47 protein-coding genes (2 of these 47 cut by a window edge) are annotated in these 57,671 nt (G+C 59.4%); 8 read left to right on the top strand and 39 right to left on the bottom strand.

The annotated features are described in order from the left end of the window. The 6 genes in view from SFY93_RS05370 to SFY93_RS05345 are tightly spaced (at most 50 nt apart) and all read right to left on the bottom strand, a layout consistent with a single transcriptional unit that may run on beyond the window. A protein-coding gene (locus tag SFY93_RS05370; protein ID WP_320447700.1) for a branched-chain amino acid ABC transporter permease crosses the window boundary here: on the bottom strand, positions 1 to 542 show its 5' portion. It extends 412 nt beyond the left edge of the window; the window shows 542 of its 954 coding nt (coding positions 1-542); the start codon lies at positions 540 to 542; the stop codon falls past the left edge of the window. Between the two features lie 50 nt (positions 543 to 592). After that, a complete protein-coding gene (locus tag SFY93_RS05365) occupies positions 593 to 1,459 on the bottom strand; it encodes a branched-chain amino acid ABC transporter permease (protein ID WP_089266642.1) in 867 nt (288 codons plus the stop codon). 18 nt (positions 1,460 to 1,477) lie between these two features. Further along, positions 1,478 to 2,728 (bottom strand): ABC transporter substrate-binding protein, encoded by a 1,251-nt coding sequence (locus tag SFY93_RS05360; protein WP_089266640.1) that lies wholly within the window; start codon positions 2,726 to 2,728, stop codon positions 1,478 to 1,480. A gap of 29 nt (positions 2,729 to 2,757) precedes the next feature. Continuing rightward, positions 2,758 to 5,130 (bottom strand): xanthine dehydrogenase family protein molybdopterin-binding subunit, encoded by a 2,373-nt coding sequence (locus SFY93_RS05355; protein ID WP_320446308.1) that lies wholly within the window; start codon positions 5,128 to 5,130, stop codon positions 2,758 to 2,760. After that, entirely contained in the window at positions 5,127 to 5,639 is a 513-nt protein-coding gene (locus SFY93_RS05350; protein WP_320446307.1) for a (2Fe-2S)-binding protein, read from the bottom strand. Before SFY93_RS05350 ends, SFY93_RS05355 begins: the two co-directional genes overlap by 4 nt. Continuing rightward, complete coding sequence (locus SFY93_RS05345) at positions 5,636 to 6,499, bottom strand: FAD binding domain-containing protein (protein WP_320446306.1); 864 nt, start codon at positions 6,497 to 6,499, stop codon at positions 5,636 to 5,638. Before SFY93_RS05345 ends, SFY93_RS05350 begins: the two co-directional genes overlap by 4 nt. Before the next feature lie 150 nt (positions 6,500 to 6,649). Here SFY93_RS05345 and SFY93_RS05340 point away from each other — a divergent pair, with 150 nt between their 5' ends. The 4 genes from SFY93_RS05340 (at position 6,650) to SFY93_RS05325 (ending at position 12,875) form a co-directional block, all read left to right on the top strand. After that, positions 6,650 to 7,321, top strand: coding sequence for a TetR/AcrR family transcriptional regulator (locus SFY93_RS05340; RefSeq protein WP_320446305.1), 672 nt, complete (start codon positions 6,650 to 6,652; stop codon positions 7,319 to 7,321). 578 nt (positions 7,322 to 7,899) lie between these two features. After that, positions 7,900 to 9,342 carry a calcium-binding protein gene (locus tag SFY93_RS05335; protein WP_320446304.1) on the top strand — a complete coding sequence of 481 codons (1,443 nt, stop codon included), beginning with the start codon at positions 7,900 to 7,902 and terminating at the stop codon, positions 9,340 to 9,342. Positions 9,343 to 9,582: 240 nt separating this feature from the next. Then, positions 9,583 to 11,382, top strand: a complete 1,800-nt coding sequence (locus SFY93_RS05330) for a type I secretion system permease/ATPase (protein ID WP_320446303.1) — start codon at positions 9,583 to 9,585, stop codon at positions 11,380 to 11,382. After that, positions 11,382 to 12,875: an HlyD family type I secretion periplasmic adaptor subunit gene (locus SFY93_RS05325; protein WP_320446302.1), complete on the top strand. Its 1,494-nt coding sequence runs from the start codon at positions 11,382 to 11,384 to the stop codon at positions 12,873 to 12,875. The genes SFY93_RS05330 and SFY93_RS05325 overlap by 1 nt, the downstream gene beginning before the upstream one ends. 180 nt (positions 12,876 to 13,055) lie before the next feature. Here SFY93_RS05325 and SFY93_RS05320 read toward each other — a convergent pair whose 3' ends face one another. Genes SFY93_RS05320 through SFY93_RS05310 form a run of 3 tightly spaced genes read right to left on the bottom strand, consistent with a single transcriptional unit; the run spans position 13,056 to position 16,177 of the window. Continuing rightward, positions 13,056 to 13,676, bottom strand: a complete 621-nt coding sequence (locus SFY93_RS05320; protein ID WP_320446301.1) for a type VI secretion system-associated protein TagO — start codon at positions 13,674 to 13,676, stop codon at positions 13,056 to 13,058. Beyond that, positions 13,673 to 14,695, bottom strand: a complete 1,023-nt coding sequence (locus tag SFY93_RS05315; RefSeq protein WP_320446300.1) for a TAXI family TRAP transporter solute-binding subunit — start codon at positions 14,693 to 14,695, stop codon at positions 13,673 to 13,675. The genes SFY93_RS05320 and SFY93_RS05315 overlap by 4 nt, the downstream gene beginning before the upstream one ends. A 48-nt stretch (positions 14,696 to 14,743) precedes the next feature. After that, positions 14,744 to 16,177, bottom strand: a complete 1,434-nt coding sequence (locus tag SFY93_RS05310; protein ID WP_320446299.1) for a coiled-coil domain-containing protein — start codon at positions 16,175 to 16,177, stop codon at positions 14,744 to 14,746. A 490-nt stretch (positions 16,178 to 16,667) separates the two neighbouring features. Here SFY93_RS05310 and SFY93_RS05305 point away from each other — a divergent pair, with 490 nt between their 5' ends. Continuing rightward, positions 16,668 to 17,195: a DsrE family protein gene (locus SFY93_RS05305; RefSeq protein WP_320446298.1), complete on the top strand. Its 528-nt coding sequence runs from the start codon at positions 16,668 to 16,670 to the stop codon at positions 17,193 to 17,195. 64 nt (positions 17,196 to 17,259) lie between these two features. Here the strand turns inward: SFY93_RS05305 and SFY93_RS05300 are convergent, their stop codons facing one another. The 14 genes from SFY93_RS05300 to SFY93_RS05235 all read right to left on the bottom strand — a co-directional run bounded on the left by SFY93_RS05300 (position 17,260) and on the right by SFY93_RS05235 (position 37,609). After that, the gene (locus SFY93_RS05300; RefSeq protein WP_320446297.1) at positions 17,260 to 20,028 is read right to left on the bottom strand and encodes an AMP-binding protein; all 2,769 of its coding nucleotides are present in this window, start codon (positions 20,026 to 20,028) and stop codon (positions 17,260 to 17,262) included. Between the two features lie 73 nt (positions 20,029 to 20,101). Further along, positions 20,102 to 22,267, bottom strand: coding sequence for an oligosaccharide flippase family protein (locus SFY93_RS05295; RefSeq protein WP_320446296.1), 2,166 nt, complete (start codon positions 22,265 to 22,267; stop codon positions 20,102 to 20,104). A 7-nt stretch (positions 22,268 to 22,274) separates the two neighbouring features. After that, positions 22,275 to 24,230 carry an AAA family ATPase gene (locus SFY93_RS05290; RefSeq protein WP_320446295.1) on the bottom strand — a complete coding sequence of 652 codons (1,956 nt, stop codon included), beginning with the start codon at positions 24,228 to 24,230 and terminating at the stop codon, positions 22,275 to 22,277. Positions 24,231 to 24,241: 11 nt separating this feature from the next. Beyond that, a complete protein-coding gene (gene asnB, locus SFY93_RS05285) occupies positions 24,242 to 26,227 on the bottom strand; it encodes an asparagine synthase (glutamine-hydrolyzing) (RefSeq protein WP_320446294.1) in 1,986 nt (661 codons plus the stop codon). A 3-nt stretch (positions 26,228 to 26,230) separates the two neighbouring features. After that, positions 26,231 to 27,484 (bottom strand): O-antigen ligase family protein, encoded by a 1,254-nt coding sequence (locus SFY93_RS05280; protein ID WP_320446293.1) that lies wholly within the window; start codon positions 27,482 to 27,484, stop codon positions 26,231 to 26,233. Then, positions 27,481 to 28,701, bottom strand: a complete 1,221-nt coding sequence (locus SFY93_RS05275; RefSeq protein ID WP_320446292.1) for a glycosyltransferase — start codon at positions 28,699 to 28,701, stop codon at positions 27,481 to 27,483. Before SFY93_RS05275 ends, SFY93_RS05280 begins: the two co-directional genes overlap by 4 nt. 368 nt (positions 28,702 to 29,069) lie before the next feature. Beyond that, positions 29,070 to 29,768 (bottom strand): helix-turn-helix transcriptional regulator, encoded by a 699-nt coding sequence (locus SFY93_RS05270; RefSeq protein ID WP_093757979.1) that lies wholly within the window; start codon positions 29,766 to 29,768, stop codon positions 29,070 to 29,072. 284 nt (positions 29,769 to 30,052) lie between these two features. Further along, positions 30,053 to 31,327 (bottom strand): polysaccharide biosynthesis/export family protein, encoded by a 1,275-nt coding sequence (locus SFY93_RS05265; protein WP_320446291.1) that lies wholly within the window; start codon positions 31,325 to 31,327, stop codon positions 30,053 to 30,055. Beyond that, entirely contained in the window at positions 31,305 to 32,474 is a 1,170-nt protein-coding gene (locus SFY93_RS05260; protein WP_320446290.1) for a hypothetical protein, read from the bottom strand. Before SFY93_RS05260 ends, SFY93_RS05265 begins: the two co-directional genes overlap by 23 nt. 119 nt (positions 32,475 to 32,593) lie before the next feature. Continuing rightward, complete coding sequence (locus tag SFY93_RS05255) at positions 32,594 to 33,601, bottom strand: SDR family NAD(P)-dependent oxidoreductase (RefSeq protein ID WP_320446289.1); 1,008 nt, start codon at positions 33,599 to 33,601, stop codon at positions 32,594 to 32,596. A gap of 5 nt (positions 33,602 to 33,606) precedes the next feature. Next, the gene (locus SFY93_RS05250) at positions 33,607 to 34,311 is read right to left on the bottom strand and encodes a sugar transferase (protein ID WP_320446288.1); all 705 of its coding nucleotides are present in this window, start codon (positions 34,309 to 34,311) and stop codon (positions 33,607 to 33,609) included. A 2-nt stretch (positions 34,312 to 34,313) separates the two neighbouring features. After that, the gene (locus tag SFY93_RS05245) at positions 34,314 to 35,450 is read right to left on the bottom strand and encodes a DegT/DnrJ/EryC1/StrS family aminotransferase (RefSeq protein WP_320446287.1); all 1,137 of its coding nucleotides are present in this window, start codon (positions 35,448 to 35,450) and stop codon (positions 34,314 to 34,316) included. A 76-nt stretch (positions 35,451 to 35,526) separates the two neighbouring features. Then, positions 35,527 to 36,249 (bottom strand): sugar phosphate nucleotidyltransferase, encoded by a 723-nt coding sequence (locus tag SFY93_RS05240; protein ID WP_320446286.1) that lies wholly within the window; start codon positions 36,247 to 36,249, stop codon positions 35,527 to 35,529. Positions 36,250 to 36,808: 559 nt separating this feature from the next. After that, positions 36,809 to 37,609, bottom strand: coding sequence for a LuxR C-terminal-related transcriptional regulator (locus tag SFY93_RS05235; RefSeq protein ID WP_320446285.1), 801 nt, complete (start codon positions 37,607 to 37,609; stop codon positions 36,809 to 36,811). 642 nt (positions 37,610 to 38,251) lie between these two features. Between SFY93_RS05235 and SFY93_RS05230 the strand changes: the two genes are divergently transcribed. Then, entirely contained in the window at positions 38,252 to 38,935 is a 684-nt protein-coding gene (locus SFY93_RS05230) for a LuxR C-terminal-related transcriptional regulator (RefSeq protein WP_320446284.1), read from the top strand. Between the two features lie 115 nt (positions 38,936 to 39,050). Here the strand turns inward: SFY93_RS05230 and SFY93_RS05225 are convergent, their stop codons facing one another. From SFY93_RS05225 to SFY93_RS05150, 16 genes are all read right to left on the bottom strand, one after another. After that, the gene (locus SFY93_RS05225) at positions 39,051 to 39,203 is read right to left on the bottom strand and encodes a helix-turn-helix domain-containing protein (protein ID WP_320446283.1); all 153 of its coding nucleotides are present in this window, start codon (positions 39,201 to 39,203) and stop codon (positions 39,051 to 39,053) included. 753 nt (positions 39,204 to 39,956) lie between these two features. Further along, entirely contained in the window at positions 39,957 to 40,484 is a 528-nt protein-coding gene (locus SFY93_RS05220) for a DUF5943 domain-containing protein (RefSeq protein ID WP_320446282.1), read from the bottom strand. A gap of 1 nt (position 40,485) precedes the next feature. Continuing rightward, positions 40,486 to 41,463, bottom strand: a complete 978-nt coding sequence (locus tag SFY93_RS05215; RefSeq protein ID WP_320446281.1) for a dipeptidase — start codon at positions 41,461 to 41,463, stop codon at positions 40,486 to 40,488. A 78-nt stretch (positions 41,464 to 41,541) separates the two neighbouring features. Beyond that, positions 41,542 to 42,261: an ABC transporter ATP-binding protein gene (locus SFY93_RS05210; RefSeq protein WP_320446280.1), complete on the bottom strand. Its 720-nt coding sequence runs from the start codon at positions 42,259 to 42,261 to the stop codon at positions 41,542 to 41,544. Further along, the gene (locus SFY93_RS05205; RefSeq protein WP_320446279.1) at positions 42,258 to 43,046 is read right to left on the bottom strand and encodes an ABC transporter ATP-binding protein; all 789 of its coding nucleotides are present in this window, start codon (positions 43,044 to 43,046) and stop codon (positions 42,258 to 42,260) included. Before SFY93_RS05205 ends, SFY93_RS05210 begins: the two co-directional genes overlap by 4 nt. Further along, positions 43,043 to 44,209, bottom strand: coding sequence for a branched-chain amino acid ABC transporter permease (locus SFY93_RS05200; protein ID WP_320446278.1), 1,167 nt, complete (start codon positions 44,207 to 44,209; stop codon positions 43,043 to 43,045). The genes SFY93_RS05205 and SFY93_RS05200 overlap by 4 nt, the downstream gene beginning before the upstream one ends. Beyond that, positions 44,206 to 45,117 (bottom strand): branched-chain amino acid ABC transporter permease, encoded by a 912-nt coding sequence (locus SFY93_RS05195; protein WP_320446277.1) that lies wholly within the window; start codon positions 45,115 to 45,117, stop codon positions 44,206 to 44,208. Before SFY93_RS05195 ends, SFY93_RS05200 begins: the two co-directional genes overlap by 4 nt. Before the next feature lie 22 nt (positions 45,118 to 45,139). Continuing rightward, a complete protein-coding gene (locus tag SFY93_RS05190; protein WP_320446276.1) occupies positions 45,140 to 46,324 on the bottom strand; it encodes a branched-chain amino acid ABC transporter substrate-binding protein in 1,185 nt (394 codons plus the stop codon). Between the two features lie 265 nt (positions 46,325 to 46,589). After that, a complete protein-coding gene (gene purU / locus SFY93_RS05185) occupies positions 46,590 to 47,438 on the bottom strand; it encodes a formyltetrahydrofolate deformylase (RefSeq protein ID WP_320446275.1) in 849 nt (282 codons plus the stop codon). 100 nt (positions 47,439 to 47,538) lie between these two features. Continuing rightward, complete coding sequence (gene folB, locus SFY93_RS05180; protein ID WP_320446274.1) at positions 47,539 to 47,946, bottom strand: dihydroneopterin aldolase; 408 nt, start codon at positions 47,944 to 47,946, stop codon at positions 47,539 to 47,541. Between the two features lie 12 nt (positions 47,947 to 47,958). Continuing rightward, positions 47,959 to 49,248 (bottom strand): serine hydroxymethyltransferase, encoded by a 1,290-nt coding sequence (gene glyA / locus SFY93_RS05175; protein WP_320446273.1) that lies wholly within the window; start codon positions 49,246 to 49,248, stop codon positions 47,959 to 47,961. Between the two features lie 9 nt (positions 49,249 to 49,257). After that, positions 49,258 to 50,631, bottom strand: coding sequence for an L-serine ammonia-lyase (locus SFY93_RS05170; RefSeq protein ID WP_320446272.1), 1,374 nt, complete (start codon positions 50,629 to 50,631; stop codon positions 49,258 to 49,260). A gap of 29 nt (positions 50,632 to 50,660) precedes the next feature. Next, a complete protein-coding gene (locus SFY93_RS05165) occupies positions 50,661 to 51,188 on the bottom strand; it encodes a sarcosine oxidase subunit gamma (RefSeq protein ID WP_320446271.1) in 528 nt (175 codons plus the stop codon). A 34-nt stretch (positions 51,189 to 51,222) separates the two neighbouring features. Beyond that, a complete protein-coding gene (locus tag SFY93_RS05160; RefSeq protein ID WP_320446270.1) occupies positions 51,223 to 54,213 on the bottom strand; it encodes a sarcosine oxidase subunit alpha in 2,991 nt (996 codons plus the stop codon). Next, a complete protein-coding gene (locus SFY93_RS05155) occupies positions 54,210 to 54,503 on the bottom strand; it encodes a sarcosine oxidase subunit delta (RefSeq protein WP_068737808.1) in 294 nt (97 codons plus the stop codon). The genes SFY93_RS05160 and SFY93_RS05155 overlap by 4 nt, the downstream gene beginning before the upstream one ends. A gap of 16 nt (positions 54,504 to 54,519) precedes the next feature. Then, entirely contained in the window at positions 54,520 to 55,773 is a 1,254-nt protein-coding gene (locus tag SFY93_RS05150; RefSeq protein WP_320446269.1) for a sarcosine oxidase subunit beta family protein, read from the bottom strand. A 276-nt stretch (positions 55,774 to 56,049) separates the two neighbouring features. Here SFY93_RS05150 and SFY93_RS05145 point away from each other — a divergent pair, with 276 nt between their 5' ends. Together SFY93_RS05145 and SFY93_RS05140 are read left to right on the top strand one after the other, a co-directional pair. Then, positions 56,050 to 56,565, top strand: a complete 516-nt coding sequence (locus SFY93_RS05145; RefSeq protein ID WP_320446268.1) for a prolyl-tRNA synthetase associated domain-containing protein — start codon at positions 56,050 to 56,052, stop codon at positions 56,563 to 56,565. A gap of 272 nt (positions 56,566 to 56,837) precedes the next feature. Then, positions 56,838 to 57,671, top strand: the 5' portion of a protein-coding gene (locus SFY93_RS05140) for a GlxA family transcriptional regulator (RefSeq protein ID WP_320446267.1). Its footprint extends 189 nt past the window's final position; the window shows 834 of its 1,023 coding nt (coding positions 1-834); the start codon lies at positions 56,838 to 56,840; the stop codon falls past the right edge of the window.

Raw genomic sequence — 57,671 nt, 5'->3', positions numbered from 1 at the left:
ACCAGCCACAGCGCCGCGGCGGCGAACGCCATCAGCACATAGTATTTGTTGACCGGATCGAGGAAGTTAATGTCGAAGCCGAACAGATTAATTTTGTTGACAGTGAAGCCGCGCAGTCCGTTCTCGCCACCTGTCCAGGACGGCGTCTGGAGCGCCACATAATAGACCAGCTGCGCGAGAGCGAGCGTGACCATCGAGAAATAGATGCCGCGCGTTCGCGTCGATAGCGCGCCCATGACGAAGGCCAGCAGCGCACCGCCAATAACGCCCATCAGCACTGCGAGATACCAGGGCACACCGAACTGGCCGATGGCGATGCCGGTGACGTAAGCCCCGGTACCGACAAAGGCCGCATGGCCGAACGACAGCAAACCAGTATAGCCGAATAGCAGATTATAGCCGACGGCGACCGTGCCGTAGATCAGGACGTTCACCGCCAGCGCCTTGGACGGCAGCAGCCAGGGCAACAGGCAGAGCGCGAGGATCGAGAGCGGGACGCGATATTTGATCACGAGCGATTTGAAGCGTGCGGGCTTACGCATGCTTGCAGAAGGGGAAACGGCGAGCGCCGGGGATGTCATGGTCCGCTCCGTTACGCGAGTTTGCCGAACAGACCTTGCGGCCGGATCAGAAGAACAATGGCCATCAGCGCGAACATCACGATGGTCGCCATTTCCGGTGCGAACAGCGCGGTCATGCTGATCACGACGCCGACCAGAAGACCCGCGATGATCGAACCGACCAGCGAGCCGAGGCCGCCGATGACAGTCACGACGAAGGCTTCGGCCAGCACCAAGGCGCCCATTTCCGGATTAACTGACCGCATCGGCCCGGACAGCACGCCGCCGAGCGAGGCGAGGCCAACACCGAGCCCGAACACCAGCAACCAGACCTTGCTGATATCGACGCCGAGCACCTTCATCATGGTCGGATCGCGCGCACCGGCGCGCACGATCAGGCCGAATTTGGTCTTCTCCAGCCCCATCCACAGCAGCACCACGACCAGGAAGACGACGCCGACAACGAAGATGCGATAGATCGGAAAGAAACCGACGCCGAGATCGACCACGCCGGTCAGTGACGACGGCGTGGGAAACGGAATGCCGTCACTGCCAAATACAATGCGAACACCTTCGACCAGCACGTAACTGAGACCGAAGGTCAGCAGCAGCGGATCGTCGATCGAACGGCCGTAAAGCGGGCGTATCAGGACATATTCGATCGCCATCCCGAACACGCCGATCATGATGGGGGCAACGAGCAGCCCCCACCAGAAACTGCCGGTCAATGAGGCGACCCAAAGCCCGGCATAGGCGCCGACCATGAACAGCGCGCCATGCGCGAAGTTCACCACACCCAGCATGCCGAAAATGATCGACAGGCCGAGCGCGGTGATCACGAGGATCGCACCGAGGGCAACTCCGGAGAAGAGTTGCATCAGAATGAGTTCTGTATCCATAGACGGCGAATGCTTTCGTTAGGCCGGGAAGCCGAGTTCAGTGCAGCTGCGCAGTACGTTTTCCGAAGCCGGCTCATTGGCCACGATACTGAACAGATCGCTGTCGCCCTTCATATCGGCCTTCTTCTTGGACTCGAGCACGAGAACCGACTGGACCGACTGGTGATCGCACTTGCGATAATATTGCGGGCCCTTGGCGACATCGTATTTCAGGCCTTCCAGCGCCGCGATCACCTTGTCGGTGTCGGTACCGCCAGCCACCTGCATCGCCTGCAGCAGCGACGAGACGCCGGTATAGCCATAGGCGCCGTAGTCGGTCGGGATCGCGCCGCCATTGGCCGCGCGATAGGCGTCGTTGAACGCCTTTGCGCTCGGCAACTGGCTCTCAAGGCCCCAATAGTAGTTAGAGCCGCCAACGACCCCTTCGAACACTTCCGGGCTCACCGCCAGCCGCTGATTATGCAGCAGCACAGGCACGACGATCTTGGCCTGCTGCTTGAGGCCGAAATCCACCGCCTGCTTGATGGAATTGGCCTGATCGCGGCCGAAATTGCTGATGCACAGGATGTCAGGACGCATCGAGCGCAGACGCGGCATGAAGGTCGAGTAATCGGCCGCACCGAACGGATGCATAATCTCGCCGACGGTCTCAGCGCCGATTACGGCTTGTGCACGCTTGAAGCCGCGCAGCATTTCATGGCCATAGGCATAGTCGGCCACAAGATGCGCGACCTTGGTGCCCTTCTTGAACGCATGGCGCGCCACGGCACCTGCGGTCATGGTCGGGTTGAGCGCTTCATGGAAGGTGTATTTGCTGAAATCCTTCACTTCATTGATGGTGTCGGACTGGCTGATGGAGACATAGAGCACGCCGCGGGCACGCGTCACTTCATTGACCGCGAGCTGCACCGCGCTGGACAGCGATCCGACGATCGCATGCACTTTATCCTTTTCGATAAGCTCAAGCGTGCGGGTCGCCGCCTCGCCGCCATTGAGCTTGTCATCGCGCACCAGCAGCTCGATCTTGCGACCGTTGACGCCGCCCTTGTCGTTGAACTGCTTGACGGCGAGCTCTGCGCTCTTAACCTGATCCTTGGCTTCCGCCGCGAACGGGCCGGTCAGCGGTGTCGGAAAGCCGATGCGGATCGTGTCATCGGCCGCGCGTGCGATCCACGGCATGGCGACGACGCTCGCGCCGGTGCCGAGCGCAGCCAGCACATGGCGGCGCGAGATATGATTGCGTTTGGTGTCTCGAATGTCCTTCGTCATGATGTCCTCCGTTTGATTTCTTTTATGGGTCAGATGTGTCCAAGCGCCTTGAGTACTCGCGCAGGTGTCATCGGCACCTGTGCGACCGTGCCTCCGAATGGCTTCATCGCATCATTTATCGCATTAAGCGCTGCTGCTGATGCCGCAGCCGTTCCGGCTTCGCCGACGCCCTTGGCGCCGAGCTGGGTATCCAGCGTCGGCGTCTCGACATGTCCGATTTCGATGTCCGGCATCTCCACCGCCATCGGCACCAGATAGTCAGCGAGCGAGCCATTGGTGAGCTGACCGTTGTCTCCGTAGACGCATTCCTCGAAGAACGCCGCGCCGAGCCCCTGCACGACGCCGCCGCGGATCTGCTCATCGACCAGCAACGGATTAATGACACGGCCGCAATCCTCGACCACCCATAGTTTGAGGATCTTGACCAGACCTGTCTCGACATCGAGTTCGAGATGGCAGGCCTGAACGCCATTGGTGAATGCGAAGGGATAGCCCTGCGGCGCATAGTGGTGCGCGACGGACAGCTGCGCCTGGGTGCCGGGCGGCAGTGTATCGGAACGGAAGTAAGCGATGCGCGCGATCTCGGCGAGTTCGATGCGCTGCTGCGCCGTCGCGGCATCGACGATCCAGCCACTGTGGATGTCGAGCTTCTCCGGCTCGTCCTGCAGGATGGCCGCAGCCACGGCCAGCACATTGGCCTTCAGCTTCTTGGCCGCCTGCAACGCCGTTTCGCCGCCGATGCCAGCGCCACGGCAAGCATAGGTCGCACCGCCATGCGGGGTGGTGTCCGTGTCGCCTGTCGCCACCTTAATGCGATTGCTATCGACGCCGAGATGTTCGGCGACGATCTGCCCGATGATGGTCTCGGTGCCCTGCCCGAGTTCGGTCACCGAGATCGAGCAATGAACATCCCCTGACGGCGTGATCTTGATGATGGCGCCATCCTGCGACGAGATGCGCGCACCGCCGACGCCGTAAAAGGCCGGGCCGGGATTGGTGATCTCCACAAAGGTAGCAATGCCGATGCCGCGATGAATGCCTTTGGTGCGCAGCTCCGCCTGCTCGGCGCGCAGCCGGTCGTAGTCCATCATCGCCTTCAGCTTGGCGAGACAGGCGTGATGCGACAGCGCTTCGAACTGGTAGCCGGTCGGAGATGTACAGGGATAGGCGTCATCGGGGATCAAGTTGCGGCTGCGAATGTCGAACACATTCTGCGCGGTCTTGTCGGCGATCATGTCCACCAGACGCTCGGTGACGGTGCAGGCCACCGGATGCCCAACGGCGCGGTACTGGCTCATCTGCACCTTGTTCTGGAACACCACTTGGAGATCAGCGCGGTAGTTCCTGAACGTGTAAGGCGCGCCCATCAGGCGATAGACCTGATTGCCTTCGACCACGCTGGTGCGCGGATAGGCCGAGAACGCCCCGATGCCGGTGACGTCCTCCACGTCCATCGCCAGGATGTTACCCTCTGCATCGGCCGCCATGCGCGCGCGGACGCGGTGATCGCGCGCATGGATGTCCGACACAAAGGATTCAATACGGTCAGCGACATATTTGACGGGGCGGCCAAGCATCATGCTGAGCCCGACCACCGCCATGTCCTCATGATACATGTGCAGCTTCATGCCGAACGAACCGCCGATATCCGGCGCGATCACGCGGACGCGGGATTCAGGGAGGCCGTAGTGGCGGGCATAGATGTCCTGGAACTGATACGGCGTCTGCGTCGCATGATGCACCGTCAATTGCCCCTCGCTGGCATCGTAATCAGCGATGATCGCGCGCGGCTCCATGGTGACCGCCGTGTGGCGGCCGAAGTGAAACTCCTCCTCCACCACATGCGCGGCGCCGGCGAAGACATCCTCGACACTACCGGTATCGATCTTGCCATGGAAACAGAGATTGCTGCCGAGTTCCGGTGAAATCACCGGCGCATCCGGTGCGCGCGCAGCGTCGATATCGACAACGGCGGGCAGTTCATCGAACTCGATATACACCGCCTCCGCTGCATCTTCAGCCAGTGCGCGCGTATCGGCCACGACCGCGACAACCGCCTGGCCGGACCATACGACCTTGTCGATCGGCAACGGCAGCTGCGGCGGTGACTTCATACCTTTGAAGTGATCCATGGTGCCGATCCATGGCGCGCACAGTTTTGCGAGATCCTCGCCGGTAGCCACCAGTCGCACGCCGGGCATCTCGCGCGCCGTCGTCGCATCAATCGAGACGATGCGGGCGTGCGCATAAGGACTGCGTACATAGGCGACATGCAGCATGCGCGGCAGCGTGATGTCGGTGACATAGCGTCCACGGCCGGCCAGCAATCGCTTGGCATTCGGGCGCGGCACCGAGCGGCCGATATAGGAATTCGGACGATCCAGTGGGGTTAGCACGCTCATGCGCCGACCTCCTCGGACGCCTGAGCAATCACACCAGCATCGCGGTCGCGCGCGACCTTCTCGATGGCGTCGACGATGGCTTCATAGCCGGTGCAGCGGCAGTAATTTCCAGATAGCGCGTCGCGAATTTCCTCACGCGTTGGTACGCCCGGCTGTGACAGCAGGCTATGCGCGGTCATCAGCATGCCCGGCGTACAGAAGCCGCATTGCAGGGCGTTGCGCTGATGAAATGCCTCCTGGATATCCGCAATCACGGCGCGATCACTGAGACCTTCTACGGTCTCGATGGCCGCCCCGCTCGCCTGCACCGCGAAGGTCAGACAAGAATGTACGACGCGGCCATCCAGAATAACCAGACAGGCGCCGCAAACGCCCATCTCGCAGCCGGTATGGGTGCCGGTCAGTTCCAGCGTCTGGCGCAGGAAATCCGCTAGCGTGATGCGCGGCGCGATGCTGTGCGACACCTCAGTGCCGTTCACCGTCATGGTGACATTGACGAGATCGCTCATGCGCCCTGCCTCGCGATCTCGCCCAGCAGTCGGCCGAGAAGAACGCGCGCAAGATGGCGCTTCATGGCAGGCGGCGCGTGCTCATCTTCAGGCGGATCGAGATCGTCGCCGACAACGGCCTGCGCAGCAGCGATTACAGCCTGATCCAGCTTCTTGCCGATCAGAGCTTCTTCCGCCTGCCGGGCGCGCAGCGGCGTGCTGCCGACAGAGAAGAACGCGATACGCACCTGTTTGACGACGTCATCGACGAATTCGGCGAGAATGCCGCAGCCCACCAGCGCAAAATCGCCACGCCGACGCGCAAGCTCGTGAAAGGCCCACCGATGGCCGGGCCTGACCACCGGCACATGAACCGCGACAAGAAGCTCGCCCGGTTCGATCGCTGTCTGAAACAGATCGAGGAAGAAATCGTCGGCTGGCACGCGGCGTACGCCGTCGCGGCTAGCAATTTCGAGCTCGGCGCCCAGCGCCAACGTCATCGCCGGGAATTCCGACGCAGGATCGGCATGAGAGATACTGCCGCCGAGGGTGCCTTTGTTTCGTATAGCCGGATGCGCCACATGCGGCGCGGCTTCGCTGTAGAGCGGCGCGTGCTGGCGGATCAATGGATCGGTCAGCACTTCGTGATGGCGGGTGAGCGCGCCGATGTGCAGCCAGTCGCCCTGCAGGTCGACACCACGAAGCGTCGAGATATGCGCGATGTCGATCAGCAATTGCGGCGCCTGCAAACGCAAGGCAAGCGCCGGCACGAGGCTCTGGCCACCTGCGATGTAACTCGCATCGTCGCCGGCTTCCTCGAACGCTTTCAAAGCCTCCACCACCGTGGAAGCCCTCACATAGTTGAACGCCCTCGCCTTCAACGTCTTCTCCCTAAACGTCTCGCGGACGTCCAGTTGTGACCATTTGGTCGGAAATCTAGAACACGTCGATTTCCCCGGGTCAACTTAAAATGACCATTTGGTCTCTTTTTCGAATTGAGCTATTCAGAACTCCCGCAACGCGAAGCAAAAATGGCAAAAAAGCCCATCAAATCAGTCGAAAAGCCACCGCGTCGCAACATGCGCGCGGCGGAGCGCGAGCGCTTCATCGTCGATGAAGCCGTGAAATTTTTCGCCGAACACGGCTTCGGCGGACAGACGCGCGAACTGGCGAAACGCATGGGCATCACCCATTCGGCTATCTATCGGCACTTCCCGAGCAAGGAAGCGCTGATCGAACGCGTCTATGAAGAGATCTATCTCAGCCGCTGGTCACCCTCGTGGGCCGGCCTGATCCAGGATCGCACGCTATCGCTGCAAGCACGGCTGTCGCGCTTCTATCTCGAATATGTCGAGCAGGTCTTCGAATACAACTGGGTGAGAATCTTCGTGTTCTCCGGGATGAAGTCGTTCGACATCACCAAGCGGTATCTTCAGATCGTCCGCGAACAAATCATCGAGCCCGCTTGCCGCGAGCTTCGTCACGAGTTGAAGCTGCCTTCAAGCGACCAGGTGCCGTTGTCGGAGCGCGAAGTCGAAATGTTCTGGGGTTTGCACGGCCGCATCTTCTATATGGCCATCCGGCGTTTCGTCTACGACACGCCCACACCGGAGCGACTGGACGACATCGTCAACGACGCAGTGAGGGTGTTTCTCGATGGCTCAAAACAGCTGATGCCTGAGCTTGTACAATCGGCATCATGACGCTTGTTGCACAGTGACGCCGGCAGATTGATCAAGTTGCTCGAGCACATGAAGTGCATTGACGGAGCCAGGTTCTGCCGCGGCATTAATGCGGCCGGTACTGACGCACGCTTTTCCGACGAAGGAGTGAGATCGCACCACGCCGGCATAGCGGGCTTTCCGAAGCGCGACGCTCGAAATGGGCATTGCCGAGGTCGGAGAGAAGCTTGCTGTCATTGTCGCGGGTGCAACTGCAGCAGAGGAAGCCGAAACGCGCGTCATCGAGTATCATTTCTCTCAGCGATACTTATGCGCGCTTGTGTAGTTCCTTCACCGCATCGGGACGATTGAAAGTACCGCTGCGAACAGGTTGAATCGTTATGCACAGTGCTACCACTTCTCTGATACCAGCCTCCAAGTTTTAGCACAATAAACTCACCGTTTTGCCCAACGCCGCGCCAAACTCCCGCCTCAAACGTAAACAAACGTTAATCCATGGGCGCTTCGATCGAAGCTAATGCAGAACTGTAGTTACGTACCTGCACTTTCTTTTACGAAGATTCTTGGGGGCTTCGTCAACACAATACAGGGGAACGGTATTGGCAACATTACACTACGCATCCGGAGATAATATCGACGCACAAGGTAACTTCACTCCAGCTCAGGCAGGCTTCAATCTTGCCGACGTTTCGTCGGTAGACCAATTGAATGCTTTGCCGGCAGGTGTGAAGGGCCTCGTCTGGCTCGATCAGGGTGATGGCGTCACCCAGAGTTTCATCGACGCTGTGAAACCTTACATCGGTAATCCCAACGTCTACGGTTTCTTCCTCAAGGACGAGCCAGATCCCACGGGGCAGTGGAATACCCTCGTGACCGCTGCAAACCTGAAGGCTGAGTCCGATTGGATTCACGCCAACGTTCCGGGCGCGAAGACGTTCATCACCATGATGAACATGGGATCTTCAGATAATCCCAGCTTCGCGAATACGTACACTCCGGAAAACACCCACATCGACCTCTTCGGAATCGATCCGTATCCGGTGCGGTCGGAAAGCGCGACAATCGACTACAGCATGATTGACAAGGCTGTAGCTGCGGCTGAAGCCGCCGGGATTCCACATGCCAGCATCGTTCCGGTCTTTCAGACGTTCGGCGGCGGCAACTGGGTCACCGATTCGGGAGGTCACTATGTGATGCCGACCGCTGCACAGGAGCAGCAAATGCTCGACCATTGGGCGGCGGCAGTCCCGAATCCGGCTTTCGACTACGCTTATGCCTGGGGTTCGCAGAACGGAGACCAGGCGCTCGAGAGCTCGCCAGCGCTCCAGAGCGTTTTCCTGCAACACAATACGAGCGGGAACACCACGACGCCGGTCGAGCCCCCAAGTGACAGCACGACAACGCCGGTCGAGCCCCCAAGCGACGGCACGACAACGCCGGTCGATACCTCAAGCGGCAGCCCGACGACGCCGGTCGATACTTCCAATGACGGCTCGACGTCGCCGAGCAATCCGTCGACTCCTCCTGTCGTCTCCCAACCAGCGACGACGGATCCGATAACATCTCCGGATACGGATGTCGGCAATTCCGGACACGACCATCATCACAGACTGGATTTCTCACATCTCAAAGATGGGAACACATCTTCCTGGGGCGGAGGACATCATCACCGTGGATCTGCTTCGCAGACTGCAAGCGAGGCAGTGAGTACTGCAACGGATACGGCTTCGACTCCGCCCGTCGCCTCCCAACCAGCGACGACGGATCCGACAACGTCTCCGGATACGGATGTCAGCAATTCCAGACACGACCACCATCACAGGCTAGATTTCTCACATCTCACAGATGGGAGCACATCTTCCTGGGGCGGACATCATCACCATGGATCTGCAGTGGCTGCTGCGATCGCGGCTGTGAACACTGCAACGGATACGACTTCGAACAACGTCTCCGATGCAACTCTGGCACCGTATCTCGATCAGATCAGTCTCCACGGTTCGCATCATTCGAACCACGCGGATCACCATTCGTGGCACTGGTAAGCCTCGGGGGCTGATTTCGTGACAAGGCAGGACATACGCGCGGTCCGCCACGCGTATGTAAGCGACTTGGGGGTCCCTTGGGGGACCCCCTTGGGGATTATCGCGGCAAGTGTGCCGCGAGGGGAGTGCCGTCTCGCGCAGTGCGAGATGTGTTGAGTACGAGTGCCGTCGCACTCGCTTTTTCGCATGTAATTTCTCTAACCGTTTGTGCCGTCCGATCCGGGCGGCCTGGATGCACACATGTATACTTCAGCAAGACCGCCCGCGCTTGCGGACGCTTTCCGCCAGATACGTCCGGGCCTGCTTGCCGCTGGCGGGCTGTCTATCTTCATAAATCTCCTGGTGTTCGTTTCGCCGCTTTATACGATGCAGATCTACGATCGCGTGCTGACGAGCCGAAACGCGATGACGCTGTTGCTGCTTTCGCTGATCGCGCTCGCGCTTTTCATCAGTTACGCAGCACTCGAGCACTTTCGCAGCCGCGTTCTCGTGCAAACCGGAATCCGCTTCGACCATTTGCTGTCGGGAGAAGCTTTTGAAACGGCTCTCGCGCAGGCGGTGCGCACAGGAAGCTCGCATCATGTTCAGTTGTTGCGCGACGTCGACACATTGCGCGACGTTCTGTCGGGCGGCGTGATCACGTCTCTGATGGACGCACCCTGGACTCCGATTTTTCTCGGCATGTGTTTTCTGCTTCATCCGTCGATCGGCATGGTTGCTCTGACAGGCGCGCTGGTCATCCTTGCGCTCGCCTTTCTCAATGAGCGCGCCACCAAAGCGCCACTGATGGCGGCTTCGTTCAAGAATCTCCACGCTCTGGACCGATTGACGTCCTCGCTTCGTAACGCGGAAGCGATCCGTGGTCTCGGAATGGGGCCTGCCGTACGCGCCGCTTGGGGCGTCACGCATGGACAGGCGCTCGTTGAAAGCGCCAAGGCCGGAGAACGCGGCGGAACGCTGCTCGCAATCTCGAAATTTCTGCGGATGGCGATTCAAGTGGCGATTATGGGCGTCGGGGCCTACCTGGCAATTCATCAGGAGATCTCGGGAGGTGTTCTCTTCGCTGCCTCCCTGATCATGGGGCGTGCGCTGGCACCAGTTGAGGCGGCTGTCGCGCAGTGGAGAGCGTTCGTGTCAGCGCGGACGTCTTTTTCCCGCCTCGACGAGGCTCTGCGGACGCGGGCGACGGAAAGACAACCGACGCGATTGCCGCCCCCGGTCGGCAACATCTCCGTCGAGGCTTTGACCGTTATGGTACCGGGATCGCAGTTGGCGGCGATTTCCGATGTCAGTTTCCGGCTGTCGCCTGGCGAAGTTGTTGCGATCGTCGGTGCGTCCGGTTCCGGCAAATCTTCCCTAGCGCGCGCGCTGGTTGGAGCCTGGCCGGCCGCACAGGGTTGCGTACGCGTCGATGGAAATGACATCCGGCATTTCGAGGCCAGTTTCCTTGGACAAAGTTTCGGTTACTTGCCGCAGGATGTTGAATTATTCGCAGGGACCGTCCGCGACAACATCGCTCGCTTTCGTGACGGCGCGTTGGATGAACAGGTTGTCGAGGCGGCGCAGCTGGCTTCGGCGCATGCCATGATCCAGCGGCTGCCGCAGGGCTACGACACTGTCATCGGGGAAAACGGGGCGGGTCTTTCCGGCGGCCAGCGACAACGCATCGGGTTGGCCCGCGCACTTTTTGGCAGGCCCGTCTTTGTCGTGCTCGATGAACCGAACGCCAATCTGGATGGTGACGGCGATCGTGCTCTGGCTGACGCCATCCAAATGCTCCGTCAACAGCGTGTGACGATCGTGATCATCAATCACAGACCAAATCTTCTTTCATTGGTCGACAAGATTGTTTTCATGCATGACGGGCGCATTGGGCGCGCGGGTACGCGCGAAGAGCTCCTTCCCCTGCTTCTTGGTGAGACCGTTGCGCCCATGCGCCGCGAACCGCGGATCGCAACAGAAAGCCACCGAGTTGATGGGGCCTCGCGCCACGCGCCGTTCCCAAGTTCGGTTCGGCCTGTCCATGTCACGAGGCAATGATGAAGATTCCCAAATTGCGAGCAGAGATTGCTGCTCAGGACGAACTGGCGCGACTCCTCAGACGTTTGAGCGATGGTGGCCACGCGTTTCGCAGGCCTGATGTCTTGCAACGATTTGTGGAGATCAAGGCGCGGTTGCTGATCTGGCTATCAAAGGTATGGCTGTCGATATTCCCGAATCGAGACGCCGGGAACGCAAATGGCGACCCATCGGGCGATTGGCGCACTCCGGCGAGACGCGGCTTTGGTATCGTGTTCCTGACCTTCGTAGTGTTTGGTGGTTGGGCTGGCCTGGCCTCCATCGATGGTGCCGTCGTGGCTGCAGGCTCGATCGTCGTCGAGAGCGACCGTAAGTCCGTTCAGCACCTGGAAGGTGGCATCGTCCAAAGCCTGATGGTGAGGGGCGACGCGCATGTCGAACAGGGACAGGTGCTGTTGCGACTCGATCCAACACAGGACCGGGCGCGGGAGGAGATGGCGCGTTCGGCTGTGTATTCGGCAATCGCGGAAGAGGCGCGTCTGCTTGCGGAAGCCGATGGGGCCGATACGATCACGTTTCCATCCGAATTGATGCAGAAGGCCTTCGATCCCTCTGCGCAGCGTGCCATGGGTGACCAGAAGCGGCGGTTCGAGGAACGCCGCGTCGCGCGAAAGATCGAGGTTTCGATCCTTGAAGAAAAGATCGGACAGGCGCAGCGCCAGATCCAGGGAAACGCTGCGCAAAGCAAGGCTGCACGCGCGCAGTTCGACAGCATGGCGCAGGAATATACCAAGCTCAAGCCGCTTGCCGACCAGGGGATTGTTCCGTTCGCGCGGATTGCGACTCTGGAGCGTTCCAAATCCGACCTTGAGGGCCGAATTGGTTCATACGACGCCGACATCGCGCGCTTCGGACGGATCATTGACGAAGCACGGTTACAGATCAATCAGGTCGGGCAGAAAGTTCTGGAGGAAGCCACCGGTAAGCTTGCCGACACCCGCGCTCAGCTCGCTGACGCGCGCGAGAAGCTGCGCATGGCCGCAGACGTTCTCGGTCGGATGGACGTTCGCGCATCTCGCTCCGGACGTATCGTCAATCTGAAAGTCCATACGGTCGGCGCGGTGATTAAGCCGGGCGACGTCTTGATGGAAATCGTGCCGGACAACGACGTCCTCGTGGTTGCCGCGAAAATATCCTCTCTCGATGTCAATCACGTACAAATCGGCATGCCCACGGAAGTGCGGCTTCCCTCGTTCAAGGCTCGCTCGACGCCGATCGCCATCGGCGAAGTTCTTTCGGTGGCAGCTGATGCGCTTCGCGACGAAGCCACGCACCAGCCTTACTACGAAGTCAAAGTTTCAGTGCAAGTGACGAAATTTCCCGACAAAATTCGCGAGAAGCTCAAACCCGGCATGATGGCCGACGTCCTGATCGCGACTGGTGAACGCACCGTTCTTGCCTATCTCATGCAACCGATGACCGATGCGATACGGCGTGGCATGCGGGAGGACTAAGGAGGCCAACCGGCGTCGCGACTTGCCGAAGCCTCGCCGGCGGCTTGGTTCAGTTCAGCACAACCGTCGTTGCCACGATGCCAAGACATTGAAGATGTTGGAGCGTTGAATGGACGAGCAGGTGCGAAGGGCAGCTGCGAACTGATCGCGTTGTCCTGCACTCGTTAGTACGCGCGTCGGTCAGGGCGCGGGCCAGTTGCATGCCGTCGCCATCTTGCGTCGGATGGCATTCAAGCCGACCAATTGAAACGTACTTTCATATGCCGGACCTTTCCCAACGTGGACTTTAACGAGAAGCTGGCTACCATCCGGCGTTGAACGGAGCAAGCGGACGACGTCGCCTGGAAAGGCAAGACTTTTCCCCACTTCTATGGCTCTCCAGCGCTGTTCAACAGCCGGCTCTTCGTTGATCCGGTGCGCGACCTTCACCTCACCATCCGGGACCTGCTTCCAGGACCCCTTTGTGGAAATTATCAACTCCGTGCGATGGGCGCGACAATGGATGGCGAGCGCGGAGGCAGCATTTTGCGACGCCGCGCGCGCTGTCATCTGTGCCTCAATCTGCGGCTGATAATCCACCGGCGAGGTCGTCTCGCTGATGATCCAGTTCGGACTTTGAGAGGGCGCGGTAGCGGGGGTTTCAGCCATCTCCCCCAACAGATCGTCGATGCATTTCAATCGCTCCATGCCTTCAAACTGTGAGCAGGTCTTCAGGCGATCTATGGCGCCACCGGTTTGAGCACACACAGTCTGGCTCATAACCAAGAGCACAGCCAGACCGAGAGCACCCACATCCTTCATTGGGACCGTCCCGCTGTTACGGCCTGCGGAAGATCAAGCCATTCCTGCGCTGGCTTAAACCGGCCGAGACTCGGCACGCTGGCGCGCAGGTTGACCTCTTTCCATTTCGAATCGAAACCGGGGGACTGCAACCGGTCGAGGCGACCAAACAGGTGATCGACAAGGCGCGCCACGCGCCGGTATCGGTCGGACTGTTGTGGCCAGTTGTAGGCCGCAAGGATGGTGGGGACTGCAATCGTCGCTATCCGCTCACCCTTCGGCACCAGACTCGGATAGTCCGTCGCGTCGATAGACGACGGAAGATAGTAGTCCTCAAATTTGGCGCCGTATTCGACGGGGAGGAACTTAAATCCGGGATCCCAGCGTCCCTTCAGAAAGGCGTCGACGGGCTTTGACGTCACAAACACAACGGCCGCGATTTCTCCGCGCTTCATTTGCTCCAATGCGACCTGGTGCGGAATGAACATCTTTTCCACGTTTAGTCCCAGCCGACTGAAGATCAGCGGACCGGAATAGGCGGCTGCCGTACCTTGCGTATTGAAATTGACCTTTTTCCCCTTGAGCTCTTCGAGCGACCGAATCTCCGGGCGGACGAATATGTGCAGTTCGGACGGAAAGAGGTTCAGAACGTAAACGATGCGCCGTTCGATAGACGGAACTTGAGCTTTATATTCCTCAAGAGCATCCGTGTTGATGATCGCCGCATCAACGCCTCTAAGATACAGCAGCGAATTGACGTTTTCCGTTGCTCCGCGCGTCACGATCGGGAGGACGTGAAGCTTATCCTCCTCGTTTACGACGCGAGCGATCTCTGCCGCGAGACGAAGCGGAGCCCCTTCAATGAGCCCGCCGGCGAGGCCGACAGTCCATGCATTGATGCGCTCTTTCGCGGCCGTTTCGGTCCTTTTCACCGCCGCCATAGCCTGCGTCTCGCGCGTCGGGAGAGATTGGGCATTGGCAGCCAGTTGCAGCCCGAACGCCGCTAATGCCATAGCAAATGAGAACTTGATGAGCGACATGCGAGTCTCCGTTCTCGGAATGACCATCTACGCGTCACGAGCTGGCTGCTATTTCAGCGACTCAATCCTCGCCTTCGCATCCTCAATGCCGCCCGCCTGTGCCTTTTCATACAGTTCGAGTGCCTTTCTGGAATCACCGAGGACCCCACGTGCGCTCCACGATTTCAGCACGCGGGCGTCGTAGGTCTCCGCGAGCATAAAGGCGGCTCGCGCGCTGCCATGTCCAAGAGCGTGTTCAAGCAATGGGCGCGCCCCGCTGATGTCAGCTTGCCGGAGCAATGCGTTCGCCCGAACAAGCAGTCTCTGTTCGTCCGCCACAGAATAGGGAGCGACACTCGCCAGCAGGGTTGCCTCTGATGCCACGGGGACTTTCGGCTCCACACTTGGCACGGCTTCGCGAGCGGTCGACCGTGCTTGCGGTGGCGTTTCCAACACGGACGATCGTTCCGCATATGAAGCGACGGCCTGAGTGGAAGCCCACTGCGGCAAGGCGCTCTTTTCCTCGGTCGTCTTCGCACGGGGCTCCGCCGCTCCTTCGTTCCGGCCAGTAGGGGCGGGTTGGCGCGAAGCGAGAGTCTGAGAAGCACTCACGGCAGCAAGCTGCTGGTTTCGAGCCTCCAGTTGGTTCTTAACAAGAGCAAGCTCCTGCACAAGTGCGTCAGCGCGCTCGCGCTCGCTGGCAAGAGTTCGCTTCTGCTCTGCTGCCGTGGCGTTGCTGGCCTCCGTCACCCGAAGCACCTCAGCGTGTGCCGCCGCGAGGCGGCTGGCATGCTCCTCGATCTGCTGACGCGCCGAGGAGAGCTCGCGGGCGACTGCCTCGGTCCGGCTGCGCTCCTTTGCAGATGCGCGCTCTTGTTCGACCTTCGCAGCCTCGACGATCTGCGCAGCCTCCGGCGTCGCGGCACGCGCCGCGTCGAGTTCGGTCCGGAGAGAGATCAATTCACGCTTGAGGGCTTCCGTCCCGTCTTGCTGCTGTTTGAGCTGCTGTTCGAGCGCCTGCTTTTGCTCGATCTCTGCCGCGGTGGCTTTTGCGGCGTCCGAAGCTGCGATCCGCACCGTATCGAGTTCCGCCCGAAGGGAAGCAAGGTCATGGGCGGGCGCGTCTGCCTTCCGCCGCTCCTGCTGTTCGAGCGCCTGCTCCTGCTTGATCTCTGCCTCGGTGGCTTGCACAGCTTTCGAAATCACGATCCGCGCCGCGTCGAGCTCCGTCCGAAGGAAGGCAAGCTCACGCATAAGGTCGATTGTTTTGTCTCGCTCCTGTTCGAGCGCTTGCGTTTGCCTGATCCCTACCTCGATGGCCTGGGCAGATTCCTTGCCTGCCACCCGCGCCGTCTCGAGTTCCGCCCGGAGGGTCGCAAGTTCACCCGCAAGGGCGTCTGCCCTAGCTCGTTCTTGATCAAGCGCCTGTCTTAGCGTGGTGCCGGCCGCTTCAGCCGTCGACTGCACCGCATTGAGTTCTGCTCGGGGGGGCGTGACAAGCATAGGTGCAAGGGTCTTAGCCCTGTTCCGTTCCAGTTCAACGGCTAGCTCCCGCTCCTGTGTTTGAGAAGATTCGGAGGCCTGCGCGCGGAATTGGCCTTCACCGCATAGCCCATCCTCCGCAGCCCCAATGAGGACCCACAGAATGCAAACTCCTACTGCAGAGGAGGCACGCGCAGCGGTTCTGCTTGTTGCGCGGGAGCCCTCAACAGCTTTGGATCGCGGTAGCCAATGCGATGCTACCTCAACTGCCTGTGACCACATCGTGACAACTCAGGTGAGCTTTTATGTGTGTCCATTTTGATGACACAGCCTTCATCGGCCGTTTGTCGATGTAGCAATGGAAGTAGTCACAACGAGGTAGGCGCACCAATCGCGGCAATTAAGTAGATCACGCCTACCCTGCCTGAACTATTCTTGACCCGCCTGTTCGCGCACGATTACGCTGTAGCGCACACTTGAGCCAGCACTCCAGCACACTCAAGGAAACAACATGAACAGATCACTCGTCGTCTTCGCCAGCGTGGCCGCCGTTGGGAGTATCTTGGTGCTGAGCACTCAAGCCAGCGGCGCTGTAGAAATCAATACTTCTGGTAAGACTTCTACCAAAATGAACGTTAACGCCAAGATGACCACCGCCGCCATCCGAACGCAGCCACATCGGCTCGTTGTACAGGTTAACGTCAATGACCCCGCAACAATGAATCTCGCTCTCAATAATGTCAGCAATGCAGCTCAGCACTACAGCGAGATCGGTCAAAAGGTTGGGATCGAAGTGGTCGTTTTTGGACCCGGACTGCATATGCTGCGAGATGACACCTCTCCCGTCAAAGCGCGCATCAAATCCATGAGCGAAACCATGCCACAGCTGATCTTTTCAGCATGCGGGAACACCCGCGAGAATATGGCAAAAGCTGAGGCGAAAGATATTCCTCTTATCCCGCAGGCCAAGGTCACCAAATCCGGAGTGGTACGGCTCATGGAGCTGCAAGAGCGAGGCTGGAGCTACTTGCGACCTTGATCCAGAGGGGGCCTCTGCGATCTGCATCGCCTCGTTCCAATCTGTTGGGTCTGTTGGTCGAAGATCAGGAACAGGACGAAGTGATCGCTCGTTCGATGACCGGTCGGTTGACGGTCAAATGCGGGTCGATAACGAGATCGAGATGGCCGCCAGCAATCGGAATTACCTCCAGTTTTGCAAACAGAGAGTCCCATCCGAGGTGCGCTGGTGACCCTCGCCGGTTGCAAAGGAATAGCGTTCCGGTAATTGGCAAGCGAGGTTTGGCACTCGCCACCCAGCGGCCGAATTCCTGCATCCGGAGAATCTCCTCAAGCTCCAACTTGAGCATGAAGCGGGTGCCGGCCAGGTGCGTCCAGATCCTCGCATCGAGAATTCGGCAGAACTTCACCTCCCAGTGAAGTCGAGCAACACATTTTGCGATAGCGCGACACAGCATTCGGTACATCGTAACCCGGTGTGATCTAACTCGCTGCAGCGTACGTGACAGGGTCTCCCGATAGTCACTCCTGCGGGGGCCGATATTCGTGTCCAATATGCCCAGAAATTTCACCGAGCGGCCTTCCGCAATCAGCCGCGCTGCCACTTCAAATGCGACGCCGCCCCCCAGCGAATAGCCGATCAGACGTATATCGCCGCGAGGATGAATGGCGTTGATCTGTTCCAGAGCCAATGTCGCCATGTGGTCGACCGAGCCGCATCCGGTCAGGGCAGACATCAGATCCGGGTAGCGGATCGGGATCACATGAGCCGTCTTGCTCAGCTGTGCCCCGAACGCCGCCAGACTCGGACCGTAACCTATCGAGCCTGGCAACATCACCAGATGAGGCAGGAGTTCCCCGGCGGCTTGTTGCCGCTGCGATCGACCACCTGCAGCGACGATCTGAATCATATCGGCTGCGCTCATGTCCACCGTGAAAGCTTCCATGTTGAGCTCTTGGCCGACCAGCTCTTCCAGCTCCATCACGCATCGCAGAAGCTTGAGGGAATCGCCACCTGCCTCGTCCCAGCGACTGGCAACGTCGGTCGTACCTAGGATCCGCATCCATACCTGCGCCACTATTTTTTCGGCTTGCTTCACTTCACCCGCCCCTGGGGGCTGAGGTGGGGCTGGACCTCTTCGGTTCTCGGCATCGAGCGCCTTGAGTTTTGCGACGTCTATCTTTCCGCCGGCGAGGCGCGGAAGCTCCGCGATTTCATGCAATCTGGTGGGATGCAATGCGGTCGGAAGCGTCTGCCTGATGACGTCCCGAACGTCAGTTGTGAATGTTACCTTGGCCTCGGCGCCCGGCGATGCAAAAATAACCAGCTCGCTTGAATCGGTGACAATGGCGACGGCGTCGCTCACATAGGGAATTCTGCGTACGACAACCTCGAGTTCAGCCGGTTCAACACGCCGTCCATTGATTTTAAGCTGACGCCCCTTTCGTCCCAGCATCTGCATCAATCCGCGCGCGTCGACAATAACAAGGTCGCCTGTCGGGAAGATGCGGCAACGGTCGTCATCCGGGTCAGGTAATGCAGGGAGCACCTGACCGTTCTCCCAGTAACCAAGCAGCACATGCATGCTCTTGATGATCAGCTCTCCGATCTCGCCGGTGGGCACAGGCACTCCATTGTCGTCGACGACGGCAAACGACATTCCTGGAAGCAAATAGCCAACCGGGGGCATGCCGAAGTCGCTTTCCTTGCAGTCGTCGGGAAGAAACCACTGCGTTCCGGTGGTTTCGGTCGACGAATAGCTGATCTGAATGAAGCAGGAGGGCTTCACGACCTTTCGGACGAGCGCGACATCCGTCCACAGCACCTTCTCGCCGCCGATGCGGACAACCCGGAGCGACTCGAAATCACCGGTTTCGCTCGCGGTAATCACTGCCCGCAGAAGAGCGGGAACGATATACGTGATCGTTATCTGCTGCGATAGGATCTGACGCAGCACGCCGCGAAGGCCAAGGGCCTCGACATCCGCCATATGCAATCTTGCGCCGGTCAACAAGGCCGTAAGCATCTCTCTGGTGCCCGCAATGGTCGTGGGGCCGCTCAGAGGCATGAAGACGTCAGTAGCGTCGATGTGACATGCATCCGCATATTGGTGGACGCGCTGGAGCAAGCTCCGTTGGCTATTCACAACGCCCTTTGGCTGTCCGGTACTGCCCGAAGTGTAGAGCACGAGGGCAGGTGCATCCACCGAGACTGGCTCAAGCGACGCGGTGTCGCCGAAAAATTCGTTGGCGCGCGTAATATCGATCCAACGCAGGCCGTCTTCGTCGATCCATTTGGTTGAGCTACTGTCCCCCTGGCCGATCAGTAAAGAAATCTGTGCATTTGCAACGATGTGGGCAAGTCGCTGGTCCGGATCGCGCGGATTGAGCGGCACCAGGGGGCGCCCTGCGGCCATACATGCAAGCATGGCGATCGGATGCCAGATCGAGTGGCGCAACAACAGGCCGACGGCCCGCCCCTCGGGAGCCACCGCTGCAATCGCCTGGGCCAGCGTCAAAACTCTGATCAGAAGATCCGAATATGTGATTTGGCGGGTGTCATCGCTGATGGCTACGTTGTTCGGAAATCTCTTTGCCACCGCATCCAGATGCGTGATCGCGGGCACGCCGGCAAATTCGACGCCCATACGATTGAACTGGCGATCGACAGGCCCGCCCAGGTCGAGGGGCAGTTCGGGAGGTTTTATCCAGAGAGCTTGTGCAGGCTCGCTTGAATCTCCGGAAAGTGCGCGCCCGCCAGCGAATGTCTTCGCGCGTTTCGCCAAGGATCCATCGGGAAATCTCTGAAGTTGCATGACGGCACTCACCGTTGCGGGATGGAGATCGTAGGCCACACGTCGGCTATTGACGTCCTTCGAGTGAATGATAGGGCTGCACCAATTTTCCGGCCTCTATCCAATTACCGAGCTATTCAGCGGCGGCGGGCCGACGAAACTCTACAAAGGCAAAGAGCAGGCCGGCCGTCATGTTCACACGTTTGTAGATGTAGATCGCCATTGCCATGTTCCAGGCTACATTCGTCACGGCCGTCGCAACGGCGGCACCCATCACTCCAAAGAAAGCAATGCCGATCGCACAGGCGACAACGTTCATGATGGCTCCAATCGCTGTGATTGCGGCAGCTGCGCGCTCGTGCCCAATCATGGTCAGAAGATTTTGCTGTGGACCAGTAGCAGCAGCAAAGATCTGTCCGACGACAAGAATTTGGGCGACCGGAGCTGTTGCAACGAATTCCTCGCCAAAAAAGCGGAGTAGCGGTACCGTCAGCAACAAAAGTGGAAGTGCCAGCACGACTGTTCCAGCCAGCGACAGGACAGTTGCTCGGGCAAACAAACTTTGAAGTGCTGCCTCATTCCGATGCGCGTGAAGCTTCGAGACGTTTGGCGAAAAGAAGGTTCCTACTGCCATACGCGGGAGAACAAGAAAAAGAGCTAAATTCAAACCCAGCGCAAAGATGCCGGCCTCGTGAGCATCGCCGATCCAGCCGAGAATAATCACGCCGGCGCGGCTCATGAGAACCTCAACTCCAATCAAGATCATGACAGGACAGGCGAGATGCCACCAGTCGCGAGGTGCATAAGCCGGCACCGCCGAGCGTAGTTGTGGCGGCCAAAGCTTCCGCATGCTCAGTCCGACGATGGCTGCTGTGACGGCAGAGCTTGCCATCAAAGCGATCAGAACCGTTGTCGCATCGATTGGCGTGACGTTGAGCGCCACGGCAAGCAGAAGCAGCACGACCATAAGGCCGTCCCGAACGAAGCGTTCGGGCGCAATTGCCGAAATGACGCCGCCCAGCGCGCGTATCGTAGCAGAACCGAGAACGTAAAGTGCGACCAATGGGACGGTCGCCATGCCAACCGCCAGACTGACAGTCAGCTCCCGATGAAGCGTCTCCGACAGGAATAGTGCGGTGGCGACTCCGCAAATCGCAATCAACATCCCGACCAGCAATGATCGTCCGAATGCAAATTGAATGACTCCCCGCGCCAATGGCCACTTTCCGGTCGCGCTATAGGCCGGCACATATCGCAGCAGAACCGTGTTGAACCCGAGTCCCGCGATGTAGGAGAGAAGGGTCGTCCAGGCCAGGACGTATGAGTAGATACCGTAACTCGTCGCTCCTATCGTACGGGCAACGACAAGTTGAGCTACGCACGTCAGCCCGGCGCCGCCAACATAGATAACGAATGCCCACAGGCTTGCGCTGGCCATGCGCCGAGCCAGCTCGGGTTGAGCCTGAGCTGTGAAAGTTCCGATTGTCTCGGACGCCGGCAAAGGTGGCGTGAATTTCTCCGCACAGCGCTCCAAGCTGTCGTCCGCTGCCCCAGGTGACAAACCGACCGCTCTGTCGGGCCTGAACTTGCTGGAGACTTCCTCTTCGATACGATCGAGAGCCTTGGACATCAGGCTGGGATCGAGCGAGTTGATGCAGATCATCTGTTGATGCTCGGCCGCGAGCAGTGAGCCAACGTAGTCAGTAATCGGCTTTGCCTTGAGAAAGGTACCTACGTCGGGTTCGAACCATTTCTCCATGTACGTTTTCTGGCGTACTCGCTCGTGGAGGCGCTGTTCCAACAGTTCCTCTGGAGCATCAAAGCGGATCAGCAGATCTGATTGCGTCCTCATACCGATTGCATGAGCGATCGTCTTCTCGTCTGCTCGGCTAAACAGGGCTAAGGTGCAAACGATCTGCACGAATCCCTGGTCGAACAAGACGATGCGATCGGGCTTGTGCGAATCTCTCCACACGCAGGAAAATCGAACGACGTATTGGCTAAGCCTGATCCACCAAACGGGATTGTCGGGTGGCATCAGTCGGAGCAACTCTTTCGCCAGACGTAGCCCTCGGGCATTTGCGACAGGACGGCACAAGATTGCGATGGTGGCAAAGATCGCGAGAGTGACGCGCTGCAGCGCTGGAAGAAATCCACCAAAATTTAGAAGATGATTGGATAGATGCGGCAACGTAAGTACGAGGTCGACTTCATACCCGCGGTCACGCAGGCGTTGAGCGAGTGCCCGACTAAAGGTTGTTTTGCCAGCGCCTGGTGGACCGAAGGTCTCGATAATCATGCTGCCCTCAATCGCTTCTCAACCAATTGCGGGGGTTCAGTTTGGGTGATCCGGAGCGTTTCAGCTCGATTGCGTCTCCGCGCCACGTTCGCCACGTGATTGCTCTCTTCGACCGCCGGCAGAGTGCGCCCCAAGTCCTCTTGACCAGCTGCTGTGCGCGCTCACCGAACTGGTCCTGCTGTAGCGGCTCGACGCGAGTTAAGACCGACGAGAATCTCGTGTTCTGGGCAGGGTTGAGATGTTCTGTCCGAACAAGTTGATGCAGCGCGGTCTGCGCCGCCTCACGATCGGTGCTTCCAGAGTGAATGGCGAGCAAAACGTGGTCAGCCCAACTTGCCAGAAGTCTTGCTTCCGGGGCTTCCAGCAGCGAAGGTCCGTCGATGATCACGAAATCATAGGTGTCGCTCAGCTGTCGGAGCAACGAAGGAATCTTGGGGTCGGCGAGAATCCGAAGCCGATGTCCCCCAAACGATGTGGCGGGCAGGTAGTCAATTCCGGACTCATGGATATGTTCGATCGCGTCTGCAAGTGGACGGCCATACGCCAGTACACTGAGTAAGTTGGCGCTCTCGCCACCCGGTCGACGAGTGAATTGGCCAAAGTCAAGGAGTAGAGTGCGCCACCCGAGCCGGGCAGCGTAAAGACCAAGGCTCCATGCAAGTGTGGTCTTGCCTTCCCCACCGATGCTGGAGCTGACGAGGACAACACGCTGTGATCGTGGGGTTGCCGGGTCGGAGGCCAGTATGGATACCAGAATGGAGCGGATTGCTCTGGCATAGTGGCTCGCAGGCTCCTCCAAAACATAATGCGGCTGCTTGCCTGGCTCCAGTGGAATCGAAGGTATCAGTCCGGCGCATGGAATACGCAGAGCTTCAGCGGCGTCGGCTTCCGTGTGCAGGGTCCGATCGAAGTGATTCAATACGACTGCGAGAACACAAGCCAGCAGAGCGAAGATAATTGCCGCAGGAGGAATCATAAGTAGCGGGTGTAATGAGGTTGGTCGTTCTGGCGGCGTGGCCGTGGCGAGAATACTGACGTCTGATTGCGCGGTCAGACCTTTTGCGGTGAGCTCCTGCCGTCGCCGCAGGAGCGTTTCAAACTGTTGCGCCAGCGTTGTGACCTGCCACTCCAGCGCGGCGTCCCGTGAGGGAGAGGACTGGCCGAGACGGGAGGCTTTTAATTCCTCCTCGGCCTTTGCCAGGTCGCGCTGAACTTTGGATGACTGTGTCGCGATGGAGCTCAAAGCATATTCCACATCGCCTTGCTTCTGCCGCGCAACCTCATCGACATACGATTGTGCCACCGCATTGGCGATTTCCGCCGCTCGTTGCGGATTGGCGGCCGTAGAAGTAACGGCGATGATCCTGGAGCGCCGCTCCTGGCCAACCTTCAGGCTACGCTTTAGCGCAGCGAGAGCGGACCCGTCGTCGGGCTCGTGGTTCTTGCCAAGTAGTAGCTCCTTGGTCGCTGACCATGTACGACGAAAGAGCGTGCGCAAGCTTTGCATCCACGTTCGTGACCCCGTTTCAGCACCGTGCCTCGCGTCCTCGAGAGCGCGGAGCGTTGGGAGAAGCCTCCGTAGATAGGCGTCGGAAAGCAGCACCGTGACATGTGTGTCGATGGTGGATTCCTCGGCGGCCGGTGTAGGTGCTGCAGATGCGCCACCGGCATTCAAGGCATCGACTGCGCCGGACTGTCGGACGTCAACAGCAAGTTGCGCCGTCGCCAGATATGAAGGAGACATAAGAAGGCCGGCTACTCCAGCCAGCAAGGCACCGATGACAATCATCCTGACGACAAGTCGCTTGTACTTCCGCACGCTATCCAGCACGCGATTCAAAGACTGAAGACCGTCATTTGAAGCCAGGGATTGTTCCGTCAGGCGCCGCCCAAGTTCGTCCTCTGCCATATCCGGCGAAAGAGCCTGCAGGGATCGAATACGTCTTCCTACTAACGCTTCCATAGCTCGTTCCTCTACTGTGCGGGCTCGAGGGTATCTGCCGATCGGCACGTACTCTGTTCAACCATCATTCCTAGCCATGATTGCAACATCAGGACGGCCCATAGCATTCGCGAGTGATCGCGATTGCCACTCAGATGATCCTGCCAGCAGCTCTGGACTCGTTGTACGTCCAGCAAATTCTGGCGGTTAAGGCGTGATTCGGAGAGCAGGTCTGCAGCCCATGAGCGCAGGGGGCCTTTCAACCAGGCGCCAACAGGCACGTCGAAGCCCTGCTTGGGTCGATCTATCAAGTGGCGCGGCAAGTAACGGCTGAGAACCTGCCGCAAGATCCACTTGCCCTGTCCGTCGCGCACCTTGGCCGTGTTCGGCAGTCGCCAGGAGAATTCCACGACGCGATGGTCGAGAATTGGACAGCGCGCTTCCAGGCCTGTCGCCATGCTGGCGCGATCGAGCTTCACCAGAATGTCGCCGGGGAGATAACCGATCATGTCCCGCACAATGAAGTCGGATAGAAGATCGTTCAACGGTGGCACCTTAGCCGAATCGGTTACCTGTTCCGGGGTCAATTGCAGCTCGGAAAGCCGCATAACTTTCCGGTACATGTCGTCGGCGTCATTGCCTGCAAACAGCTGTGCAAGGCGGTTGACCCGGTCGCTTCCGATCATCCGTCGTAGGCGGCCAGGAAGAGGCAACGCGTCAGCGATGTCTTCCCGCAAACCGCGGGCGAGCAATGACACACCCATTGCCGCCGTTCGCCGAAGTGCTCGATTGGAGTTAAGGAGGGGAGCTAGACGGGCGGTCAAAAGATGCCTGGAATATCCAGCAAAACATTCGTCTCCGCCGTCACCGGAGAGGACAACAGTTACATCCCGGCGGGCGAGGCGAGATAGCAGCAGGGTCGGAATCTGCGATTCGTCGGCGAACGGCTCATCCCAAATACGGGGCAGTTCGGGAATGACATCCATGGCCTCCGAGGGAGTGAGACGTAGCTCCGTGTGGTCCGTGCCGAGGTGACGAGCCACGGCCGCGGCACTGGCCGCTTCGTCGAAGGCGGGCTCGCCGAAACCGATAGTGAACGTGCGGACGGGCCGGGTGGATTGGGATTGCATCAGGGCGACGACAGTTGAACTGTCGATGCCGCCGGACAGGAACAGCCCGATTGGCACGTCGGCAACCATGCGCTCACCGACAGCCTCGCGAAGTAGGCCATCAAGATGCGACACGAGCTCGCCATCGTCAGCGGAAACGGGGTTTCTTCGGCCGTGCTTTGCGATGTCGGTCAGCGACCACCAAATGCGCGCCTTTGCCCGAAGCGCTGCAGCATCCCGAGATGCCCGAAGTTCATCGGTGCCGAAAGATAGAATGTTGCCGGGCGGAAGTTTGAAGACATCTTTCCATATACAATGTTCATCCGGTAGCCAGCCGCGGGCGAGAAATTCAGCGACCCCGCGCGGATTGACCTCCGCAACGAAATCGGGGAACGCGTCGATCGCCTTCAGTTCTGAAGCAAAGACAACGGCATTTCTCGTTCTGGCGACGTATAGGGGCTTCTTTCCCATTCGATCGCGGGCCAGATGGAGCGTACGGGTCTGCCGATCCCAGAGGCCGATTGCGAACATGCCGTTGCAGCGCGCCAGGGCAGCCTCGAATCCCCATCTCTCGATCATCGCGAGCAAGACCTCGGTATCGCTGCTGCCGATGAAGTTCTGGCCGAGGCGTTGAAGCTCCTGTCGCAACAACAGATGATTGTAGATCTCACCATTGAATGTGATGACGAATCGGCCGCTCTCGGAAAGCATCGGTTGTCGCCCCGCGTCGGTGAGGTCAACGATGGAGAGCCGGCGATGCCCGAATGCAATCCCGGCGTCACGATCGCACCACGAACCGTGGGCATCGGGTCCGCGATGGTGCAAACGATTCGTCATTCGGCCGATCGCATCCAGATCGGCGGATCGGGAAGCTTGTGGCATCTGAAGAATTCCGGCGATTCCACACATGATCTAGCTTCCGATATGCGTGTGCGGCGACGCCGGGCGCGCCGATCCGAGGATCAGGCTGAGAGCAAACGCGAACCACACGATGGGATGACGCAAGATGAAATGGCTGATGCTGAAAATGGCCAGCGCAGCGAACAATGCTGCCAAGGCATCGAGCTTCGCTCGGAACATAAGCATGAACGTGCCTGCGAAGAGGCCGCACACGGCAATCACAGCGAGCAGGCCACCTTGCGTAAATATATCCAGCAGTGTGCTATGGGCTTCGAAAGGAGTTGGAAGCGCCTTGTTATTGGCGACGTTCGGCTTCTCGAGATGCGGGCCTGGCCCCAGCCCGAGCGATCCGGTTTCCAGCCCTCGATGGAGTGCATCTTCCCAGAGTTGCAGTCGCAGGGACGCGGTGCGCTTCGTTGCCTCGCCGCCACGGTCCTTGGCCAGACTGATTGCCAGACCTTCAAACTCATCGGCGGTCGCGACGGCATACGGTGCTAATGCGAGCGCCAGAGGGACGGCGGCGGCGACGACCAGAACCGCGACCACCGACCGGAAATTTAGTCTGTGCTGTGGCGAGGTCAGCCAACTGCGCAAACGCAGCAAAGAAAAGATCGCGGTGGCAATCACCATCGCAACAAGAAATGTATCGCTTTTGGTCAGGCGCCCGACGGCGAAGGTTAGCAGGCAACTGAATGATCCCGCTATGCGGCCAAACCCTTTGGCCGATAGGGCAAGGCTGAGAGACAGCGGCGTCAAAACGGCGCAATAGAGAGCGATCTGATTGGGATTCTCCGCCCAGCCTCGAAATCGATCCCAATACCATGGATCGACCGACGGCAGGCTGATGATGGACCAGCCCGCAGCGATCTGAAGGACCAGTGCGATGTTCCAGAAAGCGAGCAGGAACCATTGGGTTTGACGTAGGGCAGCGTTGGCTTCCATCGTTGCGACGATGAGGCAGGTCAAAGCTGCCACCAACAGATACGCGAAGGTGTCGTGCAACATCGAGGGAAGGTCCAGCTCCTGGCTCAGATAGGCCACGCATGTCCCTATGCTCAGGGCGAGTGCAAGACAGGCCCAAAACGCACCGATTCGGAGCAAAGCTGTCGCGTTGTAAATCTGGCCGGTAACGACGACCCGCAATGAGACGAAGGCTAGCCACAGGACAAGACAGACCTCGCCAACGCCCAGCGGAATTCCGGGAAGGCGCAGCTGTGAAGCTGTCGTAAGCACGATGCCAAAAGAAAGAAGCGCATTGGCGATCATGATGATTTCCCGCTGTGCTGGCTAACCCTTCGATCTTCATGGACGTCGCGAGACAAAGCAGCCGGATCTTCGCTTCGCCTCCCGGTGAAAATCAGCTTCCTGTAAAGATCGGCGTAGCGGTCAGCCACGACGTTCAGGTCGAACTCACGGCGCACGAGCGCGATCGAGCGCTGTCCCATGCTCTTTGCGCGGGCAGGATCCTGGAGAAGATCGAGAATGGCTGCGGCGAGCGCACGCGGGTCCCGGGGCGGCACCAAATGGCCATTGCAGTTCTCCACCACAACATCGCCGCAGCCTGGCATACGCGTGGCGACAATAGGCACACCCGCCAATCCTGCTTCCAGCAGAACACGGGGGATTCCTTCCCGATACTCCGTCGGGAAGGCAAAGACATTCGCGATTCCGAGAAGCGCAGGAACGTCGGATCGCGCACCGAGAGCGATTACGTGTGGTGCGTATCGATCAATCAAAGCCTGATCCACGGCAAAAGGACCTTCGCTCTCCCTTGGACCGACAAGCAAGAAACGAACGCGGGGCCGCGCTTCGCGGACAATCGCCGCTGCATCCAGAAGCGTGGGTATGCCCTTTTGTACGGTCAGTCGGCTCACAGTCATGACGACTTCGTCGTCACCGAGTCCGAGTTCTGTACGAAGTTGTGCGGTGGACGGCGCCTGAGCCCGCGCTGTGTCGAAAGCATCGACATCGATTCCCGAACTTCCGATCAGTACAGCAGGGCTTTTGCCAAGCAGACGATAGCGGCGGAAAAAGTCGCTATCCTCCTTGTTCTGAAATACCGTTGCCGAGGTCCAGCAGGCGGCCAACCGCTGCAGAGCTAGGTAAGCTGGCCTGAATGCAAGAGCTTTCAGCTGTGCGGAGGAGAATACCCAACCCATTCCGTTGATGGTGCGCACAATGGGGATTGCGCCTCTCACCGCAAGAGGAGCAAGCAGATTTGGTTTGGTATCGAACGTTTGAACAACGTCCGGTCGAATGCCACGCACAAGCTGTGAGAGCTGGCCGACAGCTAGGCGGTCAGCAACCCGTGCGCCGAATCTATTGAAGTCATAGCGGTGATACTCGATGCCGCTATTTGAGAACGGGAGTGCAGCGCCAGTACCGGCAGCGCTCACCCGAAAGCCGCGACTGCGCAAAGCTGCCAGAAATGGGATCCGCAGGGCATGATCCTCGCCTCCCACACAAAGCACATGCAACGTCATGCTATTCCTTTCGGGCGCAATCGGAATGCAGCTCAGTCGATCCGGAGAATCGGCTACAGATGAATTTCGATGTCCTCGCGTATGAGCGGACGGTGTGAGCTTACGAGGCGATCACAAAGTGTCTTCATTCGTTCGAATGACGGCCGCGTCGGAAGTATTCGGCGATCCTGAAGAATTGAGACATCGACACCACGAGGATTACTCCGAAGCGCGTTTGGCATGATGTACGTAAGCTGAAGCGTCGCGTCGTCAGATCCGGACTCAGTTCAAACGTCGGAGCAAAGCTGGCCTGTCGGCGACCCGTTTCACTTGCGCTGTGTTTATGCCCGGATGCACAAGGAGGCTTGCCTGGGTGCCTATCGTCGGACTCAATTACCGGGAGAAGGCAGGACGGCGACACGCCCGAGTAATGCAACCAGCTCCGCCTGCCGCCGTGTCTGTGTCTTGACGAACAGGGAGGCCAGGTGTGAGCGGATCGTCGTCCGGCTCAGTCTTCGGGCGCGAGCAATATCGAGCAAATTATGGCCGCGCGCCAATTCGACTGCAAGCTGGGTTTCCGCGGCTGTGAAGCCGAACAAACACCGGAGCGCCTGGGGCGTCGGCTCTGGATGAGCGTCGAGATCGAGCAGAATGATGGTGCTGGTTTCATCCGTCCAAACATTGACCATCTGGCTTACAAGGCTGGTGACGCCCTCCTTGAAGGAAGTCGCGAGCCATGATGTCGAGCCAACGGGAATTTGGGCCCCCGCACGGTTCACCAGCTGCTTGACGGCGCTGTAGAGCGTTTCAGGGCTGGTAGTGAGGTTGCATTCGCGTTCCAATATCGCACGCCCGATTGCGCTCACGTCAAGCACGCAGCCACGCTTGAGCAGAACTTGCCCGCAGCCAATACGCGCCAAAACCGCGTGTAGGACGTCACGTTGTTCGCCAAGGTCGGGCTTCTTGCCTGGATCAGCGTCTGGCCGGATAGCGGGAGCACGATTCGAAATGTTGAAGATGGATTCCCTGCAGGGATGAAGCGATGCAATTGCGCCGGGCAATGTGGCGCTCTGGTTCAAATTCAACATGTCGTCATTCCCTTCGCCTACTACTTCAATCGAATGACAAGGATTGATCGGAGGGAAAGCATTCCAATTTCGATGAGCCATGTAAATGTTCAAATTGGGGTAATCCGACTGCACATTTGGCTGAGGCAGTCTACTATTCGTGGGGCCTCTAGCGGTCTGAATGACATGGAGGAAATGTCGGCTGGAAAAGCGATGCGCGCCTCAGCGCGCAGTTTTGTGCAGGCGTCCGGCCAGAGGTCGTAAGCGCGGTATCCTTTGTGGGTACCCCCGCTTGTGCCAATGGCTCAATTGGATGCGCTGGCCACTCCCGAAGGGCGCAGCGAAACTTCGACCACATCTCCCGGCTCTACATCGAAATCGACTGATGCGACGATCCTGTTCCACTGCTGGCCGACCTTTCGCGCGATCGTTACCTCTGCTCGGAGATCGCTGGTTCCGACAGGTAGTGCTCCCGCACCACCGACAGGCTGCAATTTTTGACTCAACGCCTGCAATTTAACCCGTAAGTCCGCCATGCGAACGGTTGAATCCTTCAACTCGCGCAACAGATTGATGGTTCGCTGATTGGCGCCCCGCTCGATCTGGCGCACGAAGTCGTCGCGCTGACGTTGCAGCCGCATGACTTCGACCATCGTCTGAAGACGCCTTGTCGACGACAACAGAAGAGCGCGTCGGCTTTCCGTAACACGGGGGCTTGGCAATGATCCTGCGCCAAACAACTTGGCTACCCGGTCCAGCTCATCCTCATCGGCCTGAACACCCTTTTCCTCACCGTCCTGCTGCTTCCTGAGGGTTACGAGCTGAGCCTCCGATTGTTTGACTGCATCCTCCAGAAAGCTTCGTTCCTTACGATAGTCGATTTGCGCGGTCTTTAGCGACGCCGCCTCGGATTGCATGATCGACTCGATGACGGAGGCCGGCAAAGATACTTCGCTGGGTATCTTCTGATCGAAGCTGTCATTGCCCTGGAGTTCCGCATTGGTGCGGATCACGTGGATATACTCTTTGATGTACTCGGTCGACAAAGATTGGTAATCGCGCAACAGATCCGCCGGATCGATGGCACCGACCTGACCGCGAGAACGCAACAGGCTAAAGCCACCGGCGACTGCAACGGCTTGGCGTACAGTCATGGACGCGCGATACACCAGCTGTCCGGGCGTGAGAACGTCGCCTGTGACGTAGATCGGTCGATATTCCACGACGCTCGTGATCACGTCCCCAGGCTTGATGACGAGCGCCTGCTCTCGCCCATCCGGTGAGCGCTGACGCAGAATCCTGGACTGCAGCAGCGTCTCCATGCGAGTCTGAAGTTCCGACGGGGTCAGACCTGCAACCGGCACCGTACCGACCCCGGGAAGAGCAATGGTGCCGTCAATCTGGATCTGAGCTCTATTGCGCTGTTCAGGCGCTCCACCGACCGATACCTCGACAGTATCGCCAGGCGAGAGGCTGTATTGAGCTCCAAGGCAACCGTCGCTGCCTGCCAAGACAATGATCCCTGCCCAGACGCTAATGGGGACATAGCTGAAAGTCTTACTGCGCCTGTTGCCCTTCATGACGATCTCCTTGCGCTAAGTCGTTTCCGCTGTCTCGATCAGCCCAGTCGATGCGGGAAACAAAATCAAATACCGGCCCGCCTCGTTGCCCCCAGTTGCTCGACCAGATGACTTGCGATCCATCAGGAGAAGGTGAGCCATGCGTTTCGCTCCAATAGTCATACGGAGCATTGCGCGTATGCGCGATACGTCGAAACTCGCCACTGCCATCGATTTTAAGTGCGATAACTTCCTGAGCGAACGGGGCCACTTTCTTACCGCCGGCGGGAGCGAGCGCGGCGCCGGCATAACTCATGAAGACCCAGCCGGGACGGCGTATCGCTCGCATCGATGCATGCTGAGCTTCTCCATAGGGAGCGAGCGCCGTGACCTGTCCGTCCTGGAGTCTCCGTTTGATGACCTGATACTTGTCGGGCGCCGACTTGCTGATACCTACATAAACTTCATGGCCATCGATATCGACGGTCATGTCGCCATGGCCGGGCCGGTGATGCTCGGTCCAGCTCTGCAGGAGATCGCCCTCAATGCTGAAGACAAATGCTTGATCTGTGAAGTCAATGAGAGACTGCTGGCAGAATATGTGCTTGCCCAGCGGCGAGATCCCGCAATAGTTATTTTTACCGGGAATTCGCCCCAAGTCGATGTCGGGAAATTTCCGGCGATCCGAAAGATCCAACGCAAATGCGACAAGCGTGCCCTGTTGGCTGATGGCGCGCACCACGATACGGTTGCCGTCCCATGAGGGATTGCCCTTGTAGGGACCGAATTGAAGCTCGCGATATGCTTCAGTCTCAAGAATTACGTCTTCGGCATTGCTTCGCGGCGACCATCGCGAAATGCGGCGCCCGGCGACACAAATCATGAGCTCCGGATCTTGCGGATGCCATTCGCATTCACCCCCGCGCTGTCGCCGGAACAGTGGGGCATAGGTGTGTCCATCAAGAAAGCACAGGCCATTGCAGCCGTTGACAATCAAAAGCAGGCTCTGGTCGGCGTTCCACGCCTGCGCGCTCGAATAGCGATGGGTGCAGTAGGAACGCTTGCAAACCATGCCGTTTCCCATCGGACCGTCAGGCGTGGTCACACGTACAAAGGTCGTACCGAGGGATGCGTCGGCGGCTGGCGCGAGATAGCCAGGCAAATCCATGACGGGCGCCGGGAGGAATTTGGCGTTTGCGAGCGATTCCGTTGAGACGGGTCTCGAGGAAGCGAGCAAGACAAGGGCGCCACAGCACAGGAGAGCTCGGGCATAACCCAGCGGGGCCATCATGTGATGAAATCCCGCTGCCGCCGGACTTGCTTTCCCGAAAGGCGATAACGCCACCAGTCAACTGTCCGTTCCAACCCTTCCCGCAGCGTGACCTGCGGTGACCATCCCGTTGCATGGACGAAGCGGGTGCAATCAGCGAGCAACGCTCGCACTTCCGAATTTGTCGGTCGCAGACGTTTCTCGTCCTGAAGCACAGGCTTGTCGCTGGAAGTAAGGTCGACGATGACATCAATCAGGTCGCGGATCATGATCGCCCGCTGACTACCTGCGTTATATGGCTGGCCGTATTCGATGCCCTCGGCCAGTCCGGCAGCCATGAACGCGGCTGCCGTATCTGCCACGAATGTAAGGTCGCGCACGGTCGTTGCATCCCCGATCATGATCGCGGGGCAAGAGGGATCGAGCGCTTGCCGTATAATGGCGGCGATGATCGCCCTTTCGCTCTGTCGTGGCCCAAACGTATTGAATGGCCTGAGGATGACGACCGGTACACCGAACGACTTCGCAAAAGCCCCGGCCATCATGTCTGCGGCTATTTTGGAGGCGGAGTACGGCGATTGTCCCTGCAGCGGATGAGTTTCATCGATCGGCATTGTTATTGCCGTGCCGTAGACCTCGCTGGTCGACGTGTGAATGACCCGCTCGGTGCCGCACTGCCGCGCGGCCTCGAGCACATTCAAGGTGCCGAGCACGTTTGTTTCGACATAGGATTGCGCAGCGACGTAGGAATAGGGGATCGCGATCAGTGCGGCGAGATGAAAGACGATTTCGTGGCCGGGTACGAGACGACCGACGAAAGCCGCATCGCGGATGTCGCCGCGGACCAAGTTGACTTTCTTTCGGGTCGAATCCGGAAGGTCGTCCAGCCAACCATGGCTATCGAAGGAATTGTACTGGGCAAGAGCGGTAACGTTGGCACCTGCCGAAACAAGCGCTTCGGTCAGGTGCGAGCCAATGAAACCGTCGGCTCCCGTGACGAGAATTCTGGCACCAAGGTAATTCATGGCCGTCAATGTCCGGTTTGTTGTTTAGATTCTTTCGATTGATTCTTCCGCGTGTATTCGGTCCACGATCCCACCGCGATTGCCCAAGCCGCACGAACAATCCAGCCGAGATCAGAAGCCAGTGTTCGGCGCGGGAAATAAGCGAGATCGATTTTCGCCTTGGTCGGGAACAGAACTTGTCGATAGAAATCCACAGCCGCAACGTTAGCGGGATAGAGCTTGCTTTCATGTCGAAACATGACCTGGCACGGACCAACAAGACCGGGCTTGTGGTCGAGAAGCTTCTCGAAGCCACCGTGAAAGCAGTCGAAGAATGCAAGCGATTCAGGCCGCGGTCCCACGAGCGCCATGTCGCCGCGCAAAACGTTCCAGAGTTGCGGTAGCTCGTCCAGCTTGCTCGCGGCAAGGATGCGGCCAATCCTAGTCAGGCGGCCGTCTCCCTCCATTGTGAGCGGACATCCATGCCGGTCGCAATCCGGCCTGAACTTGCGAAATTTGTACATGCGGAATGGTCGTCCATTTTGCCCGAGACGAAGTTGCGAGAAGAAAATCGGCCTTCCGCCTTCGATCCAGATAGCAAGTGCTACGATCAGGAAGAGAGGAGCGAGAGTGGCTGTCGCAGCACCGGCAAACAGAATATCAAGGGCGCGCCGCAAGCCCACCTGCGTAACAGGAGTTGACGCCAGGAGCTGGTTCGCTGCCCCGCGCATGGCTACGCGATTGCCCCTAACGGAAACTCCGTGCCAAGTGCGGCTGCAAGCGAATTCACTACCTGTTCCACATCGGCCGGGTTCATCCGAGGGTGCAGCGGCAGCGTGAGCTCACGTTGGGAAAATTCCTCGGTGCGCGGCAAAAATGTATCGGGATAGAGTTCTCTGTAGAATGTCAGGTGGTGGACGGCGGGATAGTGAATGGTAGTCTGTATCCCGCGCTTGCGTAGCCGATCGATTACGGGCTGCCGATCGGTTGCCGTCGGCAGGACGACTGGCATCAGATGATGCGCCGATGGCCATGGATTCGCGAAGGGTATCATCACCGATGGGCAATGCTCCGCCATCAACTGACGATAGCACAGTGACAGGCGTCGCCTGGTGTCATTCCATTCCGGAAGTTTCTTGAGTTGGGCAAGGCCAACGGCAGCGCGCAAATCGTCCATACGATAGTTGAATCCGAGGATCGTAACATCGTAATCGGGACGACGACTGGTGAGGCGCTGTCGCGTGCTGCTTGTCATGCCATGAGACCGTGCTCGCTTGATGGTTTCCCTCAAAGCGCGGCTGCGGGCGATAATGGCGCCGCCCTCAGCGGTCGTCATGTTCTTGTTGCCGTAAAAGCTGAATGCTGCCGCCTCGCCATAGGTCCCCACTGCGGGCAGTCCGGGCGCATGAGCTGCATCCTCGATCAGGAGCAGGCCCTTGCGACGAGCGAAAGACTGCCAAGTGTCGCGATGCGCGAGGTAACCGGCGAAATGGACGAGAATAATCGCTTTTGTTCTCGATGTGCATTTGGCTTCAGCATCATCCAGCGACATCAACGGAATCTCGGCCGAATCGATATCGACGAAGACGGGGCGCGCTCCCACATAGAGAACGCTATTGGCCGTGGCGACGAAGGTCAGCGATGGAACGAGAACTTCGTCGCCCGGTCCAATGCCGAGCGCGTGCAGAATGAGGTGGAGGGCTGCCGTGCAGGAGCCGACGGCGATCGAATCCTCGGCCTCATGAAGATGAGCAAACGCTTGTTCGAACTCCCGGACCCGGTCTCCCATCGTAACCCAGCCGCTCTCGATGACAGAAGCTAGGGCTGTTTGCTCGTCCGGACCCAGGACTGGCTCTGATACCAATAGCATGTGTTCATCTCCAATCCCGGATTCAGCGATACGTTTGAGATTGCACGAGCAGCAGCCGTAACATGCAGCGTCTTCGTCAGGCCGCGACGGTTGCTACAAATGCCGGGGGCGACTGCTCGTCCCATGCAATATCCTGAGCCTTAAGGAAGTCGTCCACCCGCCCGATGTCGAGCCACATGCCGTTGTGCTTGAATACGTTCACGGGTATTTCCTCTTCCAGCATCTGGGCCATCAGATCGTCGAAGCCGAATGGAACACCTGACGGAATGCGATCCAGCACCGAGGGATCCATGCAGTAGATGCCCATACTCACGAGATGCGACAGTTCGGGCTTCTCGCGGAATCCGGTGACGCAACCGCCCATCTCGTCGATCACGCCAAAGTCCATCTTGGTAGGACGTGTGGCGGTGGCGATCGTGAGGGGACCTTGGTGTCGGCGATGACAGCTCACGAACTGACTGAGGTTCAGGTCCGTGAGCACATCGCCGTTGAGGACCAGAAACGGCGTATCGAGTTGTTCTCGCAAAAGTGACAGCGGGCCCATCGTTCCAAGCGGTTCCACTTCCTGCGTGTAAACGATCTGCATGTTCCACTGATTGCCGTCGCCGCAAACGCTGCGAATAAGGTGGCCCAGATATCCAGTCGTGATGAAGACTTCTCTGATCCCGTTTCGTCTAAGCCATTTGAGCAGGAGCTCGAGGACGGGCCGCGATCCGATCGGCATAAGCGGTTTCGGCAAGATAGATGTATGCGGACGCAAGCGCATTCCCTTTCCGCCGCATTGGATGACAGCCTTCATATTATCCTCCTCTGTTGCCCGAGCGCGCAATCGCTCATCATATCAACGCGACGGCCCGACCTGGCGCTGATGGCCGAACCGCAATGGCATTGACGAGAAAACTAGACGCTGACTATCCACACGTCTTCGTGCGTTTGCATGAGATGTCGCAATGATAGTTGGATTGCACGCGAGCGCACGTATTGCAGAGGCAGCGCTGCAGTTCGCAGTAGTGCATGATGGGACGAGACAGACCGAACCGGACTTCGGCTGCATCGCTGGCGTGCGATATCGCGAGGCCCGATTGACATCGCTGCGCTTGGAATGACGACGACAGCGCAACGAGCCGGCTTTTCAGAAAGCCTGTTAGAAACTGACGCCCCGGCATCCCTCACGCGCGCGAGCGACATCGCACTAACCGTTGCCAAGATCGGTGGAATGATTTATTGAATCGCGTCGCAAAAACACGCGCGATCGTCAGCACCTCACGTATCCATGTTCGATCATTCACCGGCGCGAGCGCCACGCTCCGACAACCACCGATCGGCGCGACTTGCTCGCCTACGCCAACAATCGCTGACTATTTGCCGATTCGTGCCGCGCCGCAGATCTTTCCGTTGATGCCCTTACGGATCAGACCGTCGATGCGCGAGACCTCAATATGATTTGGCTCGTGGTTGATCACACCCAGCGGCACTGGCGTCTCGTTTTTCTTGATCTCGGAGATCATCGCAACGGGATTTGAAAGCCGACCTTTCGAATCGCCAGCTAAAGGCGGGGAGTTGCTGTTCGCTGGCTCGGCCAGCGATCCGTTGTTCATCCCCCAAATCGCGGCCTGTGTCCGATTCTGGACCCGGAGCTTGCGAAGGATCGCCTTGACGTGGACTTTTACAGTTGCCTCGGCGATATGGATCGTTCGCGCGATGCTTTTGTTGGAGGCGCCTTCAATCAGGCAGTGCAAAATTGATTTTTCCCGCGGAGACAGCTGCGGCGTGGTCATATCTTCTGTTGCGATAAGAATCGCCTGCGTCTTGTTTTGGTCGCGCGGCCCCGTCTCGCCTGAGTGACTGCCTTCGGGAGCAAGAACAGATGATAGAAATTCCGGAGGAAAGATCGTTTCACCCATCATGATCAGTTCGATGGATTTTATGAATACATCGCAGGTCATAACGTTGACAAAGTAGCCGTTGGCACCTGCCCGAAACGCAGAAGCCAGTTCGTCGATCCGATAATGATCGGCCACGATCGCAATGCGCCCGCCCGGATGGTAGTCCCTGAAAAGTTCGATTTGTTCAATCGCGGCGTCAAAATCATCGCCGGTGTGAGCAATAAGAAGCAGAGGCTGGTGTGCTTGCGGTTGACCCGGGAGCAAATCATCCACGCTTGATACTGAGGCTAGGATACGAAAATTTGCTGAGCGTAAAATCCTGGCAAGACCTTCTCTGAGTAAAGTATTTTTCCCAACGAGAATTGTAAAAAAAGATTGTTGCCTCCGCATCGCGACCCTCCCAACCATACGCAACTGATTTAAAAAACTGAGCGATTGAAATTCAGCTCATTCTTGGTGATCTGTCGGCGGTTAAGCCCCGCTTCTTCGGCAGAAATTTTGGCATTGGAATATTTTCAGTCGGCAAGAAACTCTGTCTTTTTAGAAGCATTTCGTCGTCGAATTGAAGACGCCTCCCTTCTCGTTTGAGACGATTTTATGAATGTTAGATGCGAATTCCCGATCTCCCTATATACCTTTAGTTATAGGCGATGGGCCGGTACTGAGGGATGTCGTTCATAATAGTAAACGGGGGGGATCACCGCAGACTCCGCAGAGGGAGTGCGTGCTTCGTCATGTGGGACATCCATCCTTGAGTGATAGTTTCAGATACGTCCACCCAAAGTTGTGACGCGTTTTCGTTGTTGCGTTGCGATGTAGCGTAACGAATTTGAGCCTCCAGAAAATTAGGCTAAGAAGGGAATATTCGGGGTAGCGTGGCGTTTAAGTTTTGGGGGGCTAGGCTGAGGACCGCCCATGCGTTGCACCAGTGTCGTGATCGCAGACCGCCATCCTGTGGTTCTGCAAGGTTTGACGAGCGTGCTTGAAGCGCAAAACGGCTTCAAGGTTGTCGCGTGCTGCAGCACTGGCCCGAGCTGTATCGAAGCGATTCGAAATTTAACGCCGGACATCGCCATTATAGACATCGAAATGCCAGGCCTGACCGGGCTGGAAATCGTTGCCATCGCCAACTCCGAGGGGCTTTCAACGCGGGTCGTCTTTTTCGCCGCTGTCGTTGAAGATCGCCAACTGGCTTTATCGGCCGCTGCTGGCGCCTACGGTGTCATCCTGAAGGACATGCCGCTCGAACCCCTGGTGCAGTCCTTGCGGGAGATCGCGGCTGGCCAAAGGCTATTGCCGCTTCCCGCGGTCAATCACGTTATACCTTCCGAACAGAAGAGTATCGCGATCACGGAGAGTGTTCTGGCGGTGTTGACAGAGCGCGAGCGTCAGATCATGCGCCTGGTCTCTGAAGGGTTGTCGAACAAAGAAATTGGGCGGCGGCTGAATATTGCTGATGGTACCATCAAGCAACATCTCCATCACATCTATCAGAAGCTTGAAATCAACAACCGGACAGTGCTTGCGGCGCTTGCCATATCGCACAACGAACGTGGGGGCTTTCTTGAGGATCGGGCTCTGTCGATTCATTGTGACTGAGCGTCTGCAGTCGCACTGCTGGCCCATATGCCATTTCCACCTTACCGCCAGCGCGGAGGCTGAAAGGACCCTGATGCGCGGCTTCACCACCCTGCGCGACATCGGTGGGCCTTCTTCAGAAAATCGCTGGGGAACCTGCATTGCCAGTCGCGCGGCGCCATGCCCCCGGCGGCAGTCCGGTCGCGGCGGAAAAGACGCGGGTGAAGTGGCTTTGATCGGCAAAGCCACAAGCCAGTGCGACATCGGCCAACGACATATCGGTCTTCATCAGAAGGCCTCGAGCCTGCTCGACGCGCTGGGACAGGATCCACTGGCCGGGCCACGAAGCCACCACGCAGGATAGCCCGAGAAGAAACCACGGTCTTGTCTGTAAGTCATAGGCATTGAACGATCGGCCACCACGCGGCGTTCCGAACGCTTCTCCGCGGCCTGACTTGCACCCCTCTGCTATGCTTCGGAAACTATATCGATGCATGCAGCCGTGCATATCGATGCGCCGACGTAGGCACATGAGATCGTGACCACCGCCGAACTTGCGGACGCAACTGATATTTGCCACCGACGGGTTCGTAATCGAGGTAACCCGCGGCCACCAAAGCTCGGGTCAGCCGGGACACGATCGGCTTCGAAGGTACTCGACGATATTTCCAAGACAATCTCGGAGAAGCCTATCGAACGCGCTTGTATCGACCGATTGCGCCGAGACGGGACAATCCCATAGGGCGGAACCCCTAGCGGTCGTTGCGTGGACGCACCACGAGGCCCACCATGAAATTTTAGATTCCAATCACGGTTCTACGCGGAATACTCGTACGGCGAGCCGCCCCTTGGTAGCACAGACCCACGATTATTCGCGCGATAACTCACGGTGACCCAAATGCGGCAGCATCTAACGAGGCAGCGGCACCGCTGCCGGAGGCCTCTCGTCTACTGCAACTTTCTGAATGCTTGGCCGATCTGATTGCGCTAGCCAGGCTAGGCGCGTCTCAATACCGTTGCAGACGGACTTCGCCGGCTCAAATTAAGCCGGCTCGACCTTGAACAGACAATGATCGTGAGCGCCTTCAGCCTCGCAATAGACCTCCTGCGCCCGCAACCTGACCTCACGACCGGCACTTGCGGCAACATATTCGAGCGAGCCCTCGAGCCAAGATGCAAACATGTAACACACCTTGCGACCGCTGTTGCGGCGCTCGCCATCAACCATTGCCGAATTTCGCAAGCGCACTGTCGCCGTCCCTGCTTCCGGCGACACGTCGAGCACGTCAAATTGGCCCCATCCGCGCTGCGTGATGCGGCGCATATAGTGACGGAACACATCGACGCCGGACATGCCGTGGAATTCGGCTTCCTTCTCGCACCAGTAATAGGCCGAGCGATGGCCGGCCGGCCGCAGAATGCGCTCCAGCTCCGCAGCTCCCACCGCCGCCTCGATGGCGAAGTGGTTGTTCATATAGAAATGCTGCGGCACCAAGATCATATTGGTCGCATCGACCGACCACCGCCCGGTCTGGTCATCGACATTGATGTCAACCTGCGGCTTCCCCATCTCAGGCCCCCCAGACAGTCTTCAGGAGATTGACCCAGTTCTTGCCAATGACGGCCTCGATGCGTGAGGCTTTCCAGCCGCGCTTCTCCATGGCGGCGGTGAGATTTGGCCATTCGCCGATAGTCTTGATCCCTTCGGGATTGATGACGTCGCCGAAATTGGTGAGGCGGCGGCCATACCCCTTGTCATGGGTGATCCAGTCGAAGAATTCCTGGCCATAGCCCTGCGTGAAGTCGGTGCCGATGCCAACGCTGTTCTCACCACAGATATCGATGACGTATTCTATCGCCTCGACATAATCGTCCACAGTCGACGCCGGACCGCGCTTCAGGAAAGGCGGGAACATGGTGACGCCCACAAAGCCGCCGTGATCAACGATGAAGCGCAGCTGCTCGTCGGACTTGTTGCGCGGATGCTCCTTCAAGCCGGCTGGCAAGCAGTGCGAATAGGCGACCGGCTGCTTGGAGGCGAGGATGACGTCTTCACTGGTCTTCGATCCGACATGCGACAGGTCGCAGAGGATGCCGAGGCGGTTCATCTCGGCGACGACATCGCGGCCGAAGTCGGACAGGCCACCGTCCTTGGACTCGTAGCAGCCGGTGCCGACCAGGTTCTGCGTGTTATAGGCCATCTGGATAATGCCGACGCCGAGTTCCTTGAACAGACCGAGATAGCCTATCTGGTCTTCGATGCCGGTGACATTTTGCCAGCCCAGGATAATGCCGGTCTTGCCTTCTTCCTTGGCTTTGAGGATGTCAGCGGTGGTGTAGACCTGCTTGAGGATATCGCTGTTCTCGGCGAACCAGCGCTTCCACTTGACCACATTGCGCATGGTAGCTTCGAAGCCTTCCCAGACGCAGCAGGTGCAGTTGGCGGCGGTCAATCCGCCCTTGCGCATGTCCTCGAAGACCGGACGCCCGAAGTCCGAGATGATCAATCCATCGACGACGATGGCGTTTTCATGAATGGTTGAGGACATGACGTTTCCTTTCAGATGATAGTCTGACTTTTCGTTATGATGCGGCAGCCATATCAGCTAACGCGACGTTCTTTCTGATCAGTGCGCTCCACCGAAGTAGGCGCTTTGGACCTCCTCGTTCTTTGCCAGCATCTCGGAGTCGCCCTGGACGATGATCTTGCCTTGCGACAGCACATAGCCGTAATGGGCGATGGCGAGGGTCTGGTTGACGTTCTGCTCGACCAGGAGGACGGTCACACCGGTTTCGTTGAGCCGGCGGACGATGTTGAAGTTCTCCTGCACGAACAGTGGAGACAGACCCAGCGATGGCTCGTCGATGATCAGAAGCTTGGGATCCGTCATCATTCCGCGGCCGATCGACACCATCGCCTGCTCACCACCGGACATGGTGCCGGCAAGCTGCTTGGCGCGCTCTTTCAGGCGAGGAAACACCTCATACACCTTGCCAAGGCGCGCTTTGACCGTCTTCTCCGCATTGACGAGATAGGCTCCGACCCGAAGATTCTCTTCGACCGTCATCTTCGCGAAGATCCGGCGCCCTTCGGGAATGCACGCAATCCCGAGACCGACGATCTCGTGGGTTGCCATCTGATCGAGCGTCTTGCCTTCGAATGCGATGGAGCCCGCGCGCGGCGGGGTCAGTCGCAGAATCGAGCGGATCAGCGTTGATTTTCCGGCGCCATTGGAACCGAGAATACAGGTGATCTTGCCCGGCTGCACGTCGATGGAAATGCCGGACAGCACGTCGGCCCGATCATAGGCGGTGAAGATGTTCTCGACTGCGAGATGACCGCTCATGCTTGCCCCAGATAGGCTTCGCGGACCACAGGATCAGCCGCGACATCACGGAATTTGCCTTCGCAGATCTTCTTGCCGTAGTTCAGCACGACACAGCGATCGGTGACGCGTTCGATCAAGCCCATCTCGTGCTCAACAATGATGATCGTGAGCCCGCCAAGCGATTTGCGGATGCCGAGAATTTCATCCACCACCTGATCCGTCTCGTCATGGGTCATGCCGGCAGACGGTTCATCGAGCAGCACAAGCTTTGGCTTGCCGATCAATGCGCGGCAGATCTCAACCCTGCGCCGATCGATCATGCCGAGCGAGATCGCCGGATCGAACAGCTTGTCCGGCAGCGCGGGATTGAAGACATGCAGCAGCTCGCGGGCTTCATCCGCGATTTTCTGCGCTTCCGCGGCGAATGATTTCCGCTGCACGATATTGTGCCAAAGGCCATTGTTCAGCGTTCGCTGCGCACCCAGCGCAATATTGTCGAACACCGACAGCGACAGGCATAGGCGCGATCGCTGAAACGTGCGCGACAGGCCATAAGACGAGATGTTGTGAGCCTTCTCGCGGGTGATGTCGATGTCACCCAGCAAGATCTTGCCTGCACTTGCGGAATAGACACCGCTGATCACATTGAGAAACGTGGTCTTACCCGAGCCGTTCGGCCCGATCAGTCCGAGCACTTCGCCATTGCGGACGTCGATGCTCAGCTCATTAAGTGCGAACAGGCCGCCGAAACGGACCGTCAAGCCGCGGCTCTCGAGCAGCACGTCGTTGGACAAGCTCGTCATGCGCTTGCCTCCGTATGCAGTTTCCGGACCCGGCGCGCCACGAGGCCGTCCGGGCGCATGGTCAGGATCGCGATGACCAGAACGGCATAGAAGATAAGCCGGTATTCCTGGATAAACTGAAGCTTTTCGGGCAGCAGGACGACGATCAGTGCCGCCGGCAGCACGCCCCAGCGATTGCCTATGCCGCCCAGGATCACGATGGACACCATCACCAGCGAGTCGCCGAATGTGAAATTCGCGGGCGCGATGAACCCAGTCATTTTCGCATAGACCGCCCCCATCAGGCCGGCCAGGAAGTTGCCGATCGTGAATGCCAGCACTTTCCAGTAAGCTATCTTTAGTCCGAAAACGGATGCTGCGGTCTCATCGAGGCGCACCACATCGAACCAGACACCGACCCACGAGCGGTCCAGCAGTCCGACAAAGATCATCGCCAGCGCCGTCAGAATACCGGTCAGGATCACGTAGTTCACATAGGACGACAGCACGAGGCCGAAGATATGGATGTCATTGGTGAAGTCCCAGCCAAACAAATTGATGCCGGGAAGCTTCAGGCCTTGCGGACCGCCAAAGAAGTCATTCGCATCGAGAAAGACATTAAACATCACGCCGAACGCCATGGTCGTCAGCGCGCCGTAGTGTCCGCGGGTGCGCAGCACCGGGAGGATGAGCAGCGAGCCGATGAAGACCGCGACCAAGCCGCCGCAGACCAAAACCAGCGCATCGGGCAGACCGCCCTGCCGTCCTAGCATCGCTGCGGTATATCCGCCGGTGCCGGCGAAAGCTGCGGCTGCAAAGTTGGTCAGGCCAGCATAGCCCATCTGCACAGTGAGGCCGAGGCAGATCGTCGCGTAGATCAGCACCGTTGCCAGCATCAGCAGGCCGAAATTGTCGTCGCGCAGCACGACGATGACAGCGAGCGAGGCCACCGTTATCAGGCCACGCAGCAGCCAGGGATTTTCCGAAGCGGCGACTTCCGTCGCGGCGACGCCTCCGAACCGAGCGGCGCAGAAGCAGACCGCAGCCGTGATCGCCAATGCGGCGCCCAGCAATTTCTGGTTTTCGATCAGGACCAGCGCCGTGAGCGCCACTGCAGCGAAGGCCACAGCAACAAACAGCGGCCACACCGGCACCCGTACAAGCGTCCGAGAGGTCGGCGTCATACCCGCTCGCTCCCGCGTTCGGCGAGAAGCCCGGTCGGTCGCCAGGTGATGAGGACGATGATCAGCACGAAAGCGAACACGTTCTTGTAGTCGCTCATCGACGGCATCGCAGCGACGACGAAAGTCTGCAGCCCCGCGAACAGATAGCCTCCGATGATCGCGCCCCAGATATTGCCGAGACCGCCCACGATCGCAGCCGTGAAGCCGATTACGGCCAACAGCAGGCCCATGCTGTAATTGATCTCGCTGTAATACAGCGCATAGATCATGCCGGCGAAGCCTGCGGTGATGGAGCCCAATGCAAAGGTCAGCGGGATGATGCGACCGAAATTGATCCCCATCACACGTGCCGTTTCGGTATCTTCGGCCACCGCCCGCATCGCAAGGCCGAATTTGGAGTGGTTGATGATCCAGTAAACGGCGCCGATCGAGGCGGCGCCGGCAATGATCAGGATAATAGCGTCCGTGCGGAAGAACGACGGACCGATATTGAAGCCTCCGGCCGGCAGCAATTCCGGAAAGCGCTGCGGATTGGTGCCGTTCGGAAAGAACAGCCGGATGGCTTCACGGATGGCCGTACCGACCATCATCGTCATCAGCAGCATGTTGAGCGGCGGCGCATTGCGCAGTGGCATGATGAGGAAATGCGAAATGCCGGCCCCGACCACCGCGGTCAGCGCCATTGCCACGCACAGCGCGGCAATGAACTGCAGCGGCACCGACAGTCCCAGCGCGTTCGCCGCCCAGACGGCGACGAGGCCTCCGAAGGCGCCGAGCGTGAGCACGTCCCCGTGCGAGAACTTGATCACGTTCATGACGCCGAAGAAGATGGTGAACCCCATGGCGACGAGGCCATAGATCGTTCCTTGCATCAAGCCGTTCAGCAGGTGTTGACCGATCATACCCATGGGATGTCCCGACGATCCGCGCTTACGGCAGGTTCTTGAGCTTGCGCTTGCCGGACACGTATTCGCTTTCTTCCCAGACCACCCACTTGCCGTCCTGGACGACATAACTCGTGGTCAGCGGCGTGATGTTCTGACCATGGTCGTCGAAGGTGACCGGACCGACGATGGATGGACGGTCCTTCACATCGCCAAGGTCGGCGGTGACCTTGGCGCGATCCGGCCCGACCTTCTCGATGGTCTCCATGACCAGACGGGTGGCGACATAGGCGAACGGTCCGTAAGCTTCCGGCGGTTCGGAATAGCCGGCAGCCTTGTAGGCATCCGAGAACATCTTGCCGCCCGGCATCTTGGACAGCGGCGGGCTGTCGAAGAAGGTCAGCGTGCCTTCGGCGAGCTCCGGACCAGCGGCGTTGACGAAGGCATCGCCCATGATGCCGGAATTGCCCTCCAACTGCGCGTTGATGCCGAACTTGGCCATCTGCGTGCGGAGGCGTGCGCCGAGCGGTGTCAGGCCACCAAAATAGATGACCTCCGGATTGAGCTCCTTGATCTTGGTCAGCTCGGCCGACAGATCCTGCTGATCCGGCGGGACCGAGAAGCTGCCCAGGATTTCATTACCGTTCTCGAGCGTGAACTGGGTGAAGTACTTGTTCATCGACTTGCCGTAGTCGGTGGAGTCGGCGAAGGACACGAACTTCTTGTAACCGCGTGCCTTCATGAACTGCGCGCCGATGCGGTTCTGGCCGATCAGGATGCCGCTGACGCGGTGCACTTCAGGATATTTCTTGGCATAGGTAATTTCGGGCAGCACTGCCGCCCACACGACCATCGGCATCTTGAAGCGATTGAAGATATCGACGGTGGCAATCGCGGTGGCGGAACAGTAATGCGGGATCGCGGCAATGATCGAACGGTCGGACGCGATCTTGGTGACGACCTGCACGCCCACGTTGGGCTTGCACTCGTCGTCAAGTACGACGAGCTCGTACTCATATTTGGTGTTGGGCTCGGCATTCATCAGCTTCACGGCCAGTTCGGCCGAGTTGCGTCCGCCAATACCGTGAGGCGAAATAGCGCCGGTCAGCGGACCCACGAAAGCGATCTTCACCTTGTCCTTGGCGAAGGCCGCGCTGAAGCTGCCAAAGGCCAGTGGCAACACGCTCGCAACGGCCAATGCGGCCAAACCACGCTTGCTAATCGTCCCCATCGCTGATCCTTCCAGGTTGATCCAGCCTGCAACGCTAGTGGTCCGCGAATGCGGCAGATAGGATGCACGCGCGCTGTTGCTTGTAGAATTGCGTCATAACTACCGAATATCGACTGCCTGTTCTTGGTTCGCGCGCCGACTGCTCGTCGGACTATTTTGCGTAGCAAACACAATGATTTCCGCTGCGCTGCAAAATTCATCGCGAAGATTAAATCTTGGCCTGTCGATGCTTTTCAAACGAGCATTCGTCGTTGCATTTCAGGCGCTAGAACACCACCGTTCTGCGTCCATTCAAAAGGACACGACGCTCGAGATGAAGCCGCACAGCGCGCGCCAGCACTCGCGACTCGATGTCGCGCCCAACGGCGACGAGATCGTCCGAGGACGACGCGTGCGTCACCCGTTCGGTCTCCTGTTCGATGATCGGGCCCTCATCGAGATCCGGCGTCGCGTAATGCGCGGTAGCGCCGATGATCTTGACGCCCCTGTCGTGGGCCTGGTGATAGGGCCGCGCGCCCTTGAAGCTCGGCAGGAAGGAGTGGTGGATGTTGATCACGTGACCATAGAGCTTGCTCGACAGATCGTCCGACAGGATCTGCATGTAACGTGCAAGAATGACCAGATCGGCGCCTTCCCTCAGATACAGTTCGTAGAGTTGCCGCTCCTGCTCTGGCTTGGTCTCGTTGCTGACAGGCCAGTGATAGTACGGGATCCCCGCCTTCTCGGCGATCGCTTCGCAGTCGCGGTGGTTTGACACGATCGCGACGACCTCGGCTTTCAGCCAGCCAACTTTAACCTGATACAAAAGCTGCTCGAGACAATGGTCCGACTTGGAGACCATGATGATCACCCGGGGACGCGACGCGGCATCGACCAGAACCGCGTTCATCTCAAACCGCGACAACACCGGTTTGAGCATCGATTCCAGGGTCTTCCGGCTGATCGAATCCGGCGTCTCGAAAGCAATGCGCATGAACAGGCGGTTGGTCGTCCTGTCCCAGAATTGCGCGCTTTCCAGGATGTTGCTATCGACATCGGAAATCGCCGTCGTGACGGTCGACACAATGCGCGGGCGATCCTGGCAACAGAAGGTCAGGATCCAGTTCTTCATCATCTTGCTTGTCTCGGTGGTGGATCGATCGTGTGGCTGCGATCGCCATGGGCTGAAAACATGTCGGTGTGGCTGCCGCGCAGCGGGACGGCGGAGCCTTGTATCACGCGATCCGACGATGCCTGTCGGCGCGGTATCGCGTCAGCCTTATGCCGACACCCTCGAAGATTGCCGTGATTGGCGCCTGCGGCTTGTGGACGGTGACGCGCACGGCGCTGGCGCGCGCATGGACATCGAGAATGCCGTCGGCGATGGCTGCCGCGGCCCGCTCCAACAGTACATGGCGCGACGCCAGAAATGCCTCAGTCGCGGTGGCGACGACCGACGCATAGTCGATCGTCTGTCCGATGTCGTCCGAACTGGCCGCATTGGAGAGATCGACCTGCAGATCGATATCGATCACGAAGCGCTGCCCCAGTTGCGCCTCGTGATCCAGCAAGCCGTGGCGCGCGTGAACATTCAGCCCTTGGATGAATATCCCGTCCGCCTGCCCCTCTCCCACACGCTCCATCAAGCGGCCTAATCAGGACCGATAGATCGGGAACGACGCAACCAGCTCGGCGACGCGGCCACGTGCTTTTGCCTCGACCTCCCGTGCTCCTTGGTCAGGCGCGCCGGAATTCGCATCCAAGACGGCGGCAATGAGCTTGCCGACTTCTTCGAATTCACCGACGCCAAAGCCGCGCGACGTCGCGGCCGGCGAGCCGAGCCGGATGCCCGACGTGATGGTCGGCTTCTCCGGATCGAACGGGATACCGTTCTTGTTGCAGGTGATGTTCGCTCGCCCGAGCGCCGCCTCGGCGAGCTTGCCATTCAGGTTCTTCGGCCGGACATCGACCAGCATCAGGTGATTGTCGGTGCCGCCAGTGACGATCGGATAGCCGGCCTTTGAGAGCGTGTCCGCCAGCGCGCGCGCATTGGCGGCGACGTCGGCCGCATATTGACGGAACGAGGGCTGCAGCGCTTCGCCAAACGATACCGCCTTGGCGGCGATGACATGCATCAGCGGCCCGCCCTGCAGTCCCGGAAAAATCGCCGAATTGATCTTCTTGGCGATGTCCTCGTCATTGGTCAGGATCAATCCGCCGCGCGGGCCGCGCAGCGTCTTGTGAGTGGTCGAGGTCACCACATGGGCGTGCGGGAACGGCGACGGATGGGCGCCGCCCGCCACGAGGCCAGCAAAATGCGCCATGTCGACGAACAGGTAGGCACCGACCGCATCCGCGATGCGGCGGAACGCAGCAAAATCCCAGAACCGCGAATAGGCCGAGCCACCGGCGACGATGACCTTCGGCTTGTGCTCCACTGCCAGCTTCTCGAGCTGCTCCATATCGATGGTGCAGTCGTCGCGGCGAACGCCATAGCTGACGACGTTGAACCACTTGCCCGACATGTTCGGCTTGGCGCCATGGGTGAGATGACCGCCTGCCGCAAGATCGAGGCCCATGAAGGTGTCGCCGGGCTTCATCAGCGCCATGAACACTGCTTGGTTGGCCTGGCTCCCGGAATTCGGCTGCACATTGGCATAGCTGCAGTCGAACAGCGTCTTGGCGCGCTCGATCGCCACCTCCTCGACTTCGTCGGCGAAGTGACAGCCGCCATAGTAGCGCCGGCCGGGATAGCCTTCGGCATATTTGTTGGTCAGCACCGAGCCCTGCGCCTGCAGCACTGCACGCGATACGATGTTCTCGGATGCGATCAGTTCGATCTCGTCACGCTGCCTGCCGAGTTCTCCGGCAAGCGACGACGAGATGGTCGGGTCTGCTTGGGCGAGATCGGCTGTGAAGAATGCCTCGCGTTCGGCTTGGGTCATGGTCTTCCCTCAACATTCTGCCAGATTGACAGCGAGACCTCCCAGTGAGGTCTCCTTGTATTTCGATTGCATGTCGCGCCCGGTCTCGCGCATCGTCGCGATCACCTTGTCGAGCGGCACCACGTGGGTACCGTCGCCCTGTAATGCGAGCGACGCCGCATTGATCGCCTTCACGGCACCAAAGGCGTTGCGCTCGATGCATGGCACCTGCACCAACCCACCGATCGGATCGCAGGTCATGCCAAGGTGATGCTCCATGCCGATCTCGGCGGCGTTCTCGATCTGCTCATTGGTACCGCCGAGCACGGCCGCGAGCCCCGCCGCCGCCATCGAACAGGCCGAGCCGACCTCGCCCTGGCAGCCGACTTCCGCGCCGGAGATCGACGCATTCATTTTGAACAGCGCGCCGATAGCGGCGGCAGTCAGCAGGAACACGCGCATGTTTTCAGGTGACGCCTCGCGGCAATGGTCGCGGAAATAGCGAAGCGTCGCAGGTATGATGCCGGCCGCGCCATTGGTCGGTGCCGTCACCACCTTGCTACCCGCCGCATTTTCCTCGTTGACTGCGATCGCATACAGGCTGACCCAATCCATCACCTCATGCTGGGCGCGGCTGTTCGAGCTTGCAGCGGCGACAAGGCGCCGATGCAGTGAGGGCGCGCGGCGCCTGACGTTCAGTCCGCCCGGCAGCTGCCCCTCTTTGGTCATGCCGCGATCGATGCAGTCCATCATCACCTGGATGATGCGATCGAGCCGCTGCTCGATCTCCTCCGCCGGGAGCGACGACATCTCGTTGGCCATGACGATCTGTGCAATCGACAGACCGGTTTTCGCACCGATCTCGAGCAACTGTTTGCCCGACCTGAAAGGATGCGGGACGGGAACGTCCTCGACAATCCCGACGACGCCGACCTGCGCTTCCGGAACGACAAAGCCGCCGCCGACGGAGCACCAACGCTCGCCGTGAAGGATATTACCGTCCCCCCCGAAAGCGGAGAGCGCCAGCGTATTCGGATGGTTTGGCGGCTCGGTCACGCCGTCGAAGATGATGTCATTGGCGAAATCGAACGGAACGTTGCGCCGCTTGGCAATCCGCAGCGTGCCCGTCGCGCGGGCGCCATCGACCAGCGTCTCCGCCTCTTCCGGATCGATCGTTTCCGGAAACTTGCCGGCAAGACCGAGAATGACCGCCTTGTCGGTGCCATGACCGCGACCGGTCCAGGCCAGCGAGCCGAACAGCTCGACCTTCACGCGCGCGAGGTCCTTCAGCAGACCGCGCTCCGCAAGCTGGCTGGCAAACAGCGCCGCGGCTTTCATCGGTCCCATCGTATGCGATGACGACGGCCCGATGCCTATCTTGAAGAGATCGAACGTTCCAATCATCGCGCGGTCTCCAGGGCGCAGCCGGGCTGCTAGGACAGGCTTCGCGCTTCGTCGAGGAATTGCCAGACATAGGGCGCAAACGAACGCCATACATCCACGTGGAACACGTACTCTTCAGAACGCGACAGCAGAAGTGATGCCTTACCCAGCACCGTGCGCGTGCACATCCCGACCGGGAACGCCTTGAGGGACAGATCCAGCGGGCAGCCATGGTTCAGCACCAGTGCCGCCGTTGGACCCGCAACCGCGATGCCATCCGAACGATGGCTGACATCCACCAGCGAACAGGCCTGCGCTTGCAGCGCTGCCGACATCCCGCCAAATACCTCGATCGGATTCTCGTTCACCGCCTGGAACAGCCATTCGTCTGGCCCCAGCCAATAGACCGACCGGCCGCCGACCGCCGCGAAGCGGCAGGCCTCAAGACTCGGCTTAACGCCAAAATGCGCCCCGGCCGCCTCGATCACCTCGGTCTTGCCGCGAAATACCAGCTTCGCCGCATCGGGAAGAATCGAGAGCGTTGTGGCGGACGCAGCAGTGGTGCCGGACGACCGCATTGGGGACAACGCGTTCGAACGCATGATCGCGGGACTAAGCATTCAAACGTTCCCCCTTCGGATCGAACAATATCGAGTCGACGACTTTCGCTTTGATCACGCCGTCCGGCATCGGGATCGAGAGCTCCTCACCCATCCGCGAGCGACCGCCGCGAACGAGTGCCAGCGCGATCGAGCGGTTCAGCGTCGCGCTCCAGTAGGCGGAGGTGACATGTCCGATCATCGGCACCGGGATCGGATGGGTCGGATCGAGCACGATCTGGGCGCCCTCTTCGAGAACCACCTTGGGGTCCGTCGTCAGCAACCCGACCAGTTGCTTGCGGTCTTCCCTGACCAGCGCCGGCCGCGACAGCGAGCGCTTGCCGACGAAATCCCGCTTCGCCTTGCCGACAGCCCAGCCGAGGCCGGCGTCATCGGGCGTCACCGTGCCGTCGGTTTCCTGACCGACAATGATGTAGCCCTTCTCCGCGCGCAGCACATGCATGGTCTCGGTGCCGTAGGGCGTGATCCGGTAGGGTTTCCCCGCCGCAAAAATCGCTTCCCAGACCGCCCGGCCATAGCCGGCGGGGACGTTGACCTCGAAGCCCAGTTCGCCGGTGAACGACACGCGGAACAGCCGCGTCGGCACGCCGCAGATACGTCCTTCGCGGACGCTCATATGCGGCATGGCATCGGCCGACAGATCGATGCCCTCGACCAGCGGCTCCAGCACCTTGCGCGCATTCGGTCCCTGCAAGGCAATGACCGACCACTGCTCGGTGGTCGAGGTGAGCCACACTTCGAGGTCCGGCCATTCGGTTTGGAGGTAGTCCTCCATCATGGACAGCACGCGGGCCGCGCCGCCGGTCGTCGTGGTGACGTGGAAACGATCCGTCGCCATGCGGCCGACGACGCCGTCATCCATGATGAAGCCGTCTTCGCGCAGCATCACGCCATAGCGCAGCCGACCGGGCTCCAGCTTGGTCCAGGCATTGGTGTACATGCGATTCATGAATTCCGCAGCGTCCTTGCCGACGATCTCGATCTTGCCAAGCGTTGAGGCATCGAAGATGCCGACCGACTCGCGCGTCGCCTTGCATTCGCGCGCGACGGCGGCATGCATGTCCTCGCCCACCCGCGGGAAATACCAGGCGCGCTTCCAGACGCCGACATCCTCGAACTGTGCGCCCTGGGCTTCGGCCCATGGATGGATGCTGGTCTTGCGCACGGGATCGAACAGATCACCACGCGATTGGCCAGCAAAGGATCCGAAGGTCGTCGGTGTATAAGGCGGGCGGAACGTGGTCAGGCCGACCTTCGGCACCGCGACATCGATCTGCTTCGACACGACACCGAGGGCGTTCATGTTGGACAGCTTGCCCTGGTCGGTGGCCATGCCGGTCGTCGTATAGCGCTTGACGTGCTCGATCGACCGGAACCCTTCGCGGGTCGCGAGCCGGACATCCTTGGCCGTTACGTCGTTCTGGAAATCGACCCAGGCCCGCTTTTCCGCCTGATGATCGGTCATCACGGAGCCGATGAACGCATCGGCACCCACCGACTGCGCGGAGACCGTATAGCTGCGCTCGCCGCGCGGGGAGAAGCCGGCCTTGGCCACAGCGTCCCGGCCACCCTTGGCGCCGCTTTCGATGACGCTTTCGAGCGCGAACAGTCCCTTGCACGCCCCGACCGACCGCTCGCGCTCGACGGACTCGGCAGGCACATAGGCCCGCAGCTCTTCGCTGTAACTGAGCTTGCCGCGGCTCTGCGAGAACAGATGCACCGACGGCGTGAACCCGCCGGACATCAGGATGAGATCGCAAGCCACCGTCTCGGCATCGCCGCCCTGCGCGTTGGAGATCTGCGCCGACTTTACCCGCAGCCAGCCCGACGTGCCGCGAACGATGCTGTCGGAGCGGACCTTGATGCCTTCGGCGCGCGCCTTGTCGACCCAATGGCCCGACGCGCTCTTGCGCAGATCCACGATCACCTGGATCTTGGCACCGGCTGCCTTGAGGTCCAGAGCCGCGCGATAGGCGCTGTCGCAGGCGGTGAACACGACCACCTGCTTGCCCGGCACCACGCCGTACCGATTCACATAGGTCCGGGCAGCATCGGCCAGCATGATGCCCGGCCGGTCATTGTCGGTGAAGACGAGCGGCCGCTCGATTGCGCCAGCCGCCAGAACGACTTCCTTGGCCCTGACCTGCCAGAGCCGCTCACGCGGCTGGTTCGTCGCGGGATTGCTGAGGTGGTCGGTGACGCGCTCGTTGAGACCGACAAAATTGTGCGGGTACCAGCCGAACGCCGTCGTACGCGACATCAGCTTCACATTGGGGCGCTTGCGCAATTCATCGAGCGCCGCGCGCGCCCAGTCGGCGGCCTGCATGCCGTCGATCGATGCCGAACGATCAGACAGTAGCGAGCCGCCCATCTCTGCCTGCTCGTCGCACAGGATCACGGTGGCATCGCTGTTGCTGGCTTCGAGCGCTGCGGCAAGACCCGCAGGTCCGGCGCCGACGATCAGCACGTCGCAATGCGCAAACACCTGCGTATAGCGATCGGCATCCGGCTCGGCTGGCGCTCTGCCGAGACCCGCCATCCGCCGGATTACCGGCTCATAGAGCTTCTTCCAGGCCGTGCGCGGCCACATGAAGGTCTTGTAGTAGAAGCCCGCCGGCAGGAAGGCCGAGAAATATTCGTTGAGGAAGCTGGCATCAGTCTCGAGCGACGGCCAGCGATTCTGGCTTTCGGCCACCAGCCCGTCATAGATCTCGACCTGGGTCGCGAGCAGATTCGGCGTATAGCGCGACTGGGTCGCGCCGACACCGACCAGCGCATTCGGCTCTTCCGAACCGACGGAGACGAAGCCGCGCGGCCGATGATACTTGAACGAACGCCCGACCAAATGCACGCCGTTGGCGATCAACGCGGAGGCCAGCGTGTCGCCGGCCAGACCCTGATACGACTTTCCGTCGAACGTGAAATGAACTGCGTTGCGGCTTTCAGCGACGTCGCCGCGCCGCACGCGATACGTACCCGTCATGGCTTGGCACCCTGATGTTCGGCTTCGGGGCGCTCGCCCATGCGATAGGTGCGCTTGATGACGTCCGTGGTCGTGTCGCGGCTGGCATTGAAGAAACGGCCGCAGCCATTGGCGTGCCGCCAACGCTCGTGATGCAGGCCCTTGGTGTTGTCGCGCATATAGAGATAGGCGGCCCACTCGTCGTCAGTGAGGCTCATCGGGTCGGCCGGGCGGGCGATATGCGCCTGCCCGCCATTGGCGAATTCGGCCTCCGGGCGCGGCCCGCAATAGGGGCAATTGATCAAGAGCATCTCGTTTTCCCCGCTATCAATGCGCCACGGCGGCCGCAGCCGCTTCGTCGATCACGGCGCCATCGCGGAATCGCTCGATGGTGAACGGCGCATTGATCTTGTTCGGCTCATCCTTGGCGATCGTACTGGCGAACACCTCGCCCGATCCCGGCGTCGCCTTGAAGCCGCCGGTGCCCCAGCCGCAATTGACGTACAGCCCGGATACCGGCGTCTTCGCCACGATCGGCGAGCGATCCGGCGTGACATCGACGATGCCGCCCCAGTTGCGCAGCATGCGCAGGCGCCGAAACGCCGGCACCAGTTCGCAGATCGCATCCAGCGTATGATTGACGATGTGCAGGCCGCCACGCTGTGTATAGGACGTGTAGACATCCGTTCCCGCACCGATCACCATCTCGCCTTTGTCCGACTGCGAGATATAGGCGTGGATCGTGTTCGACATCACCACGCAGGGGAAGATCGGCTTGACCGGCTCGCTGACCAGCGCCTGCAGCGGGAAGCTTTCCAGCGGCAGACGCACGCCGGCCATGTTCATCACCGTGCTGGTATTGCCGGCCGCGACGACGCCGATGCGCTTCGCATTGATGCTGCCGCGCGTCGTATCGACGCCGACCACCTCCCCGGTCGGCGCGCGGCGGATGCCGGTGACCTCGCAATTCTCGATAATATCCACGCCGAGCGCATCAGCAGCGCGGGCATAGCCCCAAGCCACAGCGTCGTGGCGCGCCGTGCCGCCGCGGCGCTGCAGCGCGCCGCCGAGGATCGGATAGCGCATGGACCCACCGACATTCAGTGGCGGACAGAATTCTTTGCATTCCGCCGGTGACAGCCATTCATTGTCGATGCCGTTGAGACGGTTGGCATGAACGTGTCGCTTGAAGCTCTGCACATCGTGAATGTTGTGCGCCAGCATCAAGACGCCGCGTGGTGAATACATGACATTGTAGTTCAGTTCCTGCGACAGCCCTTCCCACAGTTTGAGGGCGTGCTCGTAGATCCCGGCGCTTTCGTCGAACAGATAGTTCGAACGAATGATCGTGGTGTTCCGGCCGGTATTGCCACCGCCGATCCAGCCCTTTTCGAGGACGGCAATGTTTTTGACGCCGTAGCGGCTGGCCAGGTAGTAAGCCGTTGCAAGCCCGTGGCCACCACCACCGACTATGATGACGTCATAACCCGGCTTCGGTTCAGGCGAACGCCACTGTCGCTGCCAGCCGGTATGACCGGTCAGCCCTGCCCGTAGTAATGAAAGCGCTGAGAATTTCTGCATGGCTGTCCACGTTGTGATTGGACGGAGCCTACAACTCGCTGCCGCTTCGCGGCCAGCATCAGGCCGCCAATCATGTTGGATCAGAGCGACATCGGGACGCCGCAGGTTTGCAAAGCCCCGACACGAAACACGTAGATTTGCGACAAGCCACCCGGCTTCGCTCGCCAGGGTCTCGAATTCGCGACGTATCCATGCGACACGGATCGCTGCCATATAGACAGGACAGCCTGCCCCGGGCGCACGCAGTCCCGCCACCGACGGTCAAGGACACGCAGAATGAGCATCGAACGCAGCGACGAGATTCTTCAGTACCTCAAAGACAAGTCGATCGTGGTGGAGACGTTCGAACACCCGCCCGTGCGTACAGTGGAAGAGTCGCGTGCGCTGCGTGGCGACATTCCCGGCATTCACACCAAGAACCTGTTCCTCCGCGACGGCAAGAAGCGGTTCTTCCTGTTCGTCACCGACGAAGCCGCGACCGTTCACCTGAAGTCGCTGGCAAAGACGATCGGCGCCAAGGGCGGGCTGTCATTTGGAAGCGCGGAAGCCCTGAAGGAATTGCTTGGGATCGAACCGGGATCGGTCTCGATTCTGGCGCTCTACAACGATGCCAATCAGGCGGTCACTCCCGTCATCGATGCGCGCTTACGATCGGCGGAGCGCATCAATTGCCACCCCATCATCAACAGCCGCACGACATCGCTGTCGGTCGGCGCACTCGACGCATTTCTTGCTGCGATCGGCCGCGAAGCGCAGTTCGCGACGCCAGAAGAGCCGCCGTCCGCCGGCTGACCCTCCTGCGCTGAACCGGCCGACCTGATCTGGCCGCAACAACCTGGGGCTTGTCGGTTCCCGGCCGACGCCCCGAACCTCGCGCTCCAGGCGAGACGCTTCGCCGCCCTTGCGCGCGCGGCAATGTATTTTTAGGATCAGTCCGTCGCAAATGCCTGCCCCAGCGCGCTGGAGGTATGTAATGATGCGACATGGGTCCGTTTTGGAGCATCGTCTCGCGGCGATCACCCGGATTGCCATTCGACCATATGGTGAATGCGAAGGCAGGGGTGATGCAACCAAAGGTCCGTCCGCTGCGCGTTGGCTTCATTCTGACCAAGAATTTCACGCTGACTGCGTTGGCCAGCTTCGTGGACGTGCTGCGTCTCGCCGCCGACGAGGGCGACAACAGTCGGCCGATCCGCTGCCAGTGGCACATCATGGCCGACACCGACGAGCCGATCCGTTCGAGTTGCGGTTTGCTGATGTATCCGAATTCCCGGTTCCTCGATCCGCGCGAGCTCGATTATGTCGTCGTCGTGGGCGGCCTGCTGCATCAGGGCCCGCAGATCGATGACAAGATCAAGCGCTATCTGCTGGAGGCTGCGAACACCAAAGTCGATCTGATCGGCGTCTGCACTGGCAGTTTTGTGCTGTGGCGTCTCGGCCTTCTCAATCAGAAAAAGTGCTGCATCAGCTGGTATCACTATCGCGATTTCCTGGAGGAATTCGGCGAGACACTCCCGGTGGCCGACCAGCTCTTCGTCATCGACGGCAACCGCATCACGTGTTCGGGCGGCATGGGCGTTGCCTACCTCGCCGCCCATATCGTGGAACAACGCATGGGCCTGTCGAGCGCGCAGAAGGCGCTCCACATCATGTTGATCGATCGCATGAAACCCGGATCTTCGGCTCAATCGGCGCCGCCGACCGAATTTGCCGAGACCGACGGACGGATCTCGCGCGCGCTGCTAATGATGGAGCAGAACCTGTCAGCGCCGCTGTCTGTCGCGCGACTGGCCGGCAAGGTCAGTCTGAGCACGCGGCAACTGGAGCGTCTTTTCAAAGAGGAAACCGGCCAGTCGCCGCAGGCGACATATCTGCGGCTGCGCCTGAAACATGCACGG

This window comes from Tardiphaga sp. 42S5, from assembly GCF_034044155.1.
Classification (GTDB): domain Bacteria; phylum Pseudomonadota; class Alphaproteobacteria; order Rhizobiales; family Xanthobacteraceae; genus Tardiphaga; species Tardiphaga robiniae.
Note: the sequence above shows the minus strand (reverse complement) of the source record. Positions and strands in the feature narration are given on the sequence as shown.

Coding starts and splice junctions, on each gene's coding strand:
- SFY93_RS05150 (WP_320446269.1), bottom strand. CDS start 55,773: ATGCAGAAATTCTCAGCGCTTTCATTACTACGGGCAGGGCTGACCGGT.
- SFY93_RS05155 (WP_068737808.1), bottom strand. CDS start 54,503: ATGCTCTTGATCAATTGCCCCTATTGCGGGCCGCGCCCGGAGGCCGAA.
- SFY93_RS05165 (WP_320446271.1), bottom strand. CDS start 51,188: ATGCGGTCGTCCGGCACCACTGCTGCGTCCGCCACAACGCTCTCGATT.
- SFY93_RS05265 (WP_320446291.1), bottom strand. CDS start 31,327: ATGAAGGGCAACAGGCGCAGTAAGACTTTCAGCTATGTCCCCATTAGC.
- SFY93_RS05275 (WP_320446292.1), bottom strand. CDS start 28,701: ATGACGTTGCATGTGCTTTGTGTGGGAGGCGAGGATCATGCCCTGCGG.
- SFY93_RS05240 (WP_320446286.1), bottom strand. CDS start 36,249: ATGAAGGCTGTCATCCAATGCGGCGGAAAGGGAATGCGCTTGCGTCCG.
- SFY93_RS05325 (WP_320446302.1), top strand. CDS start 11,382: ATGAAGATTCCCAAATTGCGAGCAGAGATTGCTGCTCAGGACGAACTG.
- glyA (WP_320446273.1), bottom strand. CDS start 49,248: ATGACCCAAGCCGAACGCGAGGCATTCTTCACAGCCGATCTCGCCCAA.
- SFY93_RS05305 (WP_320446298.1), top strand. CDS start 16,668: ATGAACAGATCACTCGTCGTCTTCGCCAGCGTGGCCGCCGTTGGGAGT.
- SFY93_RS05170 (WP_320446272.1), bottom strand. CDS start 50,631: ATGATTGGAACGTTCGATCTCTTCAAGATAGGCATCGGGCCGTCGTCA.
- SFY93_RS05145 (WP_320446268.1), top strand. CDS start 56,050: ATGAGCATCGAACGCAGCGACGAGATTCTTCAGTACCTCAAAGACAAG.
- SFY93_RS05330 (WP_320446303.1), top strand. CDS start 9,583: ATGTATACTTCAGCAAGACCGCCCGCGCTTGCGGACGCTTTCCGCCAG.
- SFY93_RS05190 (WP_320446276.1), bottom strand. CDS start 46,324: ATGGGGACGATTAGCAAGCGTGGTTTGGCCGCATTGGCCGTTGCGAGC.
- SFY93_RS05260 (WP_320446290.1), bottom strand. CDS start 32,474: ATGGATTTGCCTGGCTATCTCGCGCCAGCCGCCGACGCATCCCTCGGT.
- SFY93_RS05340 (WP_320446305.1), top strand. CDS start 6,650: ATGGCAAAAAAGCCCATCAAATCAGTCGAAAAGCCACCGCGTCGCAAC.
- SFY93_RS05205 (WP_320446279.1), bottom strand. CDS start 43,046: ATGACGAGCTTGTCCAACGACGTGCTGCTCGAGAGCCGCGGCTTGACG.
- SFY93_RS05350 (WP_320446307.1), bottom strand. CDS start 5,639: ATGAGCGATCTCGTCAATGTCACCATGACGGTGAACGGCACTGAGGTG.
- SFY93_RS05225 (WP_320446283.1), bottom strand. CDS start 39,203: ATGAAGACCGATATGTCGTTGGCCGATGTCGCACTGGCTTGTGGCTTT.
- SFY93_RS05360 (WP_089266640.1), bottom strand. CDS start 2,728: ATGACGAAGGACATTCGAGACACCAAACGCAATCATATCTCGCGCCGC.
- asnB (WP_320446294.1), bottom strand. CDS start 26,227: ATGTGTGGAATCGCCGGAATTCTTCAGATGCCACAAGCTTCCCGATCC.
- SFY93_RS05230 (WP_320446284.1), top strand. CDS start 38,252: ATGCGTTGCACCAGTGTCGTGATCGCAGACCGCCATCCTGTGGTTCTG.
- SFY93_RS05315 (WP_320446300.1), bottom strand. CDS start 14,695: ATGTCGCTCATCAAGTTCTCATTTGCTATGGCATTAGCGGCGTTCGGG.
- SFY93_RS05365 (WP_089266642.1), bottom strand. CDS start 1,459: ATGGATACAGAACTCATTCTGATGCAACTCTTCTCCGGAGTTGCCCTC.
- SFY93_RS05320 (WP_320446301.1), bottom strand. CDS start 13,676: ATGAAGGATGTGGGTGCTCTCGGTCTGGCTGTGCTCTTGGTTATGAGC.
- SFY93_RS05215 (WP_320446281.1), bottom strand. CDS start 41,463: ATGTCCTCAACCATTCATGAAAACGCCATCGTCGTCGATGGATTGATC.
- SFY93_RS05290 (WP_320446295.1), bottom strand. CDS start 24,230: ATGGAAGCGTTAGTAGGAAGACGTATTCGATCCCTGCAGGCTCTTTCG.
- folB (WP_320446274.1), bottom strand. CDS start 47,946: ATGGAGCGTGTGGGAGAGGGGCAGGCGGACGGGATATTCATCCAAGGG.
- SFY93_RS05355 (WP_320446308.1), bottom strand. CDS start 5,130: ATGAGCGTGCTAACCCCACTGGATCGTCCGAATTCCTATATCGGCCGC.
- purU (WP_320446275.1), bottom strand. CDS start 47,438: ATGATGAAGAACTGGATCCTGACCTTCTGTTGCCAGGATCGCCCGCGC.
- SFY93_RS05250 (WP_320446288.1), bottom strand. CDS start 34,311: ATGCGCGGGGCAGCGAACCAGCTCCTGGCGTCAACTCCTGTTACGCAG.
- SFY93_RS05245 (WP_320446287.1), bottom strand. CDS start 35,450: ATGCTATTGGTATCAGAGCCAGTCCTGGGTCCGGACGAGCAAACAGCC.
- SFY93_RS05310 (WP_320446299.1), bottom strand. CDS start 16,177: ATGCTTGTCACGCCCCCCCGAGCAGAACTCAATGCGGTGCAGTCGACG.
- SFY93_RS05195 (WP_320446277.1), bottom strand. CDS start 45,117: ATGGGTATGATCGGTCAACACCTGCTGAACGGCTTGATGCAAGGAACG.
- SFY93_RS05220 (WP_320446282.1), bottom strand. CDS start 40,484: ATGGGGAAGCCGCAGGTTGACATCAATGTCGATGACCAGACCGGGCGG.
- SFY93_RS05270 (WP_093757979.1), bottom strand. CDS start 29,768: ATGTTGAATTTGAACCAGAGCGCCACATTGCCCGGCGCAATTGCATCG.
- SFY93_RS05280 (WP_320446293.1), bottom strand. CDS start 27,484: ATGATCGCCAATGCGCTTCTTTCTTTTGGCATCGTGCTTACGACAGCT.
- SFY93_RS05210 (WP_320446280.1), bottom strand. CDS start 42,261: ATGAGCGGTCATCTCGCAGTCGAGAACATCTTCACCGCCTATGATCGG.
- SFY93_RS05200 (WP_320446278.1), bottom strand. CDS start 44,209: ATGACGCCGACCTCTCGGACGCTTGTACGGGTGCCGGTGTGGCCGCTG.
- SFY93_RS05255 (WP_320446289.1), bottom strand. CDS start 33,601: ATGAATTACCTTGGTGCCAGAATTCTCGTCACGGGAGCCGACGGTTTC.
- SFY93_RS05160 (WP_320446270.1), bottom strand. CDS start 54,213: ATGACGGGTACGTATCGCGTGCGGCGCGGCGACGTCGCTGAAAGCCGC.
- SFY93_RS05295 (WP_320446296.1), bottom strand. CDS start 22,267: ATGATTATCGAGACCTTCGGTCCACCAGGCGCTGGCAAAACAACCTTT.